The organism is Caulobacter sp. DWR3-1-2 (assembly GCF_049896225.1).
Taxonomy (GTDB): Bacteria; Pseudomonadota; Alphaproteobacteria; order Caulobacterales; family Caulobacteraceae; genus Caulobacter.
In genome coordinates, this window is the sequence record NZ_JAFCTW010000008.1 from 56,796 (window position 1) to 113,639 (window position 56,844).

General features: G+C 66.7%; 50 protein-coding genes and 1 pseudogene (2 of these 51 running past the window's edge). 25 read left to right on the forward strand and 26 right to left on the reverse strand.

What is annotated here, in order from left to right; translation table 11 throughout:
- A protein-coding gene (locus tag ACP696_RS12850) for a DUF2125 domain-containing protein (RefSeq protein ID WP_426013589.1) crosses the window boundary here: on the forward strand, nt 1-707 show its 3' portion. Its footprint begins 304 nt before the window's first position; the window shows 707 of its 1,011 coding nt (coding positions 305-1,011); its start codon lies off the left edge, out of view; it ends in the stop codon at nt 705-707.
- A gap of 2 nt (nt 708-709) precedes the next feature.
- On the opposite strand, the gene ACP696_RS12855 is transcribed toward ACP696_RS12850, so the two are convergent.
- The gene (locus ACP696_RS12855; RefSeq protein WP_426013590.1) at nt 710-1,030 is read right to left on the reverse strand and encodes a HigA family addiction module antitoxin; all 321 of its coding nucleotides are present in this window, start codon (nt 1,028-1,030) and stop codon (nt 710-712) included.
- A 32-nt stretch (nt 1,031-1,062) separates the two neighbouring features.
- Nucleotides 1,063-1,344: a type II toxin-antitoxin system RelE/ParE family toxin gene (locus ACP696_RS12860; RefSeq protein ID WP_426013801.1), complete on the reverse strand. Its 282-nt coding sequence runs from the start codon at nt 1,342-1,344 to the stop codon at nt 1,063-1,065.
- A gap of 204 nt (nt 1,345-1,548) precedes the next feature.
- Between ACP696_RS12860 and ACP696_RS12865 the strand changes: the two genes are divergently transcribed.
- The 5 genes from ACP696_RS12865 to ACP696_RS12885 all read left to right on the forward strand — a co-directional run bounded on the left by ACP696_RS12865 (nt 1,549) and on the right by ACP696_RS12885 (nt 5,247).
- Complete coding sequence (locus ACP696_RS12865) at nt 1,549-2,349, forward strand: chorismate mutase (protein ID WP_426013592.1); 801 nt, start codon at nt 1,549-1,551, stop codon at nt 2,347-2,349.
- A gap of 29 nt (nt 2,350-2,378) precedes the next feature.
- Nucleotides 2,379-3,500: a histidinol-phosphate transaminase gene (hisC, locus tag ACP696_RS12870; protein ID WP_426013594.1), complete on the forward strand. Its 1,122-nt coding sequence runs from the start codon at nt 2,379-2,381 to the stop codon at nt 3,498-3,500.
- A gap of 13 nt (nt 3,501-3,513) precedes the next feature.
- Nucleotides 3,514-4,452: a prephenate/arogenate dehydrogenase family protein gene (locus ACP696_RS12875; protein ID WP_426013595.1), complete on the forward strand. Its 939-nt coding sequence runs from the start codon at nt 3,514-3,516 to the stop codon at nt 4,450-4,452.
- A gap of 3 nt (nt 4,453-4,455) precedes the next feature.
- Complete coding sequence (locus ACP696_RS12880; protein ID WP_426013596.1) at nt 4,456-4,836, forward strand: ExbD/TolR family protein; 381 nt, start codon at nt 4,456-4,458, stop codon at nt 4,834-4,836.
- 117 nt (nt 4,837-4,953) lie between these two features.
- Nucleotides 4,954-5,247, forward strand: a complete 294-nt coding sequence (locus ACP696_RS12885; RefSeq protein WP_426013598.1) for an EF-hand domain-containing protein — start codon at nt 4,954-4,956, stop codon at nt 5,245-5,247.
- A gap of 176 nt (nt 5,248-5,423) precedes the next feature.
- Here ACP696_RS12885 and ACP696_RS12890 read toward each other — a convergent pair whose 3' ends face one another.
- The 4 genes from ACP696_RS12890 to ACP696_RS12905 all read right to left on the reverse strand — a co-directional run bounded on the left by ACP696_RS12890 (nt 5,424) and on the right by ACP696_RS12905 (nt 9,865).
- Nucleotides 5,424-5,732 (reverse strand): hypothetical protein, encoded by a 309-nt coding sequence (locus ACP696_RS12890; protein ID WP_426013600.1) that lies wholly within the window; start codon nt 5,730-5,732, stop codon nt 5,424-5,426.
- Nucleotides 5,733-5,829: 97 nt separating this feature from the next.
- Complete coding sequence (locus ACP696_RS12895) at nt 5,830-6,420, reverse strand: SRPBCC family protein (protein WP_426043865.1); 591 nt, start codon at nt 6,418-6,420, stop codon at nt 5,830-5,832.
- Nucleotides 6,421-6,498: 78 nt separating this feature from the next.
- Nucleotides 6,499-6,861, reverse strand: coding sequence for a hypothetical protein (locus ACP696_RS12900; RefSeq protein WP_426013604.1), 363 nt, complete (start codon nt 6,859-6,861; stop codon nt 6,499-6,501).
- A gap of 166 nt (nt 6,862-7,027) precedes the next feature.
- Entirely contained in the window at nt 7,028-9,865 is a 2,838-nt protein-coding gene (locus tag ACP696_RS12905) for an ATP-dependent DNA helicase (RefSeq protein ID WP_426043866.1), read from the reverse strand.
- Nucleotides 9,866-9,925: 60 nt separating this feature from the next.
- Between ACP696_RS12905 and ACP696_RS12910 the strand changes: the two genes are divergently transcribed.
- Together ACP696_RS12910 and pdeM are read left to right on the forward strand one after the other, a co-directional pair.
- The gene (locus ACP696_RS12910; RefSeq protein ID WP_426013608.1) at nt 9,926-12,496 is read left to right on the forward strand and encodes a ligase-associated DNA damage response DEXH box helicase; all 2,571 of its coding nucleotides are present in this window, start codon (nt 9,926-9,928) and stop codon (nt 12,494-12,496) included.
- Between the two features lie 28 nt (nt 12,497-12,524).
- Nucleotides 12,525-13,238 carry a ligase-associated DNA damage response endonuclease PdeM gene (gene pdeM, locus ACP696_RS12915; RefSeq protein ID WP_426013609.1) on the forward strand — a complete coding sequence of 238 codons (714 nt, stop codon included), beginning with the start codon at nt 12,525-12,527 and terminating at the stop codon, nt 13,236-13,238.
- A 29-nt stretch (nt 13,239-13,267) separates the two neighbouring features.
- Here the strand turns inward: pdeM and ACP696_RS12920 are convergent, their stop codons facing one another.
- Both ACP696_RS12920 and ACP696_RS12925 read right to left on the reverse strand, forming a co-directional pair.
- Nucleotides 13,268-13,747: a DUF3429 domain-containing protein gene (locus tag ACP696_RS12920; RefSeq protein WP_426043867.1), complete on the reverse strand. Its 480-nt coding sequence runs from the start codon at nt 13,745-13,747 to the stop codon at nt 13,268-13,270.
- A 162-nt stretch (nt 13,748-13,909) separates the two neighbouring features.
- Nucleotides 13,910-16,807, reverse strand: coding sequence for a peptidoglycan-binding protein (locus ACP696_RS12925; protein WP_426013613.1), 2,898 nt, complete (start codon nt 16,805-16,807; stop codon nt 13,910-13,912).
- A 299-nt stretch (nt 16,808-17,106) separates the two neighbouring features.
- Between ACP696_RS12925 and ACP696_RS12930 the strand changes: the two genes are divergently transcribed.
- Nucleotides 17,107-17,319, forward strand: a complete 213-nt coding sequence (locus ACP696_RS12930) for a hypothetical protein (RefSeq protein WP_426013615.1) — start codon at nt 17,107-17,109, stop codon at nt 17,317-17,319.
- Here the strand turns inward: ACP696_RS12930 and ACP696_RS12935 are convergent.
- Nucleotides 17,279-18,955 carry a phosphatidylglycerol lysyltransferase domain-containing protein gene (locus ACP696_RS12935; protein ID WP_426013616.1) on the reverse strand — a complete coding sequence of 559 codons (1,677 nt, stop codon included), beginning with the start codon at nt 18,953-18,955 and terminating at the stop codon, nt 17,279-17,281. The two genes, ACP696_RS12930 and ACP696_RS12935, sit on opposite strands and share 41 nt — an antisense overlap.
- A gap of 198 nt (nt 18,956-19,153) precedes the next feature.
- Here ACP696_RS12935 and ACP696_RS12940 point away from each other — a divergent pair, with 198 nt between their 5' ends.
- Genes ACP696_RS12940 through ACP696_RS12950 form a run of 3 tightly spaced genes read left to right on the forward strand, consistent with a single transcriptional unit; the run spans nt 19,154 to nt 22,151 of the window.
- On the forward strand, nt 19,154-20,374 hold the full coding sequence (locus ACP696_RS12940; RefSeq protein ID WP_426043868.1) for an acyl-CoA dehydrogenase family protein: 1,221 nt from the start codon (nt 19,154-19,156) through the stop codon (nt 20,372-20,374).
- Between the two features lie 15 nt (nt 20,375-20,389).
- Complete coding sequence (locus ACP696_RS12945; RefSeq protein WP_426043869.1) at nt 20,390-21,001, forward strand: 2-hydroxychromene-2-carboxylate isomerase; 612 nt, start codon at nt 20,390-20,392, stop codon at nt 20,999-21,001.
- A gap of 1 nt (nt 21,002) precedes the next feature.
- The gene (locus ACP696_RS12950; RefSeq protein ID WP_426043870.1) at nt 21,003-22,151 is read left to right on the forward strand and encodes an acyl-CoA dehydrogenase family protein; all 1,149 of its coding nucleotides are present in this window, start codon (nt 21,003-21,005) and stop codon (nt 22,149-22,151) included.
- 315 nt (nt 22,152-22,466) lie between these two features.
- On the opposite strand, the gene pyk is transcribed toward ACP696_RS12950, so the two are convergent.
- The 11 genes from pyk to fliL form a co-directional block, all read right to left on the reverse strand.
- Complete coding sequence (gene pyk / locus ACP696_RS12955; protein ID WP_426043871.1) at nt 22,467-23,897, reverse strand: pyruvate kinase; 1,431 nt, start codon at nt 23,895-23,897, stop codon at nt 22,467-22,469.
- A gap of 205 nt (nt 23,898-24,102) precedes the next feature.
- Complete coding sequence (locus tag ACP696_RS12960; protein WP_426043872.1) at nt 24,103-25,119, reverse strand: LacI family DNA-binding transcriptional regulator; 1,017 nt, start codon at nt 25,117-25,119, stop codon at nt 24,103-24,105.
- 125 nt (nt 25,120-25,244) lie between these two features.
- On the reverse strand, nt 25,245-26,234 hold the full coding sequence (glk, locus tag ACP696_RS12965; protein WP_426013628.1) for a glucokinase: 990 nt from the start codon (nt 26,232-26,234) through the stop codon (nt 25,245-25,247).
- A 12-nt stretch (nt 26,235-26,246) separates the two neighbouring features.
- Nucleotides 26,247-28,058, reverse strand: a complete 1,812-nt coding sequence (gene edd / locus ACP696_RS12970; protein ID WP_426013629.1) for a phosphogluconate dehydratase — start codon at nt 28,056-28,058, stop codon at nt 26,247-26,249.
- A gap of 4 nt (nt 28,059-28,062) precedes the next feature.
- A complete protein-coding gene (gene pgl, locus ACP696_RS12975; protein WP_426013803.1) occupies nt 28,063-28,755 on the reverse strand; it encodes a 6-phosphogluconolactonase in 693 nt (230 codons plus the stop codon).
- 7 nt (nt 28,756-28,762) lie between these two features.
- On the reverse strand, nt 28,763-30,226 hold the full coding sequence (zwf, locus tag ACP696_RS12980) for a glucose-6-phosphate dehydrogenase (protein ID WP_426013631.1): 1,464 nt from the start codon (nt 30,224-30,226) through the stop codon (nt 28,763-28,765).
- Nucleotides 30,227-30,473: 247 nt separating this feature from the next.
- Nucleotides 30,474-33,356, reverse strand: coding sequence for a tetratricopeptide repeat protein (locus tag ACP696_RS12985; RefSeq protein WP_426013633.1), 2,883 nt, complete (start codon nt 33,354-33,356; stop codon nt 30,474-30,476).
- Nucleotides 33,357-33,364: 8 nt separating this feature from the next.
- A complete protein-coding gene (locus ACP696_RS12990; protein WP_426013635.1) occupies nt 33,365-34,147 on the reverse strand; it encodes a MotE family protein in 783 nt (260 codons plus the stop codon).
- Entirely contained in the window at nt 34,144-34,728 is a 585-nt protein-coding gene (locus ACP696_RS12995) for a DUF6468 domain-containing protein (RefSeq protein WP_426013637.1), read from the reverse strand. Before ACP696_RS12995 ends, ACP696_RS12990 begins: the two co-directional genes overlap by 4 nt.
- Nucleotides 34,725-35,858, reverse strand: a complete 1,134-nt coding sequence (gene fliM, locus ACP696_RS13000; RefSeq protein WP_426029753.1) for a flagellar motor switch protein FliM — start codon at nt 35,856-35,858, stop codon at nt 34,725-34,727. Before fliM ends, ACP696_RS12995 begins: the two co-directional genes overlap by 4 nt.
- 26 nt (nt 35,859-35,884) lie before the next feature.
- Nucleotides 35,885-36,496, reverse strand: a complete 612-nt coding sequence (gene fliL / locus ACP696_RS13005) for a flagellar basal body-associated protein FliL (RefSeq protein WP_426013641.1) — start codon at nt 36,494-36,496, stop codon at nt 35,885-35,887.
- Nucleotides 36,497-36,720: 224 nt separating this feature from the next.
- Here fliL and flgF point away from each other — a divergent pair, with 224 nt between their 5' ends.
- From flgF to ACP696_RS13030, 5 genes are all read left to right on the forward strand, one after another.
- On the forward strand, nt 36,721-37,458 hold the full coding sequence (flgF, locus tag ACP696_RS13010; RefSeq protein WP_426013642.1) for a flagellar basal-body rod protein FlgF: 738 nt from the start codon (nt 36,721-36,723) through the stop codon (nt 37,456-37,458).
- A gap of 13 nt (nt 37,459-37,471) precedes the next feature.
- Nucleotides 37,472-38,260 (forward strand): flagellar basal-body rod protein FlgG, encoded by a 789-nt coding sequence (gene flgG / locus ACP696_RS13015; RefSeq protein WP_426013644.1) that lies wholly within the window; start codon nt 37,472-37,474, stop codon nt 38,258-38,260.
- A 4-nt stretch (nt 38,261-38,264) separates the two neighbouring features.
- Complete coding sequence (gene flgA, locus ACP696_RS13020; protein WP_426013646.1) at nt 38,265-39,017, forward strand: flagellar basal body P-ring formation chaperone FlgA; 753 nt, start codon at nt 38,265-38,267, stop codon at nt 39,015-39,017.
- Between the two features lie 116 nt (nt 39,018-39,133).
- Nucleotides 39,134-39,853: a flagellar basal body L-ring protein FlgH gene (flgH, locus tag ACP696_RS13025; RefSeq protein WP_426013648.1), complete on the forward strand. Its 720-nt coding sequence runs from the start codon at nt 39,134-39,136 to the stop codon at nt 39,851-39,853.
- Nucleotides 39,854-39,958: 105 nt separating this feature from the next.
- The gene (locus ACP696_RS13030) at nt 39,959-40,459 is read left to right on the forward strand and encodes a hypothetical protein (RefSeq protein WP_426013649.1); all 501 of its coding nucleotides are present in this window, start codon (nt 39,959-39,961) and stop codon (nt 40,457-40,459) included.
- A gap of 31 nt (nt 40,460-40,490) precedes the next feature.
- On the opposite strand, the gene ACP696_RS13035 is transcribed toward ACP696_RS13030, so the two are convergent.
- Nucleotides 40,491-42,323, reverse strand: a complete 1,833-nt coding sequence (locus tag ACP696_RS13035) for a hypothetical protein (protein WP_426013650.1) — start codon at nt 42,321-42,323, stop codon at nt 40,491-40,493.
- A gap of 250 nt (nt 42,324-42,573) precedes the next feature.
- Nucleotides 42,574-43,785 (reverse strand): D-mannonate dehydratase ManD, encoded by a 1,212-nt coding sequence (gene manD / locus ACP696_RS13040; protein ID WP_426013651.1) that lies wholly within the window; start codon nt 43,783-43,785, stop codon nt 42,574-42,576.
- 149 nt (nt 43,786-43,934) lie between these two features.
- Here manD and ACP696_RS13045 point away from each other — a divergent pair, with 149 nt between their 5' ends.
- From ACP696_RS13045 to ACP696_RS13065, 5 genes are all read left to right on the forward strand, one after another.
- Entirely contained in the window at nt 43,935-44,696 is a 762-nt protein-coding gene (locus tag ACP696_RS13045) for a FadR/GntR family transcriptional regulator (RefSeq protein WP_426013653.1), read from the forward strand.
- Nucleotides 44,697-45,004: 308 nt separating this feature from the next.
- Nucleotides 45,005-46,159 carry a glycoside hydrolase family 88/105 protein gene (locus ACP696_RS13050; RefSeq protein ID WP_426013655.1) on the forward strand — a complete coding sequence of 385 codons (1,155 nt, stop codon included), beginning with the start codon at nt 45,005-45,007 and terminating at the stop codon, nt 46,157-46,159.
- Between the two features lie 159 nt (nt 46,160-46,318).
- Entirely contained in the window at nt 46,319-46,765 is a 447-nt protein-coding gene (trxC, locus tag ACP696_RS13055; protein ID WP_426013656.1) for a thioredoxin TrxC, read from the forward strand.
- Between the two features lie 66 nt (nt 46,766-46,831).
- Nucleotides 46,832-48,190 (forward strand): PQQ-dependent sugar dehydrogenase, encoded by a 1,359-nt coding sequence (locus tag ACP696_RS13060; RefSeq protein ID WP_426013657.1) that lies wholly within the window; start codon nt 46,832-46,834, stop codon nt 48,188-48,190.
- A 369-nt stretch (nt 48,191-48,559) separates the two neighbouring features.
- Entirely contained in the window at nt 48,560-48,817 is a 258-nt protein-coding gene (locus tag ACP696_RS13065; RefSeq protein ID WP_426013659.1) for a GlsB/YeaQ/YmgE family stress response membrane protein, read from the forward strand.
- A gap of 152 nt (nt 48,818-48,969) precedes the next feature.
- Here the strand turns inward: ACP696_RS13065 and ACP696_RS13070 are convergent, their stop codons facing one another.
- Both ACP696_RS13070 and ACP696_RS13075 read right to left on the reverse strand, forming a co-directional pair.
- Nucleotides 48,970-50,343 (reverse strand): sugar MFS transporter, encoded by a 1,374-nt coding sequence (locus ACP696_RS13070; RefSeq protein ID WP_426013804.1) that lies wholly within the window; start codon nt 50,341-50,343, stop codon nt 48,970-48,972.
- Nucleotides 50,344-50,648: 305 nt separating this feature from the next.
- The gene (locus tag ACP696_RS13075) at nt 50,649-51,998 is read right to left on the reverse strand and encodes an FAD-dependent oxidoreductase (RefSeq protein ID WP_426013661.1); all 1,350 of its coding nucleotides are present in this window, start codon (nt 51,996-51,998) and stop codon (nt 50,649-50,651) included.
- A gap of 523 nt (nt 51,999-52,521) precedes the next feature.
- Between ACP696_RS13075 and ACP696_RS13080 the strand changes: the two genes are divergently transcribed.
- From ACP696_RS13080 to ACP696_RS13090, 3 genes and pseudogenes are all read left to right on the forward strand, one after another.
- Nucleotides 52,522-53,085, forward strand: a complete 564-nt coding sequence (locus ACP696_RS13080; protein ID WP_426013663.1) for an NUDIX hydrolase — start codon at nt 52,522-52,524, stop codon at nt 53,083-53,085.
- Nucleotides 53,086-53,154: 69 nt separating this feature from the next.
- A complete protein-coding gene (locus ACP696_RS13085) occupies nt 53,155-53,883 on the forward strand; it encodes an endonuclease III domain-containing protein (RefSeq protein WP_426013665.1) in 729 nt (242 codons plus the stop codon).
- Nucleotides 53,884-53,999: 116 nt separating this feature from the next.
- A pseudogene (locus ACP696_RS13090) lies at nt 54,000-54,554 on the forward strand (DUF72 domain-containing protein); the annotation flags it as partial.
- Here ACP696_RS13090 and ACP696_RS13095 read toward each other — a convergent pair.
- Nucleotides 54,529-55,503 carry a M15 family metallopeptidase gene (locus ACP696_RS13095; RefSeq protein WP_426013667.1) on the reverse strand — a complete coding sequence of 325 codons (975 nt, stop codon included), beginning with the start codon at nt 55,501-55,503 and terminating at the stop codon, nt 54,529-54,531. The pseudogene ACP696_RS13090 and the gene ACP696_RS13095 sit on opposite strands and share 26 nt — an antisense overlap.
- 27 nt (nt 55,504-55,530) lie before the next feature.
- Nucleotides 55,531-56,844, reverse strand: partial view of a CoA-acylating methylmalonate-semialdehyde dehydrogenase gene (locus ACP696_RS13100; RefSeq protein ID WP_426029742.1) — the 3' portion only. 183 nt of this gene lie beyond the right edge of the window; 1,314 of the gene's 1,497 nt are visible here — the last part of the coding sequence; the start codon falls outside the window, past its right edge — the gene reads right to left on this strand; it ends in the stop codon at nt 55,531-55,533.

Below are 56,844 nucleotides of genomic sequence, written 5' to 3' on the forward strand. Positions count from 1 at the left end.
CCTACAGCCTGGGCCATTGGGTGGTGGTCGCCCCGGCTGGCGTGGTGATGACGCGGCCGATCAATGGCGACGTGACGATCACGGGCCAGGCCTTGCGGGCCAGCTTCGCGGGCTTCGACAAATATCCGCCGCGCATCTCGGTCGAGGGCGCCAACCTGCTCTTCACCCCCGCCGCCGGCGCCGCGCCGTTCCCGCTGCTGTCAACGGCCGGCCTGGTGCTGCACATCGTGCCGGGTCCCGATGATCAGGCCGCCATCCTGTTCAAGGCCGACGGCGCCAAGGCCCAGTTCACCGGCCTGCTGGGCCGCATCGCCCAAGACCGCACCGCCGCCCTGATGTGGGACATCCGCCTGAGCAAGGTCAGCGCCCTGCGCGGAACAAGCTGGGCCGACGCCGTGCGCGACTGGTCCCAGGCGGGCGGCGCTCTCAGCGTCCAGCAAGGCAAGGTCAAGGCGGGCGAGGCCTTGCTCGACGCCAAGACCGGCGCCCTGACCGTTGGCGAGAATGGCCGCCTCCAGGGCGCGCTGGACGTCACCGTCCGCGAGACCCCCACGCCCGGCCAGGCGTTGCAGAGCCCCGAAGCCGCCGCCGCTGCGGTCGCCCAAGCCCTGGGCCGCGATCCAGAGATTTCGGCCACTCTGAAGTTCGAGAACGGCCGCACACGGCTGGGACTGTTCGACACCGGGCCGTCGCCGCGCGTTTATTGAGCTCAGGCAGCGGCGTCGATCGGCTCGATCAACGCGATGTCGCCCGCCAGCGCGCGCTTGGCCGTCTCCAAATCATAACGGGTCTGGAGGTTGAGCCAGAACTGCGCGGTGGCCCCGAACAGCTTTTCCAGACGCAAGGCCGTATCGACGGTCACCGGCGTCTGGCCACGAACCAGCTTCTCGATGCGCGGTCGCGCGATGTGCAGGCGCTTGGCGGTTTTTCCCGGCGAAAGGCCGAAAGGCCTGATGAATTCCTCCAGCAGAATCTCGCCCGGATGAACCGGGGCGAGAGGGTCTGCGGGGCTGGCGATGTGGGCGGGCATCGCGGTCTCCTCGATTGGTTAGGCTGCCGAGCCTAGTGGTAGTCAACGAACTCAACGTCGGCCGGACCGGCGTCCGTCCACTTGAACACCAGTTGAAACGGGTCGTTCACGCGGATCGAATGCTGTCCCGCTCGAACGCCCAAAAGCGCCTCCAACCGATTGCCCGGCGGGAAGCGGAGATCCTCAAGCAATGTCGCCGCTTGCAGCATTTCCAGCTTTCGCTTCGCAGGTCTCAGCAGGTCGGCAGGAAAACCCTTGCCAGGCTTGATCCCGTCAAAGATCGCCTTGGCCCGCGCGTCCCTGAAGCTCTGAATCGCCGTTCACGTCGTCCGCCCTCGACAGAGATCGGATCGCAAGGTGATACATAATACAGGGAGACGTATCGTGACGCGACACACACCCCACCTATGCGCAGACCATGCGAGCGTTCTGTCACGCAACTTTCTTCCCGTGACCTCGCCCTATTGCGCCTTCGGCGGCAAAGTCTATGGTCCGGCCTCCAATTTCGGGGATAGATCATGGGGAACGAGGCGGACGAGGCGACGCCTTCGCTGGACGAGGTCCGATGGCGGATCGACGCCATCGACGGTGAGCTGCTGGCCCTGCTCGACGAGCGGGCCGGCCTGGCGCGCGCCGTGGCGGCGGCCAAACAGGCGTCCGGTGACACCGGCTTTGGCCTGCGCCCCGCCCGCGAGGCTTTGATTGTCCGCAAGCTCCTGTCGGCGCCCCGCACAGCCGCCAGCGACGCCCTGGTCATCCGCATCTGGCGCGAGCTGATGTCCGACAGCCTGACCAGCCAGGGCCCCTATCACCTGACCGTCTGGGGTGGGAAGGATCCCGCCCGCGCCGTGGAACTGGCCCGCCTGCGCTTCGGCGTCGCCCCGCCGATGAAGGTGGTCGCCACCGACAAGGACGCCCTGGCCGCCGCTAAGACCCCCTGGGGGGTATCCGTCCTGGCCCTGACACAAGACAGCGCTTGGTGGGGCCGCTTGCTGGCCGAACCGAAGCTGAAGATCTTCGCCGCCCTGCCCTGCCTGGAGCGCTGGGGGCCGCAGGCCGCCTTCGCGGTGGCCGAGGTCGAGGTCGAACCGACCGGCGGCGACCAGACCTTCTGGGTCACCGACAGCGCCAAGGGCGCCCACGCCATAGTCGAGGCCCTCGCGGTCGATGGCGTCGCCGCAGAACTGGTCGCCGAGGCCGGCGGGCTGAAGCTGTTCTCGCTGCTGGGCTTCTACCAGGTCGGCGACGAGCGCCTGACCCGAGCGCCGGGGCATCTGACGGGCGTCATCGGGGCTGCGCCCACCCCCTTCGACGTGTAGAACAGCCCCTCCGCCGACCGAGTTTCCGAATGACCGCTCCGACCACCGACCGCTTCACCGCGCCCCGCCCCACGCCCAAGCCGGGCCTGCTCGACATCGCCGCCTATGTGGGCGGCAAGTCGAAGGTGGAGGGCATCGCCCATCCGGTGAAGCTGTCGAGCAACGAGAACATCCTGGGCTGCAGCGACCTGGCCAAGACGGCCTATCGTGACGCCGTCGATCGCCTGCACATCTATCCCGACGGCAAGGCCAACGCCCTGCGCGCCGCCGTCGCCGCGCACTTCCGCCTGGAGCCCGAGCGCCTGACCTTCGGCGATGGCAGCGACGAGATCTTCGCCCTACTGAACCAGGTCTATCTCGAGCCCGGCGACAACATCGTCCAGGGCGAGCACGGCTTTGCAGCCTACGCCATCGGGGCCCGCGCCTGCCAGGCTGAGGTTCGCTTCGCCAAGGAGCCGAACCAGCGGATCGACATCGACGAGATCGTGGCCTGCGTCGATGAGCGCACCCGGCTGGTGTTCATCGCCAACCCCGCCAACCCTACCGGAACCTGGCTGACGGGCGAGCAGATCCGCGCCCTGCACGCCGCCCTGCCGCCGTCGGTGGTGCTCGTTTTGGACGGCGCCTATGCCGAGTTCTGCACCGATCCCCGCTTCGAGGACGGGTTGAACCTGGCCCGCGACAGCGAGAACGTCATCGTCACCCGCACTTTCTCCAAGCTGCACGGCCTGGCCGCCCTGCGGGTGGGCTGGGCCTATGGGCCGGCCGGGATCATAGACCCGATCGAGCGCATCCGTCCGCCCTTCAACACCTCGATCCCGGCCCAGGACGCGGCCATCGCCGCCCTGGCCGACGAGGACTTCCAGAAGCGCTCGGTCGCCCTGGTTGAGCAATGGCGGCCGTGGCTGACCCAGCAGATCGGCGGGTTGGGGCTCGAGGTCACGCCCTCGGCGGCCAACTTCGTGCTGGTCAACTTTCCGGACGTGGCCGGCAAGACTGCGCGCGAGGCCGAGGCGTTCATGGCGGCGAAGGGTTATCTGGTGCGGGCGGTGGCCAATTACGGCCTGCCCAACGCGATTCGGATTTCCATTGGGTTGGAGGAGCACAACCGGGCCGTGGTGGACCTACTGGCCGAGTTCATCAGGCGATGAGCGGAGCGTCCGAATGATCCCGCCCGGCGTCCTCTATCCCAAGATGACCGTCATCGGCTTTGGCCTGATCGGCGGGTCGATTGTCCGCGCGGCGCGCGAGCAGAAGCTCGTCGGCGAGGTGGTCGTGGTCGACGCCAGCCCCGCGCATCGGGCGCGCGTCGAGGCCCTGGGCCTGGCCGACCTGGTCACCGGCGACGTGGCCGAGGGCGTGGCGGGCGCCGACCTGGTAGTGATCGCCACCCCCGTCCTGGCCACCGCCGAGGTCGCCGCCTTGGCCGCCGCCGTCATGAAGCCCGGCGCCACCCTGACCGATGTCGGCTCGGTCAAGGCCGGACCCGCCGAGGCCATGTACGCCGCCGCTCCGGTGGGCGTTCACGTCATTCCGGGCCATCCGATCGCCGGCACCGAGCACTCGGGCCCCGACGCCGGCTTCGCCGAGCTGTTCGAGAACCGCTGGACGATCCTGACGCCGAAGATCACCGACGACGAGGCCTACGCCCTGGCCGTGGCCCGGCTGTCGAGCTTCTGGCGCGCCATCGGGGCCAATGTGGAGCTGATGGACGAGAAGCACCACGACCTGGTGCTGGCCGTCACCAGCCACCTGCCCCACCTGATCGCCTACACCATCGTCGGCAGCGCGGCCGACCTGGAGAACGTCACCGAGAGCGAGGTGATGAAATATTCCGCCGGCGGCTTCCGCGACTTCACCCGCATCGCCGCCAGCGACCCGACCATGTGGCGCGACATCTTCGTGGCCAACAAGGACGCGGTGCTGGAGATGCTGGGCCGCTTCACCGAGGATCTTCAGGCCATGAGCCGCGCCATCCGCTGGGGAGACGCCGACACCCTGCACGACCACTTCACCCGCACCCGCGCCATCCGGCGAGGAATCGTCGCGGCGGGCCAGGAAAGCGCCGAACCGAACTTCGGGCGGGATCGCGGGAAGCATTAGGCTGTGAGCTGGAAACGCGTCCTTGGCCTGGCCCTCTGCGCCGTCGCCCTGGCGCTAGTGGTTTGGGGACTGTTCTTCGCGAAGCTGGATCGGATGGTGTCGATCAAGATCGACTTGCCGCCGGCCGCCACACCGAAGTCGCCGCCCGCGCCCAAGCCGGTCGATATCTTCATCGACGCGAAGGACGAAATCCGCGTCGATGGTCGGCCGTCGAGCCTGGAGACCTTGGCGAGCGACGTCGCCGCTGCCTCTACCGCTTCCGACAAAAGCCAGCAGCCGGTGAGAATTCGCGCCACGGACGCGGTGGAGTACGAAACCTACACGGCAGTGCTGAAACGGCTCGGCGACAACGGTTGGTATAAGGTCGGGCTGATCAACGACTAGATCGTCCAGGCCGATCTGTCCTCAGCCGCCGGATCAGTCTCAATCGCGCCGTGCCGAAATATGGCCGCAACATCCCGCGCAAATGGTCCCAAGGGACCTGCCCAGAAGGAAACACCCATGCGCCGCAAACTGATCGCCGCCGCCTTCGCCACGCTGACCACCCTCGCCGCCGGGTCCGCCCTGGCCCAGATGCCGTCCCCCGAGAAGATCCATAAGGCCTGGGATAAGAACGCTGATGGCGTCGTCGACAAGGCCGAATGGGTCGCCGCAGGCCGTAAGGAAGAGCGCTTCGCCTTGGTTGACGCCGACAGCGACGGCAAGGTCACCGTGGACGAGCTGAAGACCGCCATGTCGAAGATAAGGGCTCGCCGTCAGGGCGACGCGCCGCAGACCCCGCCCGCCGACCACTAGAGCATTTCCCGACCTGACTGCGTCAGGCCGTGAGCTCTAATCTTCTGTTTTGACGCATTTTTCTTCACGCGAACCGGAACCACTTCGCTCGAAAAATGCTCGAGATTCTCGGCGCGAGCACCGCTCAAAGAAAAACGCCGCCCGGTCTTAAGACCGGGCGGCGTTTGGGGTGGGGATCAGGTGATGTGCTTGGCGCTGGGCGGATCGGACGCCGGGAAGCTTTCTTCCAGGCTCTCGTCGATCAGGGCTTCCTGGCGATCTTCGGCGATCTCCAGATGCTCGGCCAATTGGTCGTGCTTCTCGCCCTCGGGCGGGGGCTCGACCGCGCGGGTGGTCGGGGTATTTTCGTTCTGGAAGGCTTCCTTGACGTCGGTCTCGGAGACCCGGTCCTCGGGGTGGCCGGGCTGGCCGAGGTCCTGGGCTTGCGAAAAGTCACCCAACACGCCGGGTTGCGAGCCGTCCTGCGGCACGATTTGGTCAGCCATGATGATGTCCTCGAAATGGACCTTAACAACGGCTGTGGGCGTGGCCCGTTCCATGGCTGACAGCCGATGGGGACATGCTCATAGCCATGTCCCCAACCTATGCCGCCGCCAGACAAGCCTTCCGCAGATTGAGCAGCACCTTGGGCGTGTCCTTGCGCAGGCCTTCGCGCAGCAGGGCCCGAGGGATGGGCAAATCCACAGCTAGGCGGTTTTCATAGAACACCCGGGTGGCCGCGCCACCCCGCAAGGCCAGCAGCCGCCACTCGCCTTGCTCCACCTTTAGATCACCGCCCACCCGCTCGAAGCGGATGCGGGTGAAGGGCTCATAGACCGAGCGGAAGACAATGCGCATGGCCGGCAGGAACAGACTCCGGTGGGTGACGTGTTCACGCACGTCGGACCCCCGCTTGATGTCGCCCGAGACGATGGTGCAGCGGGCGAGGTTGGTGACCATCTTGCCGGCTGTGACGCAGTCGGTCATCACGCTCCAGACCTTGGCCGGCGAGGCCTCGATGTCGATCACCGCCGAGACCTTGCCCGAGACCCCGTCTGGATCGGGGGTGACCTCGGCATAGGCCTCGCCGCGCGCCAAGGCCGCCTGGGCCTTGGGCGACAGGGCGGCGGCGTGGGCGGAGGTGGCCAGGGCGATCGCCGCGGTGAGGATCGCCACGAGGTTTCGTAAATGCATGCCGTGTCTCCTTTCGCAGGAGGTACGGGGTTGGGGGCGCGGCGGACGCCTCCCCGTTTCACGGGTGAGGACGGATCGCTACCGTGCGGCGGTCAGGACCCGAGCCTTGGCCTCGACGGCCTCGACGCCCTTCAACGGATCCCCGGCCTCATCGAGCATGGCGTTGAAGGTCTTGAGATCCTTGGTGCTGATCTTCTGCACACCCTTGTCCTTGGCCCATTCCAGCCCGATCAGTTGACCCAAGCGACAGGCCCTTGGCAGCAATGCGGGCTGTTCGGTCGGACCGCCCTTGACCAATAACTTGCCGACGATGTCGTTCCAGTTGGGCGAACCGCCGAAACAGAACGGCAGGTGATCGCAGGTTCCGGTCCAGAACCGCTTGTACCAGCGCCGGTGCTCGTCGGTATCGAAACGGATGGCGTCGGTCGGCTTGACCATCATGCGACAATCGGCGCGCACGAAATCCGCCGCCTGGACACTTGAGGCCGTTCCAACGCAGATCACGGCCGCGACGGCCGCCAAAATCCTACCCAACGCCAACGCAATTCCCCCAACGCACGCCCGACCGCTCACCCTTCGACGCCCGCGCACTTATGCGCAACACGGACTAAGACTGATCTTTCGACAAAAATGCGGCGGTGGCTTCAATAGCCTCGACGAGACCGACGCGTTCGATTGTCACGCCCTCGGGCAGGCTGGAAAACAGCCGGGTGGGCGCGGCGGCGTCCAGCATCACGAACACCCCCTTGTCGTCCGCCCGCCGGATCAGGCGACCAAAGGCCTGACTGATACGGGCGCGGGCGGTGGAGTCGTCATAGCCCTTGCCGCCGAACCGCGCGCGTCGGGCCTTGTGCAGCACGTCGGGACGCGGCCAGGGCACGCGGTCGAAGACCAGCAGGCGCAGGCTGCGGCCCGGCACGTCGATGCCGTCGCGGATAGCGTCGGTGCCCAGCAGGCAGGCGTCCTCCTCGGCCCGGAAGATATCAACCAACGCCCCGGCTTCCAGAGGATCGACGTGCTGGGCGTACAGCGCCAGGCCGGCGTCCGCCAAGGGGGCCGCGATACGCTCGTGCACGGCCTTCAACCGACGGATGGCAGTGAACAGGCCCAGGCCCCCGCCGCCGGCCGCCAGGAACAGCTCGCGCATCGCCGCCGACACCTGGCGAGGATCGTCCTTGCCCACGTCGGTGACCACCAAGGCCCGGGCGTGGTTGGCGTAGTCGAAGGGCGAAGCCAGCTTCAGCACCTTGGGCGACTGCGGCAGCCGCGCGGCGCCGGTGCGCATCTCGGCCAGGGCGAAGGGGTCCTCCAACGCCGGATCCGTCAGGGTCGCGCTGGTCACCAGCACACCGTGGGCAGGGCTGAGCACCGCCGCCCGCAGCGGCTCGGTCGGATCGACCCAGTGCCGACGGCACGCGGCGTCGACCACCCGCCCGTAAAGGAACGTCGCCTCGAACCAATCCACGAACTCCGGATCGTCCTCGGCGTCCTCGTCGATGGCTTTCAGGATCGAGCGCCAGGCCGGCAGGGTCATGCGGCACCGGCGGTCCAGGCCGCGCAGGGCGCCCTCGATGCGCGCCCGCTCGGAGGTGGGCAGGGTGTCTGCTTCCTCGTCGAGCACGTCCTCGAGGTGGCGGGCCAGGGCCAGCAGCGGAGCCTCGACGGCGGCCAGGGCCTGCGCGGCCTCGCCGGCCCGCTCGCGCACCAGCTCGATGGCCGGACGAGCGGCGCACTGCAGCCCCTGCTCTGCCGCACCCGGACGATCGGTGACGCGGGCGCGCAATTGTTCGATCACCGCGACCAGGAAGCTCTCGATGGGGCCGATCGGATTGACCTGGCCGTCAGGCGGCGCGATGCGACCAGACCACCCCTCACCCGGCAGGACAGCGGCGGCGTGCAAGGCGGCGTTCAGCGCGGCGCGCGCGCCCTCGCGGTCACCAATGATGTCGAGCAGCCGGGTCTCCAGCCCCCGCCCCCGCCGGCCGCGTCCCTCGGGACCTCGCAGCCAGCGCCGCATCTCCGCGGCCTCGGCGCCGGACAGGGCGGCCGAGAAGGCGCTGTCGGCGGCGTCGAACAGGTGGTGGCCTTCGTCGAAGACGATGCGCTTGAGCGAGGTGGTCTCGTTGTCGCCTTTCAGGCCACGCGCCGCCCGCGCGCCATCGAAGGCCGCCTGGCTCAGCACCAGGGCGTGGTTGGCGATGACGATGTCGGCGCGCTTGGAGGCCCGAACGGCTTTTTCGATGAAGCAGACGCGGTAATGCTGGCAGCCGGCGTGGATGCATTCGCCGCGCCGGTCGACCAGATTGGCCGGACCGGCCTGGGCGGAGGGCGGGATGGCGAACAGGGTCGGCAGCCAGGCGGGGAAGTCGCCGCCGGTCATGTCGCCGTCACGGCTGACCCGCGCCCATCGCGCCGCCAGGGCCAGGCCGATCAGGTCGCCATTGCCCAGTTGGGCGGTGTTGACCTGCTCCTGGAAGTTCAACAGGCAGATGTAGTTCTCGCGGCCCTTGCGGACCACGGCCTTGCGCGCCCGCACCAGCGGGTCGGGATAGATCGAGTGGCTCTCGCGCTCGATCTGGCGCTGCAAGGCGCGGGTATAGGTGCTGATCCACACCGCCGGGCCGTTGGCCTCCGCCCACAGCGAGGCGGGGGCGAGGTAGCCGAGCGTTTTGCCAACCCCGGTTCCAGCCTCGGCCAGCATCATGCGCGGCTCACCCTCGCGCTCGCGGGGCGCGAAGGCGAAAGCGGCTTCGCGGGCGAAGGTGTCCTGAGCCTCACGCACCTCGTCCAGGCCCGAGCGCTGCAGCAGCTCCTTCAGCCGCTCGCTGGCCCGCTCGGGATCGACCGGACGGCTGCCGGGTTCGCCGGGCGGGGCCTGGTCTTCCCATTCGGTGGCGCGCGCCCAGACGTCGAGGCCAGAACTGCGAAACTGGTTGCCGACCGGAACCGAGCGCAGGGCGCCGACCACCGCCGGACCCCAGGCCCAACCCGCGCGGGCCAGGGTCTCGGCGACCGCAAGCGCCTCCTCGCGGGAAGGACGCGGGGTCAGGGCCAGTTCGCGCAGCAGGGCGTCGGCGGCGTCACGCAGGGTCTGGGCCTGGGCCGGCGCCCCCTTGGGCTCGGGCAGACCCAAGGCCGTGGCCAGTCCCACGGCCGACGGCGCGCAGAAGGTAGCGGGCCGCGTGAAGACATAGAGCTCCAGCACGTCGAACACGCCTCGCCCCCGCGACGGCGCGTGCAGATTAAGCCGTTTGGCGGTCATAGCCGCGTGAGCGACCAGGACGGGGCCATGCTCGAACAGGTCGCGCGCGTCAGGCGTGCGCAAAGGCCGTCCGCCGCCGTCTTCGCCTGGACGGCCCGAGCCGCCATCGGCATAGCCCGCCCGCGGCCCGGGCAAAACGACCAGGGCGGGGGCCAGTTCAAGGGTGGGAATCTGCGCGCTCACAGGGATTTAACTAGCGCGGTTCGCATGGAAACGGAACGGGAACATGCTATACGCATCACAATGCTCGCGGCTGACGCCCTTCCCCCCCGCTTTTTAGAGTGGTTCGCCGCGCGTGGTTGGGCGCCGCGACCCCATCAGCTCGCCATGATCGAGAAGGGGCGGCAGGGGCGTGACGTCCTGCTAGTCGCCCCCACCGGTGGCGGCAAGACGCTGGCGGGCTTCCTGCCCAGCTTGATCGAGCTGACCGAGCGCGCGCCGCGCAATACGCCGGCCGGGGTCCACACCCTCTACATCTCGCCGCTCAAGGCCCTGGCGGTGGATATCGAGCGCAATCTGGCCACGCCGATCCGCGAGATGGGCCTGAAGATCACCGCCGAGAGCCGCACCGGCGACACCGGCGAATCCCGCAAGGCTCGCCAGCGCCTGAAACCACCGGACATTCTGCTGACAACGCCAGAGCAGTTGGCGCTGTTCTGCGCCTGGGAAGGCGCGCGCGACTATTTCGCCGACCTCTCGTGCGTGATCATCGACGAGGCCCACGCCATGTGGCCCAACAAGCGCGGCGACCTGCTGGCGCTGGATCTGGCGCGGCTGCAACGGTTCGCGCCGAAGATGCGGCGCGTAGGCTTGTCTGCGACGGTGAATGATCCGGACCTAGTGAGACGGTGGCTGGGCTTCCACCGCAAAACGCCTCCCCCCGTGGGGGAGGCGACGCGAAGCGTCGGTGGGGGGAGTCTGACGACGCAGCCCACTCCCCCCTCCGTCGATCTGCAGTCGACACCTCCCCCACAGGGGGAGGACCTAATGGACCACACGGTCGATCTCGTCCTCGGCGCGGGCGGCGCGCAGCCGATCGTCGAGGTGCTGATCTCCGGCGGCAAGGTGCCCTGGGCCGGCCACACGGCCGAGCACGCCATGGCCGAGGTCTATCAAATCATCAAGTCGTCGAAGACCGCCCTGGTCTTCGTCAACACGCGCTTCCAGGCGGAGTTCGCGTTCCAGGAGCTTTGGAAGCTCAACGACGACGGCCTGGCCATCGCCCTGCACCACGGCAGCCTGGCGGCCGAGCAGCGGCGCAAGGTCGAGGCGGCGATGGCGCGGGGCGAGATCCAGGCCGTGGTCTGCACCTCCACCCTGGACATGGGCATAGACTGGGGCGACGTCGACCTGGTGATCCAGCTGGCCGCGCCCAAGGGCGCCTCGCGGATGGTCCAGCGCATCGGCCGCGCCAACCACCGGCTGGACGAGCCGTCGCGGGCCCTGCTGGTGCCGGCCAGCCGCTTCGAGATGCTGGAATGCCGCGCCGCCGCCGACGCAATCCTCGGCGGCCACTTGGACGGTGAACCGGCCCGCACGGGCGCCCATGACGTGCTGGCCCAGCACGTCATGGGCTGCGCCTGTTCCGAGCCGTTCGCCCTGACCGCCCTCTATGACGAGATCCGCACCGCCGGGCCGTATGCCGACCTGGAGTGGGAGGACTTCGAGACCGTTGTCGATTTCGTCTCGACCGGCGGCTATGCCCTGAAGAGCTACGACAAGTTCCGCCGCATCGTGCCTGGTCCCGACGGCCTCTGGCGTGCCCGCAACGCCCAGACCATCCAGCGCCACCGGATGAATGTCGGCACCATCGTCACGGCCGCCGTGGTCAATGTGCGCGTCGGTGGCAAGCGCTCCATGGGCGGGCGCAAGGTCGGCGAGGCCGAGGAAGGCTTCTTCGAGCAGATGAAGCCGGGCGACACCTTCGTGTTTGCCGGCCAGGTCTGGCGGTTCAACAGCCTGGTCGGCACCGACGCCTTCGTCAGCCCCGCTGCGGATAAGGATCCGATGATGCCTGCCTGGGGTGGGTCGAAGTTCCCTCTATCGACCTATCTGGCCAGTCGGGTGCGGGCGATGATGCACGACGAGCGCGAATGGGCCGCCCTGCCCGCCGACGTTCAGGAATGGCTAGGCTACCAGAAGCTGCGCTCAATCATGCCCGGCGAGGACGAGCTGCTGCTGGAGACCTTTCCGCGCGGCAAGCGCTTCCACCTGGTATTCTACAGCTTCGAGGGCCGCCTGGCCCACACCACCTTGGCCATGCTGCTGACCCGGCGGCTGGACCGCATGGGGGTGGGGCCGCTGGGTTTCGTGGCCAACGACTACGCGGTCAACATCTGGTCGCTGAAGTCGATGGAAGAGCTCGATCTCGACGAGTTGTTCGCCCAGGACATGCTGGGCGACGACCTGGAGGCCTGGCTGAACGAGAGCTTCCTGATGAAGCGCGCCTTCAAGGCCTGCGCCCTGATCAGCGGCCTGATCGAGCGGCGGCACCCGGGCGAGGAAAAGTCGGGCCGCCAGGTGACCTTCTCGACCGACCTGATCTATGACGTGCTGCGCCGCCACCAGCCCGATCACCTGCTCCTGCGTTGCGCCCGCGCCGACGCGGCGGCCGGCTCGCTTGACGTTGGGCGGCTAGGCGACATGCTGGAACGCATCCAGGGCAAGATCCGCCACGCGGCGCTGGATCGCGTTTCGCCCTTCGCCGTGCCGATCATGCTGGAGATCGGTCGCGAACGGGCGCCCGGCGACGCGGCCGGCGAAATGATCCTGGCGGAGGCCGAGGAAGACCTGATCGCCGAGGCGATGTCGTGAGCGATTCCATCAGAAACGAGTGTTTGGCGTGAGTACCCTGAGCTTCAACATCAGTGATTGCGGCGGTCTGAAGATCGAAATCTTCGGCACGCGCGCCACCCTGCGCCATTCCGGCGCTTTGTGGCTGGAGGGCCATCGCACCCTGGTGGTCGCCGACCTGCACTTTGAGAAGGGCAGTAGCTACGCCGCCCGCTTTGGCCAGATGCTGCCGCCCTACGACACCCGCGAGACGCTGGACCGGCTGGAGCGGGAGCTCGCGGCGCTGTCGCCCGCCACCCTGGTGTTCCTGGGCGACAGTTTCCACGATGGGGCGGGCGAGGAACGGCTGCCGCCCGAGGACCGGACGCGGATCGCCGCCCTGGCCCTGGGTCGCGAACTGGTTTGGGCCGTAGGCAATCACGATGAGGACGGGCCGCGCACCCTGCCCGGCGCGGTGGTCGATGAGGCGGTGATCGCTGGCCTGACCTTCCGCCACGAGCCCCTCCACGGCGATCAGCCTGGCGAGGTGGCCGGTCACCTGCACCCGGCGGCGCGTGTCACCAGCGGCCGGGCCAGCGTGCGGCGGCGCTGTTTCGTGACCGACGGCGCGCGGCTGGTGCTGCCGGCCTTTGGAGCCTTCACGGGCGGGCTGAACATCCTGGACGCCGCCTTCGCCCCGCTGTTTGGGACCCCCCCCCTGGCGGCGGCGCTGGGCCGGGGGCGGGTGCATGCGGTCGGCTGGAAGTCGCTAAGGCCGGACTGACGCGCCCTGCCGATCCCGTTTGCGCCTGGTTAGAGGTGGAGGGCCTGTTCGAGCGCGAAGGCCAGCGAAATGGCGGCGCCCGAGGTCAGCAGAGTACGCAGGCGAGGGCGCCAGGCGGGGCCCTCGTGATTGGTCACGTCCCACAGCCACTGCAGGATATAGACGAGCAGGAAGCCCGAGATCTGCCAGGCCGGCTCGAATTTCAGCCCGCCCAGTAGCAGGCCGAAACCAGCAAGCGGAAACAACAGCGACAGCCCCAACGTGATCCAGCGCGGACTCGAACGCTCGATCTCGAGACCACAGCGGATACCGCCGAGGTAGGACAGCATGGCGGTGGAATAGGCCAGCAAGCTGATCAACGCGACCTGACGCTGGTCGATCGGACCGTAGCAGAACAGGGCCGAGCAGACGACGAACGGCACGAGCGTTGCGAGGCCACACACCCAGACGGCCAGTGGCACTGGCACGCGATTTTCATGTGCGTGGTGAGCCGCTGCTTCAAACGCCATTACAACTCCTTCAGGAGACGGTCTTCGACCGCAGCTCCCGTTCCCCCCGGAAAGGACGACTATTGCCGACCCGGCCTCATAGGTCCACGGAGGATATTTAGCCGCTTCTGACGGACTTGTGGAGAAAAATGACGCGGCCTCACCTTCGCCAGGCCGAAATGCCTAGCGCGAGAAGACCGACAGGCGGCCGAGGGTGTCGCCGTCGAGGACGCCGGTGGCCGCCAAATTCTGGTCCCGCTGGTAGGCGGCGATCGCCATCTGCAAGGCTGGCGATGACGCGCCGTCCTGCGGACCCTGGTAGTAGCCCAGTTTCGAGAGCGCGCGTTGAGCGGTCGCCAAGCCGGCGCTGGGCGCGGCCAAGGCGGTCTGGACCGGTGCGACGGTGGCCTGGGAGCGGTAGCCGCTGGCTGAACGCTCGGCGATCCGCTGACCCTCGGCCGTCAGTTGACCACGCAAGGCCATGGCGCGAGTGCGCGAGGCGTTGTCACCGGCCTTGGCGGCGATCAGGTACCACTTGTAGGCTTCAGACGGGTTCTGACTAACGCCCCAACCGCCTTCATAAAGCTGAGCCAGATTGAACTGGCTATCGACGAGACCCAGGTCGGCGGCCTTGCGGAACCAGCTGGCGGCCTTGGTCGAGTTCCGTTCGCCGCCTTCGCCCTTATAGTAATAGAGGGCCAGATTATGCATGGCGCGGGCTTCGCCGGCGGTGGCGGCGCGTTCGGTCCAGCGGCGGGCCTCGGGAAGATCCTTCTTCACCCCGCCCTCCCCGACTTCATACATCTTGGCCAGGTAGAATTGGGCGCGCGGCAGACCAAGATTGGCGGCCTTGCGCAGGATATCCAAACCCGTGCGGTCCTTGGATTCAAGGCGACGGACGCCGTCCTCGTAGAGGGCCTGGGCGTTCTCGGCCGCCGGCGGGGCGACGTCGAGCTGGGATGAAGCGTCAGCCATCGGCGCCTGCGGAGTCAGGGCGATGGCAGCGCGGGGAGCGTCGGGACTGGTGTCGGCTTCGGAAGACCGGATCTCACCGGCCGAGGCCTTGGTCTTGCCCTCGGCCACGCGCTCGGGCAGGGCGCCGTTGCCCTGGGCCACGCTCATGATCACACCAGCGGCGGCGACACCCATGCAAGCGGCCGTGGCCGAGACCATTAGGGCGGTCTTCATGATTGACTTGGACTTGGCCTTCTTCGCCGAATTCTTGGCGCCGAAGCTTGCAAACAATGAGACGCCGGGGGTCTTGGCCTTCTTGGGCCTGTCCTTGCCCTTGACGTCACCCGCGGCGGCGGCCTGGCGAGCGGCCGCGCGGGCCTGCTCGATCACTTCGCGAGTCGATAGCGGTCGCGACGGCTCGACCGGCGGTTCTGATGCGGCGAATTCGAGGTCGGGGAAATCGGCGTCGTATTCGGCCGCCGATTCGAAGGCCGGCTCTGGTTCGACCGGCGCGGCGAGACCGAAGCCATCGGCGGCCGCGAAATCCTCCTCGCCGAACTTGGGTTCCAGCGGCTCACTGGCCGGGAAGGCCGGCGCTTCGAACACCGGGGCGTCAAAGGCCTCCGGCGCGGCCGTGCGCGCGGGTGTCGAGGCGAAGCTCGGCGCGAGAGCCGGAATAAATGCGTCGGCCTGGTGGAAGACGTCTTCGGGAACGGCCTCACCACCGAACGAGTAGCGCTCGCCGTCGAAGGGCGACGGGGCGGGTTGCGACACGGGCGGGGCCGGTTCGGCGCGACGCTGAGCCTCAGCTAGCTTGGTGTCGATCTTCTCGCGCGCCTCTTCGAGCATGCGCGCGGTGCGCTCCTCGCTCAGGCGGATGCGATCGACCAGTTCCTGCGACGTGCGCTCATGGCGCTGGCTCAGGCGGTCGGTGACGCGGGTGACCTGATCGCCGACATCGTCGATGGCCAGGGCGTTGCGGCGCTCAGCATTGCTGATGCGCTCGGCCAGCTTTTCGGTGATCCGGGCGATTTCCGTGCCCAGCTTTTCCAGGGCCTGGGCCTGGACGCTGTCGGCGCGGTGCAGTTTCTGCTCGACGGCGGTGGCGATGCGGGCGACCTCACCGCCGACCTGCTCGATGGCGGCGGTGTTGCGGGCTTCCGACGTCTGCACGCGGCGGTTCAGGGCGTCGGCCATGCCGACAACCTCACGGCCCATGCGTTCGATGGCTTGGGCCGAGCGCTGCTCGGCAGCCTGCACGTGGGCGGTCATTTCGCCCAGCTTGCGCTCCATGCGGTCGAAGCGGCCGTCGGCGCTTTCGCGCAGTTTGGCGGCCATCTCCATGCGGGCGGCCTCCATGTGCTGGGTCAGGCCGTTGGACAGATCGTCCAGGCGCTTCTGGACGCCTGCGCCGACATCGCTGGTCTCGACGGTCTGCAGACGGCCATCGAGGGCCGTGAAGGAGGCGCCAAGGGCCTGGAGGGCCTCGGTGGTGCGGGTTTCGGCGGCTTCCAGGCGCTGGCCCAGACGAGCCACCACCTCATCGACCAGGGCGGCCGGATCGACCGCGCTGGCCCCGGCGCCAGCCTGGTTGTCCAGGCGGTTTTCCAGGTGAGCGATGGTCTCGCGGGTGCGGGCCTCGCCTTCGTAGAGGTGACCAGCGACCTTGCCGAGCGCGCCTTCAAGGGCGCGCAGGGCCTCGGCGGAGCGAGGACCGACGGCTTCGGCCTCCATGCGGCGCAGGCGTTCGGCGTTGCGGACAGTGTCGGTCTTGATGTTATCGACCGCGCCTTCGAAGCGAGCGGCCACGGCCACCTGCTCGCGCTCGGCCTGGGCCAGGCGCTGCAGGGCGCCGCGAACGGAATCATCGATGCCGGAGATGGCCTGGGCCGACCGGCTCTCGGCGGCTTCGATGCGGTTGGTTAGGCGATCCAGGGCGATCGCCACGCGACCAACCTCGTCGCCCGGATGCTCGGGCGCCTCGATACGGGCCGGAGCGTCGCGGCGGCTCGTCTCATAATAGGGACTGTTGGCGGGGATCGGACGATCGACCAAGGCGTCCAGGGCCACCCCATCGACGCCCTCGCCATCGATGATCATGCGATTCAGCCATTCGCCCAGGGTCATCCCGGAGCGACGCGCGAGGTCCTTAGCGACCTCCCGTGCCTTGGGGTCTATCCCCTTTACGCTCCATGGCGCTGCGGCCGTCATTTCGAATCGATCTCCCAAACGCTCTGGGGACCAACGCTAGACACCGATTCCTAGCGTGTAAACGCAACCAAAAACGCTACATATAGCGTTGATCGTTCTTTGCTGTGGATGGTTAACAGGCACAAGTCCGAATCTATGTACCTAAGATTCGGCCCAACGTGGTTAACGGACGTTAACCATTTACACGGCCGATTGTCGCAGGCCATGAGGGGCCGATGGACCTGACCACGACAATCGCGGCCGCACTGGCCGCCCTCGCCCTGACCGTGTTTTGCGGCTGGCGCGGAGGGCTTCCGCTCAATGTTTTAAAGGGTCCGCGCATGATGCCGTGGCGGCCGCTGATGGTCGCCGGCGCCGTGCTGGCGCTGTTGCTAACAGCTCACGCCCTCAACCTGCTGGGGCTGAAGACGGGCGACCCGCGCTACTAGGTCGCGGCCGTTTCGTCAGGCCGGAGACGCCGCCCGACGACAGCAAACCGATATCGGCGAGCAGAAAAGGGATCGCCCACTTGTGAGGCGCGGCAATGTAGCGCGGCTGCCAGACCGGATCGTACTTGTCCTTGTACCGCCGTACGCCCTGGAAATTATAGATTTCCTCGCCGCGCTCGTAGAGCAGACGCCCCACGCGCGACATGATCGGGGCTAGCGGCCGGTCATCCAGGCCGGCCAGGGGCGCGACGCCGAACTCGAACGCCTGGTAGCCCTGTTCCTTGCCCCAACCCAGCAACTCGACGAACAGGTAGTCCATGACATTCTTGGGCGCTTCCTCGGAATAGCGCATCAGGTCCATCGAGAACGACACCTTGCCCGCCGTGGTCCAAAGGGTGGCGAAGGCGACGATCTGGTTTTCGACCCGCACCAGGGCGACGGGGAACTCGGCGACATAGCGTGGCTCAAAGCCCCCCATCGAAAAGGCTTTCTCGCCCCCGGCGTGGTGGCCCAGCCAGACGTCGGAAATGGCTTTGAGGTCGTCCATCACCGCACGGACCTGATCGGCGGGTATGACCTCGAAGGCCGCCCCGCCTTCCCCGGCCTTGCGCCAGTTACGGCGCAGCACCTCGCGGCGGCGGCCGGCCATGGAGAAGGCCTCCAGCGGCACGGCGGCGCTCTCGCCGGTTTTCTGGATGGCCAGGCCTAGGTCGACGCTGTCGGGCAGGTCGCCTGGGCCGAGGGCGTAGAAGCCGGCGCGGGCGGCGTGGGCGTCGGCCAGTTCGCGGAACCGCCAGAAGAGCTCCATGCGCTCGTCCTCTCGGCCCACGGGAGGTCCCATGGCGATCCACGAGCGGCCGCGCACGCCAAACATCAGGAAGCTCTCCCCTGAGGCCGAGAACAGAAAACGCTTGTCGCCCAGCAGCGCCAGGTTCGATGGCGGCTCGGCGGCCTCGGCCTTGGCCAGGATGGCGCGGACCCGGTCGAAGTCGGGATCGGTGTCGTCGACCACTGGCGGGGTCGCCGGGGTGGAGATCAGCCGCCAGACGCCTATGCCCATCAGGGTGATGGCGGCGGCGGCAGAGGAGCGGATGGCGCGGGCCACGTCCTTGTCGCCGATCATCTTCATCACCGACTGGTCGGCATATTCGGTGTGGCGGAAGGTCCACCAGCCGCATAGCGCCACCCCGCCCAGGGCGGCGGCGGCCGACAGCAGCCAGCCGGGCGTGATCTCCATCCGAAACAGCGCCGCCTTGCGTGGGAAGGCCTCATGAAACGGCAGGATCGCCAGCAGGATAGCGGTCAGAATGACCGTCTCTTCCCAGTTCAGCCCCTTGAACAGCGCCAGGATCGCGCCCCCGGCCAGGCAGACCAGCGCCGCCCACCAGGCCGCGTCGAGGCGCGAGCGCAGGCCGAAAGCCAGCAGGATGAGGACGAGGCCGAGGATCGACGAGATGAAGTGGCTGACCTCGATCAGCGGGCCAGGCGCGATGGCCACCCAGATCGCGAAGCGGGTCGGCTCCGAGGGCGTCGCGCCGGAGGCCAGCAGCAGGATTCCCGCGCTCGCAGCCAGGATGGCCGCCAGGGTCGGCGCAACGGCCAGGGCCGCCGGTCTTAGTTCAGGCGCGGACGGCATCTAGACCCCTGGGAGGCGAATCCCGAGCGGGACACGTCATCGGTCCCCTGTATAGCCCGGCTTGCCGACCAGGGTCGCCCGCCACGTGATAAACGGCCGTTTGAATCTTGGCTTGCCCCAGCCGTTTCCTGGCGTAGTCTGCGCTCCGACGGCGCGGATAAGCGTCGCGGCGACGCGCGAGCATTCGGGAGAACAGCCATGGCGGATTTTGGCGGCAGCGAACTGGATGCTTTCCGCGCCGAGACGCGGGCCTGGCTGGAGACCAATTATCCGACGTCGCTGCACGCCCCGATGGGCGAGGACGATGCGCCTTGGGGCGGCCGCAGGTTCCAGTGGAAGAACCCCGACGCCAAGCTTTGGCTGGACCGCATGGCCGAACGTGGCTGGACGGCGCCCATGTGGCCGGCGGAATATGGCGGCGGCGGGCTGTCCAAGGCCCAGAACAAGGTGCTCGAGCAGGAGTTGCGCCGCCTCAAGGCCCGTCCGGCCCTGATGAGTTTCGGCGTCTGGATGCTGGGGCCGGTGCTACTGGAATACGCCACCGAAGAACAAAAGAAGCGCTTCCTGCCGCAGATCGTCCGGGGCGAGTCCCGTTGGTGCCAGGGCTATAGCGAGCCGGGCGCGGGCTCGGACCTCGCGGCCCTGCAGACAAAATGCGAAGCCATTATCGACAAGGATGGGGGCGATCACTGGCTGATCAACGGCCAGAAGGTGTGGACCAGCTACGCCGACCAGGCGGACTGGATCTTTTGTTTGGTGCGCACCGACACCAGCAAGAAGCACGAGGGAATCTCGTTCGTGCTGTTCGACATGACCTCGCCCGGCGTCGAGGCGCGGCCGATCAAGCTGATCAGCGGCAGCTCGCCGTTTTGCGAGACCTTCTTCGACAATGTGAAGGTTCCCAAGGACCAGCTGGTCGGCAAGGTCAATGGCGGCTGGGACATCGCCAAGCGGCTGCTGCAGTACGAACGGCAGAACATCAGCGCCTCGGGCTTCGGCGGCGGCGGCGGGCTGGATCTGGTCGAGGCGGCCAAGAAGGAGATCGGCGTCGACGCCCTGGGCCGCCTGGCCGACGGTGACCTGCGGGCCCGCATCGCCCAGCACCGCATGGACGCCCATGCCTTTATGCTGACGGTGCGCCGCGCCGAGACGGAGTCCAAGACCGGTTCCGGCCCGAGCGCCGCCGTCTCGATCATCAAGTACGCGGCCGCCAAGATGAACCAGGAGCGCACCGAGCTGCTGGTCGAAGCGCTCGGCCTTCAAGGCCTGGGCTGGGAGGGCGAAGGCTTCGAGCGCGACGAGCTCAACGCCCTGCGGGCCATGCTGCGCGCCAAGGGCAACTCGATCGAGGGCGGCACCAGCGAGGTCAATTTGAATGTCGTCGCCAAGCGGGTGCTAGGCTTGCTGGATCACCAGTAGCAACGGCGAAGACCCATGATCGAGTTTTGGTACGAGTTCGGCTCCACCTACAGCTATCCCGCTGCCATGCGGGTCGAGCGCCTGGCCGAACAGGCGGGCGTGACCGTGGAATGGCGGCCGTTCCTGTTGGGGCCGCTTTTCCACGAGCAGCAGGGCCTGACGGACAGTCCGTTCAACACCTTCCCCGTGAAGGGCGACTACATGTGGCGCGACCTGCAGCGGGTCTGCGACATCGAAGGCCTGCCGCTGGTCCGTCCCAGCCAGTTTCCGCGCAACGGGCTGCTGGCCGCGCGGGTGGCGATCTGCGGGCTTGAGGAGGGCTGGACCCCGGCCTTCAGCCGCGCCGTCTACCAGGCCAATTTCGTCGATGACCAGGACATCTCGCAGGCCGAGGTGCTGGCGCCGCTGATCGCCTCGGTCGGCGCGGGTCCTGACGCCGTGCTGGCCGCCGCCAACACAGACCCGATCAAGGCCCGCCTGAAGGACCATGTCCGCCAGGCCCAGGAGCGCGGCCTGTTCGGCGCGCCCAGCTTCGTCACCGCCGACGGCGAGCTCTTCTGGGGCAATGACCGTCTCGAGACCGCCCTCGAATGGGCTGTCCGCCATCAAACCTTGGAGCACGCCTGACATGGCCGTCCTGACCGAAGAACAGACCATGCTGCGCGACGCCGCCAAAGGCTGGACGCAGGACAGCGCCCCGGTCGGCGCCCTGCGCAAGCTGCGCGACGGCGGCTCCAAGGCCAGCTTCGACCCGGCGACCTGGGCCGAGATGGGCGCCATGGGTTGGGCCGGGGTGATCGTGCCCGAAGAGCATGGCGGCTCGGGCTTCGGCTATCTGGGGCTGGGGCTGATCCTGGAGGAAACCGGCCGAAGTCTGGTGGCCTCGCCTTTGCTCTCCACCGCCATGATCGCCGCCTCGGCCCTGACCCTGGGCGGCTCAGACGCCCAGAAGGCCGCCTGGCTTCCGAAGATCGCTACAGGCGAAGTCATCGCGACCCTGGCCATCGACGAGGGCGCTCACCACGCGCCGCTGAACCTCGGCCTGTCAGGCACGGCCTCCGGCGGCGGCTTCGTCCTCAACGGGATCAAGACCTTCGTGCTGGACGGCGACGCGGCCGACCTGCTGATCGTCGTCGCCCGCACGGGCGGCGCGGCGGGCGACAGCGACGGGATCACCCTTTTCCTTGTCCCGGCCGATGCAGCGGGCGTTACACGAACGCATCTGGCCCTGGTCGATAGCCGCGGCGCGGCGCGGATCACCTTCGACGGGGTTCAGGTCGGTGCGGACGCTGTGCTGGGCGAGGTCGGCGCCGGCTGGGCGATCCTCGAACCGGTCCTCGACCGCGCCTATGCGGGCCTGGCCGCCGAGATGCTGGGCACGGCCACCGCAGCCTTCGAGATCACCCTCGACTACATCAAGACCCGCACCCAGTTCGGCCAGGTCATCGGCGCCTTCCAGGCGCTGCAGCACCGCGCCGCAAAGCTGTTCACCGATCTGGAGACCACGCGCTCCTGCGTCGAGGCCGCCCTGGAAGCCGCCGACGCCCATTCGTTGACAGGGGGGGGTGACACCCGCCTGCTGTCGTCGCTCGCCAAGGCCAAGGCCAGCGAAGTGTTGCACCTGGCGTCCAATGAGATGATCCAGATGCATGGCGGCATCGGCATGACCGACGCCCATGACGCCGGCCTCTACATGAAGCGCGCGCGGGTGGCCGAGGCCCTTTTCGGCGGCCCGTCGTTCCATCGGGATCGTTACGCACGGCTTTCAGGGTTCTAGCCGCAGCCCGCTCGCCCAGGCTAGAGCATTTCCCGACCTGACTGCGTCAGGCCGTGAGCTCTAATCTTTTGTTTTGACACATTTTTCTTCACGCGAACCGGAACCACTTCGCTCGAAAAATGCTCTAGCCTCGAAGACTACCTCCAGGTCATCGAGGAAGCAGCAAAGTCCATGCGTTGACACGTGAGGCGACAGGGCCAAGCAGGTCGATATCCTCGATCGGCCGGGCCTGGTCGCCCTGACCTGCGAGCGCTAGGGGGCGGTGCGGTGCGGCGGGGATACCAGCGACTGCTGCCGGTGTCTTTCACCTGACCTCTACCGCTTGCGCGCCGGGAACGGCGCATGGGCCAGACGCAACAGATTAGCGGCCCCAGGCGCGCCGAAAGGGGTGCCAGCCACGATCAGCAGGCGTTCGCCCGGACCGACAAGACCCAGATCCACGGCCTTGGCGATGGCGTCGGTGGTGACCACCTCGAGGCTATCGGGCTGGGCGGAGACGCGGGCTTCAACGCCCCAGACCAGGCACATGCGACGCACGGCGTCGATCTGCGGCGACAGGGCGAGGACCGGCTGCAACGGCCGCTCGCGCGCCAGGCGGCGGGCCGTGGCTCCGGTGGTGGTGAAAGCCACCAGGCACTTGGTCGAGCCGGACTTGGCGGCTTGGGCGGCGGCGACCACCAGCACGTCGGCGTCCTCGTCGTCATGCGGTTGCTCGGCCTGCATCAGTTCAGGCCAGCGCGGGTCGCGCTCCACCCGCTCGATGATGCGGCTCATCATCGCCACGGACTCTTCTGGATAGTCGCCGGCCGCGCTTTCGGCCGACAGCATCACCGCGTCCGCGCCCTCATAGACGGCGTTGGCGACGTCGGAGGCCTCGGCTCGAGTCGGGGTGGGCGAGCTGGTCATGGATTCCAGCATCTGGGTCGCAACGATCACCGGGATGCCCCGTTCACGCGCCGCGCGCAGGATGATCTTCTGGGCCACCGGCACTTCTTCGGGGGCCATCTCCACGCCGAGGTCGCCACGCGCGACCATCACGCCGTCGCAGAGGTCCATGATCGCGCCGAGGCATTCCAGGGCCTGGGGCTTCTCGATCTTGGCCAGCACGGCGGCGCGGCCTTCGACGATGCGGCGCAACTCGGCCATGTCCTCGGGGGCCTGGACGAATGACAGAGCGATCCAGTCGACGCCAAGACGGAGGGCGAAAGCCAGGTCCTCGCGGTCCTTCGGCGTCAGCGGCGACATCGGGATCACGACGTCCGGCACGGCGACGCCCTTGCGCTCCGACAGCTTGCCGCCGTTGACCACCTTGGTGTTGGCGTAGCCGGGGCCAGCGTCGGTGACGGTCATCCGCAACTTGCCGTCATCCAGCAGCAGGGTCGCGCCGGGACGCATGGCCACCAGGATCTCTGGATGCGGCAGGCAGACGCGAGTTTCGTCACCGGGCGCCGCGTCGCTGTCGAAGCGAAACGCCTGGCCCGCCTTCAGCGAGACCGGGCCCTTGGCGAACTTACCGACACGGAGCTTGGGACCCTGCAGGTCCGCCAATATGCCCAGCGGCCGCCCGACCAACGCTTCGGCCGCGCGGATGGCGTTGTAGGCCGCAGCGTGGTTTTCGTGGCTGCCGTGGCTGAAGTTCAGGCGGAAAACGTCGGCGCCGGCCTTGGCCAGTCTCACAATCATCTCGTGCGAACTACTGGCCGGACCGATGGTGGCGACAATGCGGGAGCGGCGCGCGCGGATCATGAACCTGCTCCGGTGAGGCTGAACAATGCTGCAACGCGGCAACAAATGACGCATTGCGGGAAGTTTTTGCGTCGGGCGAACATCATTCTCGAATTTCGCACCTGACAACGTTGTCTAACGATCCCGTTCCGGATTCGCCATTGCTGACTTAGCGTCAACGTCTCGGGGATTCCATCCATATTACCGGATGGGCGATTTGGAGCGCTTAGCGGACGGGACCGGTCGACTCGCGGACCACCAGCTGGAAGTCGAGCAAACGCGAGGGCGGAGCCTCGCCTTCGCCGCGCTTGGATCCCCCCAGCAGCAGGTCGGCGGCGGCCGCGGCCATAGCCTGGATCGGCTGGCGCACGGTGGTGAGTTGCGGCCAGACCACCTTGGCGCCAGGCGTGTCGTCGAAGCCGGCTACGGACAGGGTTTGAGGCACCTCCAGACGTAGGCGATTGGCCACCGCCATGACGCCCAGGGCCATGTCGTCATTGGAGGCGAAGATGGCGGTGGGGCGGTCATCGCCGGCGAGCAGTCGTTCGGCCGCCTCGAAACCGGAGCGGAACGAGAAATAGCCCTGCTCCACATGGTCCCCGCGCACGGCGTGGCCGTGCTCCTTCATCGCCTGGAGGTAGCCCTCGTAGCGCAGATGCGAGGCGCCGTGGTCGGGGTGGCCCTTGATAAAGCCAATGTCGGTGTGGCCGAGAGCGATCAGATGGCTGGTCATCTCATAGGCCGCGCGCACGTCGTCCATGCGCACATGGGCCGAGCGACCCAGGTCCTGGTCGGGCGACAGCCGCACATAGGGCACACCCTCGGCTTCCAGCACATCGAGCACGGCGGTGTTATCGCAGACGGGCGGGGTGAGGATCACGCCGTCCATGCGCAGGGTGTGCAGCATGGGCTCCACCTGGGCGGCGACGTCGCCCTGGGAGTCCAGGGGCTCGACGATCAGGTGGTAGCCCTCCTCCCGGCAGCGGGCGATCGCGCCCAGTTGCACGTCGGTGACATAGGCGGGGCTGGGGTTGTCGAAGAACACGCCGATCAGATAGGCCTTGGACCCTGCCAGGCTCCGTGCCGAGATATTGGGCCGATAATTCAAGGCGGCCACAGCCTCCTGCACCCGCGTGCGGGTGTCGGTCTTGACGTTCGGCTCGCGGTTCAGCACCCGCGACACGGTCTTGATCGAAACGCCCGACAGACGGGCGACCTCGTGGATCGTAACCTTGGAACTCAAGACTGGGCCTCGCGAAGCGTCGGGAAAGCGACAAGCCACGCAATAAGCCATGACAGCCTTGTCAAGGCGAGCCCCCTTTCGCGTGGAAAGCGAGCCGCCGTGCGTTGTTCTAGGTTGGACCCCCTTTAGGAGATCGCCGCCCGGCCATCCGGAGTCATGGCCACGGCTGCGCCGATCAGAGCGGTGTGCGGGTTCATGATCACGTGGGTGGGGATGTCGCGGGTGAAGTGGCTGAGCCGGCCTTTGGCCTCGAACCGTTCGCGGAACTGGCTCTTTTCCAGCAGATCGACGATGCGCGGCGCGATGCCGCCGGCGATGAACACCCCGCCCCGCGCGCCCAGCGCCAGGGCCAGGTCGCCCGCCGAGGAGCCGAGAATGGCGCAGAAGCGATCGATCGTCACCTTGCAGCAGTCGTGGCCGGCGACGCCCTCCTCGGTGATCTGCTTGGCGGTCAACTCATCGACCTTGCGGCCGTCGATCTCGCCCAGGATGACGTGGAGGTCTTCCATGCCGGGACCCGACAGCAGGCGCTCGATCGAGCAGCGGCCAAAGCGCTTGAGCAGTACGCGAAGGACTTCGATCTCGACCTCGTCGGTCGGGGCGAAGGCTATGTGGCCGCCCTCGGTGGTGAGGGGCGTCTCGACGCCGTGCCGGCGCACCATGCCCGCCGCGCCGAATCCGGTGCCGGGGCCTAGGATGGCCAGATCGCCCTCTCCCGAGGTCGGCAGCGAGCCGATCTGGCGTAGATCCTTGGGCGCCAGGCGCGGGGCGGCCAGGGCCTGAGCAGTGAAGTCGTTAATCAGCCTGGCCGAGCGGAAGCCGCCGGCGCGGCGCAGGCTGTCTTCCGACAGCTTCCAGTCGCTGTTGGTGAAGCGCACCGTGCCGTGCTCGATCGGACCGGCCACGGCCACCACCGCCTGGTCGGCGTGCTTGACGCCCATCTTGGCCAGATAGTGCTCGATGGCGTCCTCGGCCGTGCCGTAGTCCTCGCCCTTGTACGAGGTGGGCTCGATCAGCTGGGGATCAGCGCCGTCGAAATCGACCAGGGCGAACCGCGCGTTGGTGCCGCCAATGTCGCCAACAAGGCCCAGTCCGATGGAGTTCAAGCCGCTCATATCCGTCTCTTCCTAAGCAAACAGCACGGAGGCGCCGTGGTCGGACGCGCCGACCCCCGATCGCAACAGGCCGAAGAGTTCCCGCCCATAGCCCGGCTTGGACGCCGGGACGCTCGCCGGCGTGCGGGCGCGCAAGGTCGCCTCGTCCACCAGGATTTTAAGGTCGCCCGTGTGGGCGTTGAGAGAAATGACGTCGCCGTCCTGGACATAGGCCAGAGGTCCGCCCTTGGCCGCTTCCGGCGTCAGGTGGATGGCCGCCGGGGTCTTGCCCGAGGCGCCCGACATCCGGCCGTCGGTGACCAGGGCCACCTTGAAGCCGCGGTCCAGCAGCACAGAGATCGACGGCGACAGGTTGTGCAGTTCGGGCATGCCATTGGCCGACGGGCCCTGGAATCGCACCACCACCACCACGTCGCGGTCCAGCTCGCCGCGCTTGAAGGCGGCGATGAAGTCTTCCTGTTCCTGGAACACGGCGGCCGGAGCGGTAATCACCTGGTGCTCGGGCTTGACGGCCGAGATCTTGATCACCCCGCGGCCGAGGTTACCCTGCAGCAAACGCAGGCCGCCTTCGGGGCTGAATGGCTCGGAGGCCGGACGCAGGATGTTGAGGTCCAGCGACTCGTCAGCGCCCTCACGCCAGGTCAGCACGCCATCGACCAGGATCGGCTCCTGGGTGTAGCGCGAGAGGCCCGGGCCAGCGACGGTCAGCACGTCCTCGTGGGCCAAGCCCGCCTTCAGCAGTTCCTTGACCACGAAATGGATGCCGCCCGCAGCGTGGAACTGGTTCACGTCGGCCGAGCCGTTGGGATAGACCTTGGCCAGCAGCGGCGTGGCCTTGGAGATGTCGTCCATGTCCTCGAGGGTCAGGATGATCCCTGCGGCGTGGGCCATGGCGACCAGGTGCAGGGCCAGGTTGGTCGAACCGCCGGTGGCCATCAGGCCGACCACGCCATTGACCACGGCCTTTTCGTCGATCACCCGGCCGATCGGTATCCAGTCATTACCCTTGTGGGTGATGGCTGCGACGCGCTTGGCGGCCTCTTTCACCAGGGCGGTGCGCAGCGGCGTATGCGGATGCACGAAGGCCGAGCCCGGCAGGTGCAGGCCCATCAGCTCCATCAGCATCTGGTTGGTGTTGGCTGTGCCGTAGAAGGTGCAGGTGCCGGGGCCGTGGTAGCTGGCGCTCTCGGCGGCCAGCAGTTCCTCGCGCCCGACCTTGCCCTCGGCATAGAGGGCGCGGATACGGGCCTTTTCCGAATTGGGGAGACCCGAGGTCATCGGTCCGGCCGGCACGAACATCGCTGGCAGGTGGCTGAAGGTCAGGGCGCCGATCATCAGGCCCGGCACGATCTTGTCGCAAACGCCGAGGTACAGCGCCCCATCGAAGGCGTCGTGGGTCAGGGCGATGCCGGTGGCCATGGCGATCACGTCGCGCGAGAACAGCGACAGCTCCATGCCCGGCCGGCCCTGGGTGACCCCGTCGCACATGGCCGGCACGCCGCCGGCGAACTGGGCGGTGGCCCCGACCTCGCGCGCGGCCTCCTTGATCAGGGCCGGATATTCCTCCAGCGGTTGGTGGGCCGACAGCATGTCATTATAGGCCGAGACGATGCCGAGGTTGGGGGCGTTCGGGTCGAGGGCGCGGACCTTGTCGACGCCCGGCGAGGCCGCGAAGGCATGGGCCCAGTTGGCGCAGGATAGCTTGGCGCGACCCGGCTGGGCGGCGGCCGCAGCGTCGAGATTGGCCAGATAGGTGGCGCGGCTGCTCCGGCTGCGTGCGATGATCCGGGCGGTGACTTCCGCGATGACGGGGTTCATGGACATGGTGCTACTCCGCCCACAGGATACGGACCGGGGCGTGGTCCTGGTTCAAGATGGCGGCGATCGGCAGGCTGGGATCGACCGGCCCTTCAAGCAACATCCGCTTGGCCTCGCCAGTGACCAGCAAGACGATCAACGACGACTGGATCAACGCCTGGAAAGTCAGGCTGATCCGAGGCAGGTCCGGCGCGGGCGCGCCGGGCGGCACGGCGATCACCGTCCGCTCGGACGTGGGATCCAGGCCGGCCTCCAGCACCAGATTGCCCGGGAACAGCGAGGCGAAGTGGCCATCTGGGCCGACGCCTAGCAAAACGGCCCCGAACGGCAAGGCCTGGGCCACGCCCGCCTCGGCCTTTTCAGCCGCCTCATCCTGGGCCAGGTCCGCGAAATATAGCGGCGCGAACGCCGCCTTGGCCGCCTTGTCCACAAGCAGGTGACGACGGACCAGGCCCTCATTGCTGCTGGCGTCCGACGGTGGCACGCAGCGCTCGTCGGTCAGGGTGACGGTGACCTTGTCCCAAGGCGCGGTCAGCTTGGCCAGGCGGTCATAGACTGGGGCCGGCGTCGAGCCGCCGGTGGCGGCGAAGCCCGCCGCGCCGTGCAGGGCGACGGCGTCGGTCAGGGCCGAGACCAGCACCGAGGCGGCGGCGTCATACAGCGCCTCGCGCGACGGGAAGGTTTCGATCTCGGGGAGGGTCACGGCCACCCTACTCGTTCCAGGCCCGGCCTTGCGGCGCGATCAGCGCCGAGGCGCCGTGCGGACCCCAGGTGCCCGCCGCATAGGGCGCCGCCTCGGTGCCGGCCTCAGCCCAGGCAGCCGAGACGCCGTCGACGAACTTCCAGGCCTGCTCGACTTCGTCACGCCGAACGAACAGGGTGCGATCGCCCCGGAACACGTCTAGCAGCAGCTTCTCATAGGCGATCCGGCGGCGGCTGCCGGCCGAACTCATCGCGAGGGACAACGGGAGCGACTGCAGGCGCATGCCCTCTTCCGACAGCCCCGGGCGTTTGGTCATCACGGTCAGCGAGATGTCTTCGTCCGGCTGCAGATCGATGACCAGGCGATTGGCTCGTGTCTCGCCCTGGGCGGCGTTGCTGAAGATGTTGTGCGGCACGGGCTTGAACTGCACGACGATCTGGGTGCGGCGGTCGGGTAGGTTCTTGCCTGTGCGCAGGAAGAACGGCACGCCGGACCAGCGCCAGTTGTCGATATCGACCTTCAGGGCGACGAAGGTCTCCGTCTTCGAGGCTTTGCCGACCTCTTCCAGATAGCCTTTGCGCGCCGTGCCATCGACGACGCCCGCCACATATTGGCCGCGCACGGTGTCATGAGCGACATTGGCCTTGGTAAAGGGGCGAAGGGACCGGAGCACCTTGACCTTCTCGTCGCGCACGGCGTCAGGGTCGAAGCCCGAGGGCGCTTCCATGGCGACAAGGCACAGCAGTTGCAGCAGGTGGTTCTGCACCATATCGCGCAGGGCGCCGTACTCGTCGTAATAGGGCCACCGCTCCCCGACCTTCTCGGTCTCGGCGATGGTGATCTGCACGTGGTCGATGTGCTTGTTGTCCCACAGGGGCTCGAACAGCACGTTGGCGAAGCGCAGGGCGGTCAGGTTCTGGACCGTCTCCTTGCCCAGATAGTGGTCGATGCGGAAAATCTGACTTTCATCAACGACCACGCCCACCGCGCCGTTGATGGCGCGCGAGCTCTCGAGGTCGCGGCCGATCGGCTTTTCCAGCACCAGGCGGGTTTGCGGACCCGTGAGCTCAGCGGCTTGCAAAGCCTGACAGACCGAGCCGTACAGGCTCGGCGACAGGGCGAAGTAGATCACCAGTTCGCCGTGTTTGCCGATCTTGTCAGCCAGCGCCTTGGCGCCCTCTTCCTTGGTGATGTCGACCGAGATGTAATCCAGGCGCGCGGCGAGACGGCTCCACGCCCCCTCCTCCACGTCGGCGCGCTTGCCGAGCTGCTCGCGCACCAGCGCGCGGTAGCCGTCGGCGTCATGATCATGACGCGCCAAACCGATGATTCGCAGATCTTGCGGCAGCAGGCGATCGACTTCGAGGAAATAGAGCGACGGCAACAGCATCCGCAGGGCCAGGTCGCCCGCGCCACCTAGCAGGACCAGCACTTCTCGACCCGCTTCAGCGGTGTTCGTCTCTTCTGCCAATGTTTCCACCCTATGACAACGTTGTCATTACACGCCCCTCGGCGCAATGCAAGAGGCCGCCTGTCGAGCTCCCGACAGGACGGCGCGTGCGGCGCTTAACTAAGGGGTTTGCGCGATCGCCGCCATAAGACCAATCGCTTTTCCACGGCGATGGGGTCTGGGCGGGCGAGGCAGAGGCGAACGCCGCGAAACCAATGGGCAGGCAGGCAATTGGAAATCGCAAATTGCGACGATGAGGGCAGCCAGCCTACCCGGCCGCCTGCGCCCGGAAGCGGTCCTTCATCTTCGCCACCCAGCCGTTGAAGGCCTCGTTGTCGGCGGTGACCCGGCTGAAGTCGTCGCCGGACAGCGCCGCCGGATCAGCGCCCGCCAGGGCGACCCGCAGGCCGTCCGGATTGCGCGCACCGTCGATGAAGCCGCTGTAGTGCTGACGCAGGCGCCCCAGACCCGCGTCGTCGTCGGCCAGACTAAAGGCCACACCGGCGCGGAGAAGCTTGGCTTCCTCGTTGGTGGTCAGGGTTCCCGGCGTTTTCCAGCGATCGCCCAAGGCGCGTTCGTACATCGCGCCGGCCAAGGGCCAGGTGTGCTGCTTCCAGGCGATCTCGGCGCGGATATCCTCGGCATCGCCGACCTTGTCGCTTTCGATGACTTCCAGCGCCGCGTCGTAGCGGCCCAGACCCATCAAGGCGCGGGCGGTGGCCAGGCGACGCTCGGCGTTGAGGGCCGGCGGCAAGACCGTGGAGCGCGTGCTGTTGATGGTGTCCAGCGCGCTCTCAGGCTTGCGGTCCATCAGGTAGATCCAGGCCAGATCAGTGGCCACCTGAGCCTTGGGCACGCCGTTCAGGCGATTGTCTACCTGGTACTTGAGCAGCTTGGCGGCTTCGTCGAGCAGGTCGACATCGACCAGGCGGCGCACCAGGTTGCGGACCATCTGGTCGCCGTCGGCGCCGATCGGGGTCAGGTCCTGGAAGTCGTAGAACAGGCCCACCGCCTGGATCGGCTGCATGCCGTCGGCCAGGCCGTCGAGGAACAGGGCGCGGAAAGCCTGGTTGAGGTCGTTGCGCAACGCTACCGCCTGCGGCAGGTCGGGCAGATTGTTGCCTGCCGAGTGCAGCACCTCCAGGGCTTCGCGATAGCGGCCTTGCCTGATCTGCAATTGGCCCAAGGCCCGGATGGTGTCGAGCTCGGCGCCGTCGCCGCGCCAGCGGAAGCGCAGTTGATCCAGACCCTTGGCCGCGACGTCGGCGCTGATCTGGTTCTTGGCCAGGCGAAGTTGGATGGCGCGCAGGGTGGCGGGCGCGGCCAGACGGTCGATTCCGCACCGGGCGATGGCCTGGAACACCGGCAAGGCGCGGCTGTCGCCCTTGGCCTCGAAGGCCTTGGCCAGGGTTAAACGGAGCTCAAGCTGGTCCTCGACCGGGATGTTGGGCAGCTTCAGGGCCTGGTTGATCAGGCGGATAGCGGTCTCAGGCGCGCCGCCGCCGACGGCCGCCTCGGCCTGGGCGCCGAGGAACCGGGCCTGCCACAGGGCTGGAAACATGTTCAAGGCGCGAGCGCCGTCGACGAACTTGGCGTTGGCGTCAACCCATTGGCCGGACTTGCTGGCGACATAGCCACGCCACAGGGCCGCGGAGGGATCATCGGCCAGGACGGGCGAGGCGAAGTCGGCCTCTGCCTCGGTGTAGCGGCGGGCCATCACCTTGGCCACACCACGCAGGCCGCGGAATTCGGCGTCGCCCATCAGGGTCTGGTGCGCGCGACCAGCGGCATTGAGCACGCCGATCGCTTCGTACGACAGGTTCGAGCCGATGAGGAACCGAGCCAGGGCCATGCGGGGCGCGGTGTCGTCACCCTTGCCCGAACCGTCGCTGGCCGCCGGAATGGCGCTGAGCAGGGCGTCGTAGCGGGCCATGAAGCCGCCCGAGCCGGTCTTGGCCCAGTGTTCGGGGTCGATCAGGGCGGGCATGGCCATGGCCTGGGGCGCTCCGACCATGTTGTCGGACTGTTGACCGCTGGCGGCTGACGACAGGAGCAGACCCTTTGGGCGGCCGATGCGGACGATGTCGCCTTCGGCGCTCATCTGCAGGTCGCCGGAATAGCTTTCGACAGCCAAGCCGGTAGCCGATTGCAGCAAGGCCATCTCGACATAGTCGCGGCGCGACGGCAGGCCCTTGGACGGCGCCAGGGCGGTGGCGACGGCGATGTTATCGCCAACGGCCGGGTCGGCCACCCATAGGGTCTTGGTCGTGCCCGCGACATTGGCGGTAAGGGTCGCGGGGGCGGCGTTGTCGTCGCGAGCCACCCGGATCAGATCGGGCGCATCCTGGACGCCCGCGCCCAAGGCGATCGTCCATCCGCCGCCCACGCCGTCGGCGTAGAACGGCGTCCCTTGCGGGGTGCTGATGCGCAGGGCGGTGTAGTCGGGTCCCTTGAACGCCTGGATGCTGCGGTACTGCGGCGTGCCGGAAGGCAGCTTGCCGATGTCGAGCCGGGCCGGCGTGTCGAACACCACCCACACCGCCTCGCCCCTGCGGAAGACGGCGGCGCCGGCGGGATTGGCCCATTCGAAACTCAGCTGGATCTGACCGCCGGCCTTGGAGAACTTGACCGGCACAACGCCGCCCGCAGGCATCGGGCTGGGGCGGCGCGCGGCGGCCGCGGCGGTCTCGGCCGCCGGCGCCGGCGCATTGGCGGCCTGCTGGCGAGCGAACAGATTGACGAAGTCGTCGCCGTCCGCGTTTCCGGCCCGGAAGTCGGCGTCGTCGCTGAGGGTGATAGCGATCTCGACCACGCCGCCGACGTGGCGGGCCTCGGCCGAGCGCACCCAGCGCGGCGGCGAAACTTTCAGGACGGTGAGGTTGGGATTGGCGTCTCGCCGGAAGCGCAGCACCAAGGTCGCACCTTCGCGATGGGCCTGCATGCCGCGCGAGCCGGGGAACTCCAGTCGCGTGAAGTCGGGCGCTTGGGCGACGCGAACCTCAAGACCCCGCGAAGACGTCGAGGCGGACGCCTCGAGCGGCGGGGGATTGGGGGCACGACGCGGCGCGGCGGAGATCGACACCGACGGGGTCACGACCCCGAAAATGCAGATCGCCGCAACGCTCGATCTTAGCAATGCCCCCAGCCTCATTCCTGGCCTTAGCCGGTTTTCTTTGGCGCGGCCGGAGCGGCGCCGGCCAGCGGCGCGGCGGCCGCCTGGGAAGCTGGGGCGGCGGCGGCGGGCGGCGCATTGACGGCGGCCAGGGCGGCGCGACCCTTGGCGATGGCGTCGGCCGACATCCGGTTGGCGAGGCGCTCAGTCAGAATTTTGGCTTCATTTGGCGACATGTTGGCCAGGATCATGCTGAGCGTCCGCTCCTTCATCTTGGCGGCGATCGGCAGGCGCACGGAGTCGTCCAGCAGGGCCATCCGCGCGCCGGCATCCTTGGGCTTCATGGCCGAATAGACCAGCACCAGGCGGCCGGCCTCGGCCTCCTTCTGGGCGTCGGCCTGGCCGAGCAGGCCCTGGATCTCGCCCTTCATGCCGTTCAGGGCCTTCATCTTGGTGTCGAGCTTGGCCTCTGCGGCGGCCAGCAGTTGCAGTTGGACGTCGATATCCTGTTCGCGCTGATCTAGTTGGCCACGACGGGTCCCCAGGCTTTGCAGCACACGCAGCTCGGCGGGCGACAGGCCCGCTTCCTTGGCCAGGTCGTTAGCCGAGGGCGCGCAGACGCGGGGCGGCAAGGCTTGGGCGGCCGCGTCCTTCCCCACGTCGGCGGCCGATGGGGCCTTGTCGCTCTCCGGCTTGACCACGCCCTCGGCGAAGGCCTTGGCTCCGCTCAGCATGTTAGGCAGCGACTTGGCCCCGGCCAGGGCGTTGACGGCCAGCACGCCGACCACGGCGATCCCGACGATGGGCAGGATGCGCGGAACGTTTTTCATCGGCGGCCTCTAAAACTCGAACCCGGTCGCGGAGACTCTTCCGGACCATCGAACAGATCATCATCGATCCGCGCGCGTGAACGCGGGGTTTCCTTTGGCCCAGATGAGCGGGCGGCGGCAGGTGGCGGAGCGTCGCGGGGGATGCGGGCCTCGCGGTCCAGCAGCTTTTCGAAGTCCTCGGCCTTCAGCCGGCGGGCGGCTTCGGGCGAGGTCGCGGGCTCCGGCGCCCGCACCGGACGCGGGGGCGCGGCGGGACGCGGGGTGGAACGCTCGGACATCGCGCCGGGCGGCGGCGTGACCATCGGACGGTTCAGGCGCTCATCCAGCTGGGCGGCCAGGGCCTTGGCCTGGGTAATGCGGTCGCCCAGGGTATCGGCTGCCTCGTCGGTGGCGGCGCGCAGGTCGGCCAAGCCCTGTTCAGCCCGCATCGCGGCGCGGTCAAGATCGGCCACGGCCTTGGCGAAGCCTTCGTGGCTGTCGCGCAGATTCTTGAGGCGACGCTCCAGGCGCACGCCGAATATCAGCGCGAGCAGCAGCAGCACAGCCAGGAGACCGTTGAGGGCGATGGCCGTCATGCTCATTTCAGTTTCTGCACCGCTTTCCGGGCCGACGAGGTCAGGGGGGCCTCGGCCCGCACGGCGATCGAGTGGTTGCGGCGACCCATGCGGCCGCGGGTCAATGGGATCGAACCGGCGCGCAGCTCTATCAAGCTATCGGTCGTGGCGTTGAGCATCAGGGTGTCACCGACCTTCAGGTCCAGAACCCTGCTCAGGGGCAGTTGCTGTTCGTCTAGCACGGCGCGCACCTCCATCTGGGTGGTCCAGAGTTCGGTGGCCAAGTGGCCTTCCCAGATGTTGTCGCGGCCGAACTTCTCGCCCATGAACTGCTGGAGCAGCATCTTGCGGATGGGTTCGAGGGTCGCATAGGGCAGCAGAAGCTCGATTCGACCGCCCCGGTCTTCCATGTCGATGCGAAGCTTGACCAGAATCGCGGCGTTGGCCGGGCGGGCGATGGCGGCGAAGCGTGGATTGGTCTCCAGGCGGTCAAGCGTAAAGCTGACGGGATGCAGCGGTTCGAACGCCGCCTTGGCGTCGTGCAGCACCACCTCGACCATCCGCTGCACCAGCACCCGTTCGATGGTGGTGTAGGGACGCCCCTCGATGCGCATGGCCGCAGTGCCGCGACGGCCGCCCAGCAACACATCGACGATCGAGTAGATCAGGTTGGAATCGACCGTCAGCAGGCCATAATTGTCCAGCTCCTCGGCCCGGAACACGGCCAGGATGGCCGGCAGCGGGATGGAGTTTAGATAGTCGCCGAAGCGGATCGAGCTGATGTTGTCGAGGCTGACCTCGACATTGTCGGAGGTGAAGTTGCGCAAGCTGGTCGTCATCAACCGCACCAGGCGGTCGAAGACGATTTCAAGCATCGGCAGGCGCTCGTACGACACCAGCGCCGAGTTGATGATGGCGCGAATGCCGGTGCGGTCGTCATTGCCGTCGCCGGACATATCGAAGCCCAGCAGGCTGTCGATCTCGTCCTGGTTCAGGATACGCTCGGCGCCCATGGCGTCGCCGCCGCCGTCGTCCCAGCCGCCCATGCCGCCGCTGAAGTCGCCAAACTGGTTGCCGCCGCCGCCGCCGGCGCCGCCGGGCGGGTTCTCCTCGGCCCACTGGGCCATCGCGGCCTGATCGTCGATTTCGTCAGCCATATGGTTCGCCCCAACCAGCCCGCAGGCTAGTTGATCAGCATCTCCTCGATCAGGACTGCATTCACCTTGGAGGGTGCGGCGACTAGGTTCACGCGACGCAGCAGCTCGGCCCGCAGCTGGTAGCTGCCCTGGCTGCCGTTGAGATCTTCGGGGCGCAGTTCGCGCAGGAAGGTCTGGAACATGTCCTGCAGGCGCGGGAGGTTCGGCGTCAGGTTCTCGGCCGTCTCCTCGTCGGGCAGCTCGAAGGTCAGCTTCAGCTTCAGGAAGGTCGAGCGGCCGTCGGCCGCCTGCATGTTCACCACGATGTCGGGCAGGGTGTAGAACACCACGCCGTCGGGCCCCTCTTTGATCACCGGCGCGCCCGCAGCCGGAGCTGCGGCTTCGCCGCCGCCATGGCCACCCTTCTTCTCTTCCTTCTTTTCTTTCTTCTTCGGCTTTTCGTGACCCTTCTCGGCGTGCGCCTCGGGCTTGGGCTTCAGCAGCAGGAACGTCGTGACGCCACCGCCGATCAGCACGACGGCCGCTGCGGCCGCGATGATGATCATCATCGGCGGCTTCTTCTTGGCAGGAGCTTCGCCCTCGACGGCGCCCTCTTCGCCTTCGGGGGCGGGAGCTTCCTGGGGAGGTTTCTTGGCCACGCGCGCGGTTCCTTGGAATCTATGGATCTAGTCATGCGTGGAGCATGGTTAACGATCCCTTTTGAACGCCATTTCGCCGCAGGCTGAATCTGCCCGGCAGACTCTGGCCGCAGCCCGTCGTTAACCTTCTTTTTTGTTGAAATCGTTGATTTTTCTGAGTTGGCACAAGGGTTGCTTGTGAGGACGCAGCGCATTTGTCGCGCTAGCCGTCTCGGTAACCGGTCATGGACAACGCACTGTATGTGGGACTTTCGCGGCAGATGACTCTGCGCCGCGAGCTCGACGTCGTCGCCAACAACATCGCCAACGCCAATACGACCGGTTTCAAGGTCGAGCAGCTGATGGTGCGCACCGAACCCGCCAGGCCGGCCCGCACCGCCGGCGGTTCATACCCAGTGAAATTCGTGCTCGACGACGGCGTGGCCCGCGATTTCGGCCAGGGCGCGCTGAGCAAGACCGACGGCGACTTCGACCTAGCCATCGAGGGCAACGGGTTTTTCAAGGTTTCGACCGGCAGCGGCGAGCGCTACACGCGCGACGGCCGCTTCACCATGGGCGCCGACGGCAAGCTGCTAGCCCAGAACGGCAATGCCGTTCTGGACGACGGCGGCGGCGAGATCCTGCTGGATCCGCTCAAGGGCCCCGTCACCATCGCCAAGGACGGCACGGTCAGCCAGGGCGCCGAGCGCGCCGGCAAGATCGCCGTTGTGCGGATGGCCGACCTCGCCTCGCTGCGCAAGGACGGCGACAACCTCTATCGCAACATTTCCAACGACACGCCCCAGGCGGCCACGGATGCCGTGATCCACCAGGGCATGCTGGAAGCCTCCAACGTCCAGTCGCTCAAGCAGATCGTCAAGCTCATCGAAGTGAACCGCGCCTACGAGAGCGTGGCCAAGATGATGGACCAAACCGCCGAGCTTTCCCGATCCGCCGTCGAGCGGATGGGCAAGGTCCAGTAAGGGATAACTGAAGATGCAAGCGCTCCGCACCGCCGCTACGGGCATGGCCGCCCAGCAGCTGAACGTCGAGGTCATCTCGAACAACATCGCCAACATGAACACCATCGGCTTCAAGCGTGGCCGGGCCGAGTTCCAGGATCTGATCTATCAGACCATCGAGCGGGCCGGCGCGCAGTCGTCCAGCAGTGGCAACGTGGTGCCAACCGGGGTCCAGGTCGGCGGCGGCGTCAAGGCCGGCTCGGTCTATCGGATCCACGAGCAGGGCACCCCGACCATGACCAACAACGAGTTCGACGTGGCCATCCAGGGCAAGGGCTTTCTGCAGATCCTGCTGCCCTCGGGCGAAACCGCCTACACCCGGGCCGGCAATTTCGCGACCAATGACCAAGGCCAGATCGTCACCGAGGACGGCTACACCGTCCAGCCCGGCATCACGATCCCTCAGAACGCCGTGGCCACGACCATCAGCAAGACCGGCCTTGTGCAGGTGACGATGCAAGGCAATCCCGTTCCGCAGACCGTGGGTCAGCTGGAACTGGCCAACTTCATGAACGAAGGCGGCCTCGAGGCGGTCGGCGACAACATGTACATGGAGACCGCCGCCTCGGGCGCGGCCAATATCGCCGCCCCCGGCCAGCCGGGCTTTGGCACCCTGCTGCAGAACTACACCGAGGCGTCGAACGTCGACTCGGTCAGCGAAATCACCTCGCTGATCGTCGCCCAGCGCGCCTACGAGATGAACTCCAAGGTCATCACCACCGCAGACCAGATGCTGCAGACCACCTCGAACCTGAGGTCCTAAGCTGATGAAAGCGCTCGTCCTTTCCCTCGCGGCTTTCTTGGCCGCCACGCCCGCCCTGGCCGGGAACGCCGTCTCGTTGCGATCGGACACCACCGACGCCGACGGTCGGGTCACGCTGGGCGAACTGTTCGACGGCGCGGGCGCTGCTTCGGGCATGGTCGTGGCCACCCGCGTGGGCCCGACCGCCGTGCTCGACGCCTCTCAAGTGCAGATGGCCGCCCGACGGGCGGGACTCGACTGGTCCAATCCCGCAGGCATCCGCCGGATCATCGTCCGCGGGGGCGCCGAGGGCGGGTCCAGCGGCGGCCTGACCGGCGCCCCGCGGGGCAATGTGGAAGTTCTTGCCTATGCTCGCAGCCTGGCGACCGGCGAAATCGTCCAGCCGGAAGACCTGGTCTGGGTCAAGGTCGCCGCCGCGCCCAACGACGCGCCGCGCGACGCCGACGACGTGATCGGCATGAGCGCCAAGCGACCTTTGCGCGAAGGCGCCGCCGCTAGCCTCCGAGATGTTTCCACCCCAACGGTGATCAAGGCGGGCGATATTGTCGCGGTGACCTACGAGGACGCCGGCGTGGCGTTAACCTTGCAAGGCAAGGCCATGGCGGCTGGGGCCGTGGGCGATAGCCTGATGGTCCAGAACACCGCCAGCAAGAAGATCATCGAGACCGTGGTCACCGGCCCGGGCTCCACCGCCGTCGGTCCCCAGGCCCAGCGCTTGAGGGCCTCTCGCAACACCCTGCGCTACGCCGCTCGCTAGAGCATTTCCCGACCTGACTGCGTCAGGCCGTGAGCTCTAATCTTTTGTTTTGACGCATTTTTCTGCACGCGAACCGGAACCACTTCGCTCGAAAAATGCTCTAGAAGGTCCTGCTCATGCGCCCCGCCCTCGTCGTTCTCGCCCTCGCCCTGTTGCCGCTCGCCGCCTGCTCCACCGTCACCGAGGCGGTGAAGGGTCCGGAACTGGCCCCCGTGGGTTACCCCGCGCAACTGGCGCCAATGACCCAGCAGATCATGAGCCCGCCTCCGGCCGCCTCGTCCAACTCGCTATGGCGCACCGGCGCCCGCGCCTTCTTCAACGACCAGCGCGCCAGCAAGGTCGGCGACATCCTGACCGTCAATATCGACATCGATGACAGCGCCACGACCAAGAACCAGACCTCGTCGTCGCGCACCTCCAACAGTTCGCTGGGGGTGCCTAACTTCCTGGGCCTGGAGTCAAGCCTCGGGAAGATCCTGCCGGGCGGCTTCGATCCCGCCAACATGGTCAACACCAAGTCGGGCAATTCCAACGCCGGGGCCGGGGCGGTGAACCGTTCGGAAAAGATCAGCCTGACCATCGCCGCCGTTGTCTCGGGCGTGCTGCCCAACGGCAACCTGGTGATCCAGGGCACGCAAGAGGTGCGCACCAATACCGAATTGCGCCAACTGACCGTGGCCGGCATCGTGCGGCCTGAAGACATCTCCTCGGCCAACACCATCAAGCACACCCAGATCGCCGAGGCCCGCATCAGCTACGGCGGCCGCGGCGACATCAGCCGCGTGCAAAAGACCCCGGCCGGCCAGTCGCTGGTCGAGAAATTCTCGCCCTTCTAAAGGCTTGGTCCTGAACACTTGATCGGGCGGATGCGCGGGACCACCTTGTCGGGTGTCACAGCGTTCGCCCGGACTCGCCGGGCCCTGACTTCGGAGCCGGGCCTCATGCGCACCCCCCTCACTGCCTTGGTCGGGGCCGCCCTGCTGGCGACCGCCCTGCCCCTCGCCGCCCAGGCCCAGCCCTTCAGCGGCCCGATGGGCGTGGCCGGACGTTGGGCAATCGACCTGCCCCGTTCCAATTTCAACACCGCCCTGACCGGCCCCGCGCCCTTGAGCGGCGAACTGGATGTCACCATCGACGACGGCAAGACCCTCGCCTGGACACTGGTCGAGGAGGACGAGGCGGGCGTGGCCGCCCTGCAGTTCGCCGACGCCCGCCTGGACGGCACGCCGACCAAGGCCGTGGTCAATCTCACCCGTGTGACCATCAGCGTCGATCGCGTCGGCCAGAGCGCGGTGACCGTGACCACCCACGGCGAGGGCGGCGCACGTCATCAGTCGATGAAGGTGACACGGATCAATCCCGATACGCTGCTCGTCGAACAGGACATCGACGGCAAGCCGGGCCCGCCGGACCAGACGCTGACCCTCAAGCGGGTGAAGTAGGATCTTACCTTCTCCCGCGTGGGAGAAGGAATTATCGGTAGCTCAAGCTCCAGCTCACCGTTAGCGGCGCCGAAACCGTGGCCGCTCCGCTTGAGCATTCGGTCAGGCTGGCGAACGCCCCGGTCGGGGTGCGGTAGGCCTTCTCATTCTTCAGAGGGCGGGACTTGCAGGTCAAACCCCTCACCTTGAAGCCTCGCACATCGCCCTTTTCGAACGTCGTCGCCCCGCCCTTGCTGGCTGGCCCCGACGAAAACGACCCGAACGCCAGGTCCACGGCGCTCACCGCCCGCGACCCCTTGGGCGTAAACACGTCCGTGCGGCTGATTTTGCCGGGCTCCAGCACGTAGGTGGTCCTGACGCTGAACCGGTCATCGGCGATAGGCACGTCGGTTCCCAACTTGTCGAGTTGGGACTGATCGTAGGTGACGATGGTCTTGGCGCCCTTCTCCACGACCTTAACGTGGCTCGCATAAGCCAGCGGGGTCAGGCGCGCGCCATCCGCCAGGGTGATGCGCGGCAGAAGTTGCGGGAACTCTCCATCCGCGACCCCGGCGAGCAGGCCGGGCGAGAACGGGATGGGATAATAGGGAGAGTTCTCGTGCTGGCTCTTGCCGCCATTGATGATCGGCAGGGCGATGACCCGCTTGCCGTCGCGCAGGGTGACGACCAGCCGATCGTGCTCGCCCCTGGCGAACCAGGTGAGGGTGCGCTTGGGCAAGGTGTCGAGCCAGGCCGCGTAGCCCGCGTCGGGCGCCTGCTCCTTGAAGCCCAACTCGTTCCAGATGGCGTTTGTGTAGATGTGCTGCCGCGCCAGGCTGAGGTTCTCGCCCAGGATCCGATGCTTGCCGCGATAGTCGTCGGTGCGCCGACCATGCTCCCACAGGTTCACGGAACCCATCTTCGGATCGAACCAAAAGTCCATATAGCGGGCCGTGACGCGCGAGGAAAAGGCGTAGGCCATGACCTTTTCCTCCGGGGTCAGCACGTCCAGCTTGGCCGCCGCAGTCAGCACCTCCAGGAATGCGGTCTCGCCGTAGGTCCCGATGCTGCGGCCATACTCGAAACCCTCGCCGCGTTCGTTGAGGCGGGGCAGCATCAGATCGACCGACTTGCGCAGCCAAGCCTTGACCTCCGGCGTGGCGGGCATGCCCGCCTCGATCAGGCGGTGGCTGATCTCGCCGATCAGCAGCACGCTGTAGCGGTCGAACCGCCCTTCCCCGTCGGTCTCGTCGGCGAAGCCGTATTCGCCGGAATATTTGCGATAGTGGTCGAGCGTCCGGCCCAGCAGCGCCTCGCTGGCCGAGGCGTCTTCCCAACCCAACTGGTAGCGCAGCCGCGCCACGCTGAAGGCCACGCCATAATAGTTGTTGGGCAGGTCGATGAGGGCCAGGTCGTCAGCGCCAACGAACCGCCGCCAGTCCAGCTTGACCTTCAGCTTGGCCAGAGTCTGCGGCGACACCGCCTGCTCCAGCAGGCCGGCCTCTTGCAGCATGTGCAGGGCCTGGCAGTAGTAGTAGACACCCCAGGTGTTGTTGGTGTCGTCCACCGTCATCTCGGCGATCTGGCGATAACCCTCCAGGTAGAGCTTGAATTTCGGATCATCGCGCGGTGTGTCAATCAACAGATAGGCCAGGCCGATCGCCACCTTGCCTGGCAGGAATTTGTCATCGGCGTCGAACACTTTGACGCTGTCCAGCGTCATTTCGCGTTTTTCGACCATCAGCTTGTCGAGAAGAACCGCCATCTGCGGAAGTAAACGGGTCTCGACCGTGCGGTTCATCGGCGGCGCGGTGACGTAGACTTGGCCACGCGCGTCGGCAGGCGCCCCGGTCGCGGCCAAGACAGGAGACGCGATGACAGCCATGACGGCCGCCGTCAAAGTCAGACGTTTCGCGTTAGGTATGAGCAAGCGCAACGGCAGGATGGAGCCGACCATAGGCGGTGGCGCCGATACACGCGGCGCGAACTTGATTGGCATGGTTTCCCCACGCCGCCTTGGTCGGGGCGCTTCCTCTTATTGGCTCGACCATTTGCAGCGATAAAAGTGTTTATTGTCAAGCCAATTTCAGAATTCAGGCACCTCCGGTCAGGCCAGTGAAGCCTGATTCCCTTGGCTACCAGTTGAACATGGTCCCGTCCTCCAGCCGATTTACTGGCAGGTAGGCGCGCTTGTAGGGATATTTTTCCGCCAAGGTCTCGTCGATATCCACGCCGAGGCCGGGTCGCTCGCCGGGGTGCAACATGCCGTCCTTGAAGCTGTAGGCATGGGGGAAGACCGCGTCGGTTTCTGGCTTATGGCGCATATATTCTTGCAGGCCGAAATTGCTGACCGACAGGTCGAAATGCAAGGCGGCGGCCATGGTGATCGGCGATAGGTCCGTGGCGCCGTGGCAGCCCGTGCGCACATGGTGCAGGTCGGCGAAGGCGGCGATCTTGCGCAGATTGGTAATACCGCCTGCGTGCAACACCGTGGCGCGCAGATAGTCTATCAGTTGCTCCTCGATCAGCGTCTTGCAGTCCCAGACATGACTGAAGATCTCGCCCACCGCGAGTGGCGTGGTGGTGTGCTGGCGGATCAAACGGAACCCGGCCTGGTTCTCGGCGGGCACCGCGTCTTCCAGCCAGAACAGACGGTACGGCTCCAGGTCCTTGCCAAGACGGCCAGCTTCGATCGGCGTCAGGCGATGGTGGACGTCGTGCAGCAGATGGATGTCGTCGCCCAGCGCCTCGCGCGCCGCCTCGAACAGCTTGGGGGCGTGCTTGAGATACCGGGCCGTTGACCAGAGGTTCTCGGTGGGCAAGGCGCCGTCGGCCGGCTCGTAGTACATCTTGTCGCCCGACACGCCATAGGTGCTGGCGAGACCCGGTACGCCCGTCTGCAGGCGAATGGCCTTGTAGCCCAAGGCCTTGTATTTTTGGGCTTCGGCGATTGTGTCCTCGATCGTCTCGCCATTGGCGTGGCCATAGACCGTGACGCCCTCGCGGCAGGCGCCGCCGAGAAGTTGGTACAGCGGCAAGCCGGCGACCTTGGCCTTGATGTCCCATAGCGCCATGTCCACCGCCGCCAGGGCGGTCATCGCCACCGGGCCACCGCGCCAATAGGAACCGCGATAGAAGAACTGCCAGATATCCTCGATCCGGTGTGCGTCCCTGCCGATCAGGCAGGGAATCATGTGATCGCGCAAAAAGCTGACCACGGCCATTTCACGGCCGTTGAGGGTCGCGTCGCCCACGCCATAGACGCCTTCGGACGTGGTGATCTTCAAGGTGATGAAGTTACGCCCTGGGCAGGTGACGATAACCTTGGCGTCTAGAATCTTGAGCATGGAACCGCTATGTCTGCGCTGTCGAAGTGGTCTGACCAATCCATAGCGACGATAATACAATTGCGCCAGTGCGAAGCGGCGTGGCGTCTCGTGCGACCTTGCTCTACCTTGGCGCTGGCCCCGCGATGCGCGCTGGGCGGGAAAGTCGCATGACCACGTCGACCGCAGAAACCCGTAAGCTCTACCAGCAGGTCGCCAACGCGATCGCCGCCTCGATCCGCGACGGGGCCTTCCAGCCCGGTCACCGGCTACCGTCGGAGCGTGATCTGGCGGAAGACTACAAGGTCAGCCGCCCCACCGTGCGCGAAGCGATGATCGCCCTGGAGATCCGAGGCCTGGTCGAGGCCCGCCACGGGTCGGGCGTGTATGTCACCGAGGCCGCGCCGGTCGAAGCCCCCGCCCCCGAGCTCGACATCGGCGCGTTCGAACTGACCGAAGCCCGCCGGCTGATCGAGGGCGAGTCCTGCGCCCTGGCGGCCACCACCATCACAGACCAGGAACTGATCGACCTGGAAAAGATCGTCGACGACATGGTCGAGGAGAACGAGCACGACGTGCGCGGCGATCTCGCCGACCGTCGTTTTCACGTCACCATTGCCCGGGCCACCCGCAACAGCGCCCTCGTCACCGTGGTCGAGAACCTCTGGGACCTGCGCTACAAGTCACCGCTGTGCCGGGCCATGCTGGAACGCGCTCGCCAGGTGGGCGTCCGCCCGCTGATCGATGACCACCAGGAAATCCTCACCGCCCTGCAGGGGCGCGACCCCAAGGCGGCGCGCAATGCGATGCGCGAGCACCTGGGCCGCGTCATCGACAACCTGCTGACCGCCACCGAGATCGACGCCATGCAGCAGGCCCGTAGCGAGGTTGCCGCCCGTCGCAACGAGCTGGCGCGTCGCTCGCTGATCTAGCCGCTTTGGGAAGATAGGATGGGCGACTGGGGGAAGGACCCAGCCGCCCGTCGCCGGCCGACCCCGGGAGGAGGTGCGGTGAAGGACAAGTCCACCGCGCGGGCCGACGAGGTTCTGTGGATCAGCATATCCATGTTCCCTCGTCGTGCAAGATAATTGGCCTGACCGTATTTAGTGGGCTCGCGGATTGGCCAGGGCGCCTTGCTAGGCGGCGTATGGCTGTCTTCCCCTTGACCGGCCATCAAACAGACCTAGCACTAGTGACAGACGTGGCCGCATAAGCCATGCGGCCCTGGGGAAATCGACACATGCGCGCGAGCCTGACCATCGCCCTTGCCGCCTTGGCCCTCATCGCCGGCGGCGCGGCCCAAGCCAAGCCGGCCTCGCCCGTCCCAGCAACGGATCGGGTCACGGCGCACCAGGCGCTGGCCTTGGGCCGCCAGGTCGCCGACTGGCAGCTGTCGCACATGGACAGCTTTGACTACACACGCGCCCACCTGGCCAAGACAGTCGATCCGAAAGGCTGGATCCAAGGTGCGCTGTTCGTGGGCCTGTCCGCCTTGGCCGAGCGTACCGGCGACTCGCGCTACGCCCAGGCCGTGCGCGCCCACGGGGTTTCGCAGAACTGGGGGCTAGGCCGCCGCCCCTTGCACGCCGACGACCATGTAATCGGCCAGTCCTGGCTATGGGTCTATTCCAAGGACCACGACCCCGCCCAGATCGCGGCCCTGCGCGCTCGCTTCGACGCAATTCTGGCCGCACCGCCACAGCAGGCCGACCTGACCTTCATCGAAGGCACGGAAGACCAACCCTGCCAGCTTCGCTGGTGCTGGAGCGACGCGCTGTTCATGGGACCCGCTGGCTGGACCGGCCTGTCCCAGGCTACCGGCGACCCGCGCTATGCGGCCTATGGCGACACGGAGTTCTGGGCCGCCACCGACTGGCTGTTCGACGAGAAGGAGCATCTCTACTACCGCGATAGCCGCTACTTCGATCGCCGAGACGACAAGGGCCGCAAGATCTTCTGGAGCCGGGGGAATGGCTGGGTCTATGCCGGCGTCGTCGACATCCTCAAGACCCTCCCCGCCGACTATCCCTCGCGCCCACGCTACGAGGCGCTGTTTCGGAAAATGTCGGCGCGGCTCATCACCCTGCAGAAAGCGGACGGCTATTGGGCCCCGTCCCTACTGGCCCCTGAGCACGCCCCGCCAGAAACCAGCGGCACCGGCTTCTTCGTCTATGGCCTGGCCTATGGCGTGAACCATGGCCTGTTGAAGGGTCCTGAATACAAGGCGGCCGTGGCCAAGGGCTGGACGGCTCTGGCCGGGGCCGTCCAGTCCGACGGCAAGCTGGGTTGGGTGCAGCAGGTCGGTTACGCGCCGGACGAGGTCCGCGCCGACGACACCCAGCTCTACGGCGTCGGGGCCTTCCTGCTGGCCGCCTCTGAGGTCGGAGCGCGCTAGAGCATTTTTCGAGCGAAGTGGTTCCGGTTCGCGTGAAGAAAAATACGTCAAAACAGAAGATTAGAGCTCGCGGCCTGACGCAGTCAGGTCGGGAAATGCTCTAGAACCGGCCCCCGCGTCTTCCCATCTGAAGGGGGCCGAACGCGCTCAAGGATCCCCATGATCAAGACCGTCAACATCGTCTGCCCGCATTGCGACGCCACCAATCGCCTGCCTGCGGCGCGCGACGCCAAGGCCGCGAAGTGCGGCCGCTGCACCAAGCCGTTGTTCGAGGGGCAGCCGGTCAATCTGACCACCGCGCGCTTCCGCAAGCACTTGTCAGCCAGCCAGATCCCCATCGTCGCCGATTTCTGGGCCGCCTGGTGCGGGCCCTGCAAGGCTGTCGCCCCGATCTTCGCCAAGGCCGCCGTTGATCTGGAGCCCCGCGCCCGGTTCGTGAAGATCGATGTCGATGCGGAGCCCGCCCTCTCCCAGGCCCACGGCGTGCGCGGCATTCCATCGCTGTTCCTGTTCAAGGACGGTAAGGTCGCCGCGCACCAGGCGGGCCTGCCCGATCCCGGTGTCTTCCGCCGCTGGCTCGACGAGCACGCCCCCGCCCCCGCCTGACGGACCGGACCTCGTGGCTCGGCTTCGCGTTTAGTTTCCAGACAACATAGAGGGAGAAAGACCGCCATGACCAAGGCCCTGTCCAAGACTTATCGCGCCGCGCTGATCGGCGCCCCGGCGGTGCTTCTGCTGTCGGCATGCGGCGGCGGGCCGGCCTTGCCGACCGACCAGGGTTACGGCGCCAATCCCACATTGCCCGCAGCCAAGAAGCAGGCGTTTCCGGTCATGAAGATCGCCCCCGCTGTCGGCTGGGCCAATGGCCAGACGCCCGACGCAGCCCCCGGCTTCGTGGTCACCGCCCTGGTCCGCGACCTCGACCACCCGAGGTGGCTGTACGTCCTTCCCAATGGCGATGTGCTGATCGCCGAGACCAACGCCCCGCCCAAGCCCGAGGACGGCAAGGGCATCCGGGGTTTCGTTCAGAAGATCGTCATGGGCCGAGCTGGCGCCACCGTGCCCTCGGCCAATCGCATCACCCTGGTGCGCGACGCCAATAATGACGGCACGCCCGAGGTTCGCACGGTCTTCCTGGCCAATCTCAGCTCGCCGTTCGGCATGGCCCTGGTCGGCGACACCTTCTATGTCGCCGACAGCGACGCCTTGCTGGCCTTCCCCTACCAGGCCGGCCAGACCCAGATCACCACCGCCCCGCGCAAGGTCGTCGACCTGCCCGCCGGCCCGATCAACCACCACTGGACCAAGAACGTCATCGCCAGCCCGGACGGGTCCAAGCTGTATGTGACCGTCGGCTCCAACAGCAATGTCGGCGAGAACGGCATGGCCGCCGAGGAGCGGCGGGCGGGCATCCTGGAGATCGACCCGGCCACGGGCGCCAGCCGGGTATTCGCCTCGGGCCTCCGCAATCCCAACGGCATGGCCTGGCAACCGCAAAGCGGCAAGCTATGGACTAGCGTCAATGAGCGCGACGAGATCGGCAACGACCTCGTTCCCGACTACATGACCTCGGTCCAGGACGGCGGCTTCTATGGCTGGCCCTACAGCTATTACGGTCAGACGGTGGACGCCCGCGTCAAGCCGAGCCGCCCTGACCTGGTGGCCAGGGCGATCAAGCCCGACTACGCTCTGGGGGCCCATACCGCCTCGTTGGGACTGACCTTCTACGACGCCAGCGCCTTCCCGGCGCGCTATAAGGGTGGTGCGTTCATCGGCCAGCACGGCTCGTGGAACCGCAAGCCGGTCAATGGGTACAAGGTGACCTTCGTGCCCTTCGCCAATGGTATGCCGTCGGGAAAGCCGGAAGACTTCTTGACCGGCTTCCTCAACGCCCAGGGTGAAGCCCTCGGCCGTCCTGTGGGCGTGGCTATCGAAAAGAGCGGAGCCCTGTTGGTAGCCGATGATGTCGGCAATGTGATCTGGCGGGTCACCGCGACGAAGAACACGCCCGGCGCCAAGCCCGCGCCCTAATCGTCTTGGCCGAACCGGTAGGCGCCCCGGCGTCGGCGTGTCACATGGCGGCCATGCCGCCATGGCGCTAGGAAGGGACAGTCGCAGCTTTCAGCTTTCCGGGGACCCTATGAGCCTGACCTTTCTGATCGGCGCCTGTATCGGCTCAGGCGTTTTCATCGTGCTTGGGCGCGGTCCAGCCCAGAAGCTGGTTGAGGCCTTGCAGACCGTGATCGGCAAGCCGCGCTAGCTTTCGGCCAAAAGCATCACACCGTCGCCAAGGTTTTCGTGCCGACAAACACGCAAGCGTTCCGGAACGAAGTCTAGGCGTAGGCCTTTATTTTGCATCGGCGCGCGGTTCGCACGCCCAACGATGCCAAGGAGGCGTTCATGTCTATTCTAGCGTGGGTCGTGCTGGGTCTCGTGGCCGGTTTCATCGCCAGCAAGCTTGTCAGCCGCAGTGGCGGCAGCTTGGTCGTGGATCTGGTGCTGGGGATCATCGGCGCCGTCGTCGGCGGCTTTCTGTTCAATCAGTTCGGCGCCGCTGGCGTCTCGGGACTGAACCTCTACAGCCTGCTGGTCGCGGTGATCGGCGCGGTTGTTGTCCTGGCGATCTATCACGCCTTCACCGGTCGCCGAGCGGTCTAACGTCGCTCATTGACACCGATACGGAACAGCGCCTTCGGCCACTGCCGGAGGCGCTTTTTCATGCGCGTCGCACTGTGCCGGGCGACCCGAATGGCAAGAAATAGCCCGGACGCTGTGGACGCCCGGGCTAGGCCTTGCTTGGCTGGATAGACCTAGTGGCCGCCGGCGACAACGTCCTCCTGGATGGCGTGGATCGGAGCCGACTTGGCCACGAACGAGAACCACAGAACATACAGGTAGCAGGCGAGCGGTGCGATGAAGGCCAGCGACTTCGAACCAGTCATTTCCTCGATCTTGGCGAAAATCAGAGGCAGGAACGCCCCACCCACAATGGCCATGCACAACAGGCCCGATGTGGCCGAGGTCGGCGCCGAGGACCGTTGCAAGGTTAGGGTAAAGATCGTCGGGAACATGATCGAGTTGAAGAGACCAATCAGCAGGGCGGCGAAAGCCGGGATCAGACCGCTGGTCAGCGGCACGCTGGCCAACAGCAGGTTCAGCGTTCCCGTGTGCGCCGTCGGTGTCATGTCCTTAGTAAGGATCACGACCACGCACAGCGCAATGGCGCCCACGGCGACGAGCGTCAGCAGCACATAGTCCTTTACCGCCTTCAGCAGGGCCGAGCCGGCGAAACGCCCGATCATGGCGAAGACCATGTAGAAGGTCGTCAGCTTGCCGGCCTGTTCGGCGGGGATGTTTAGAACGTGGCTCTGCTCAATGAACAGCAGCAGATTTAGCGAGATCGCCACCTCTGCCCCGACATAGAGAAAGATGCCGATCGCGCCGAGATTGGCCCACTTCGACCCCAAGGCGGAAAATGGGCTGACCAGATGGCCGGTCTTGGGCGCGGCTTCGGTGATCTTGTGCCGGACCAGATAGATGGCCACGATGAAGAGGGCCAGACCTACGCCGATCGCCAGATAGACGTTGGAGACGAAACCCAGCGCCTGTTCGCGCAGGGCGTCGGTGATCACCGCGTCCTTGGCGAAGATGTCACCCTTGAGCAGGAAGTTGGCGCCGAACCACAGGCCGCAAGCCGCGCCCAGTGAGTTGAAGGCTTGCGAAAGGTTAAGGCGGAAGGACGAGTCTTCCGGCTTGCCCATCGAGGCGATCAGCGGATTGGCGGCCACCTGCAGCAGGGTGACGCCGGACGCCATGACGAACAGGCCGATGAGGAATATGCCGAAGGTGTGCAGCTTGGCCGCGAGGATGGCGATGAAGCAGCCAGCGACAATGCCGCCTAGGCCGATCATCACCGACTTGGCATAGCCGATCTTGGACAGGAACGCCGCCGAGGGCAGCGACATCACGCCATAGGCGATGAAAAAGGCGAAACCGGTGAGGCTCGCCTCGACCGGGGTCAGGGTGAAAACCGTCTTCATGGTCTTCAGCAGGGGGTCGAGCAGGTTGGTGACCAGCGCCCAGATAAAGAACAGGGCTGTGACGTAGACGATCGCCAGGACCAAACCGCCCCCTGACTTGCCCCCTGTATTCGCGGCGCCGCTCACTGGCGCGCCTGCACCCATACCTGCCATTTGATTTCACTCCCTGTCCGACGTTGCGGGACGGGACATCCACTCCAACGGTGACAACGTTGTCAAGCGGAGAGGCGAAAACGCGCCGACCAGACGTCCCGGATGGAAACCGGTCGCACGATTCGGCGGCTGATCAGAAAACGCCAAACGTCCGGGGAAGGTCGTGCCTGTCAATCTCCACCTCGGGGTTCGAGCCTGTTGACTGGTCACGTTTATCGGCGTCGTTGACGCCATCAATCCCCTGCACCGCGGCGTGGCGCACTCACTGAACCAGCGGGACGCGCGCGCCGGGTGTCCTAGGCGGCCTTTTGGGTCAGCGCCGGAACCGTTGGCCCTCCCCACGCATCATGGCACGGCTCGCCGGCCAGGATGTTGTCGGCCATGAGCAGGCCGCTGAGCGTCGCCAGGTCTCGCCCGCCGGCCTTGTGCAGACCGTTGCGGCCCGCCAGATACAGACCCGGGAAATGCATCTTCAGGTCCAGCCGGATCATTTTCAGATGCTCGGCGCAGTCCTCGTCCTCGATTGGCAGGGCCTTTCGCCGGCGGATGACTTGGGCGCCGCGCAGAGCTTCGGGGTCCATCAGACCCATGGCGGCGGCCTCTTGCCGGGCCAAGGCGACAAGAGCCTCATCGCTGGCGGTCCACAGATCGTCGCCCTCGAAGCAGTAATATTCGAGGCCAAGGCAGCTGGCGTCACCCTCGGGCGCCATGGCCGGCGACCAGGCGCTGTAGTTCTGAACGCGACCGACCTTGAGCCCGGCGTCGTGGACCTCGATCGCGGTCTCGCGCAGCGGCGTGCGGGTTGGGCCCACCAAGGCAACGGTGATCTGGTCGCGGTACATCAGCTCGCCAGCATGGAACAGGCTGATCGGCGTCGAACGCAAAGTATTCATCAGGTCGCGCAATGGCGCGGTCGAGACGACATGGTCGGCGGTGTGGATCTCGTGGGCGCCATCGGCGCGTCGCACCGTCGCCGTCCATAGCTTGCTGTCTGTGTCGAAGCGAAGGTCCTCGACCTTCCGCCCCAGGCGAACCTTGCCCCCCGAGGCCGCGATCTGGCTCGCGGCGGCCTCCCAGACAGCGCCGGCGCCGTCACGGGGGTAGCGAAAACTGGCCAACGGCCGGGTCCCGCCTGTCCAGCCGAGCGGCATCTGGTCGCAGGCCAGGCCCGACACCTTCTCGGCGTACGGTTTGAACAGCGTCGAGGATAGTTTTTCGCCAAAGCGGTTTCGAACCTCGTCGCGGAACGTCTTGGGCGCTTTGATTGGGCGGATCCTGGCCAGGCCCAGTGAGGCCAGGCACGCCGCGCCACGGCGGAGCCCCAGGTGGGCCAGGGCCTCCAGCGTCTTCAGCGGATAGGCGTAGAAGCGGTCGCGATGATAGAGTCGCGAAGTCCGAGGCTGTTCGACGAAGCCGCCCGGCAGGATGCTGGACCACAGGTCAGTCACTCGCGGCGAGGCGGAGTCGAAGGCCTCCCCGCTCAGATCAATGCGAAAACCATCGTGGACGATCGTGCGGCTTGCGCCGCCGACCTGATCATCCATCTCCAGGACGGTGACCTCGCGGCCCGCCTTGGCCAGGACGTAGGCGGCGGTCAGGCCGGCCGGACCGGCCCCGATCACCAAGGTTTCGACGTGACACCCCATCGACTTCGCTCCCCATTCGCGAAGCATCGTCGCGAAATAGGGTTAAAATCGCGCGGTCGGACGTGGTGAACCCGGCCTAAACTTCACCATTGAGGCGTTGTGTCGCGGCGAGGCCGATCAGGCTCGCTCGCCACCGCCCTAGGCCTTGACTTGATCACGGTCCGCACGACCCCCTCTACTCAATCGACTATCGTCTGGGTGCGGTTCTCCAGACGGTTTTGTCTGCGGGGAGATTCTTCGTAGACTTTCCACCGTGGGCAGCAGGATCGCCCACCTGACGCCGATGCAGGATTTTCTGCGCGGAGACCGGTGGAGCGATTACTTTGTTCTTGGTGACCCATATTTGACGTTCCGGTCTCGACGACTCAGACGATCAGGGGCGCTATTGTCGATCTCGGCGCCTCGCGCTGGGTTTCGACCGTCCGTTGGGCGCGGCCAAGAGCATCGTGATCACCTGGATCGTCACTTTGCCCGCGGCCGGCTTGGTCGCGGCGGCGTTGTCTTACCTAGGGTTCTGGATGAAGTGACCAATCAGGCGGAGAGCAAGCAAGGCGGGGGCAAGTCCGGACAGCGACGCCGCCAGGTGGCCGCCCTGCCCTGGCGCGCCTCGGCCGCCGGACTTGAGATCCTGCTGGTGTCATCCCGCGAGACCCGCCGCTGGGTGATCCCCAAGGGCTGGCCGATGAAGGGCAAGCTCGATCACCAGGCGGCCGCCCAGGAGGCCTATGAGGAAGCCGGCCTAGACGGTTGCATCGTCGAGCAATCCGTCGGCGACTATCCCTATCTCAAGCGCCTGAAGAGCGGTGTGGCCCGCGCGGTGACGGTCGATGTCTTTCCGCTCGAGGTCACCGGCGAGCACGCGACCTGGCCGGAAAAAGGCCAACGCACCCTGAAATGGATGAGCCCCGTCGAGGCCGCCCTGGCGGTGCAGGAGCCGGAACTGCGCGACCTGATCGCCCGCTTCGCCGGCGTGGAGCTTCCGGCCGAGGAACGCCCCGAGCTCGCTCCGGCCCCCACGCCGGTGCAGGTGGCCATTCAACGCCTGCGCCGCCGAGTCACGGCGCTGTGGGGCCGCCCTCGGCGTTGAGCCTGGGGATAACTCGACAAACCCGCCAAGAGACACTAGGTTCTTGTTCTGTTCCGAACGAGAATCAGCATGCAGCTTTCCCTCGACCTCGCGACCTCGCCGCTCGAAACCCTGCGCGACGGTTTGCTGAAAACCTTCGGCCCCCAGCGGCCGACGAAACGGCTCGATCCGGTGTCGCAACTGGTGCGGTCGATGATTGGCGGGCGCAGCCCCGATGCCGCGTCCTGGGCCGCCTATCACCGTCTGAGGGACCGCTTCGCGACCTGGGAAGACTTGGTCGAGGCGCCCGAAGGCGTCGTGCTTGAGCTGATCAAGGACGTCACCTACCCCGAGGAAAAGGCGCGTCATCTGCCACACGCCCTGCGCCTGATCCAGGTGCGCAGCGGCTGGAAGCTGTCGCTCGATCATCTCAGCGAACTGGAGCTCGACAGCGCCCGCTGGTGGCTGCAGGGCCTGCCGGGGGTGGGCGTCAAGGTCGCCGCCTCGGTTTTGAACTTCAGCCCGCTCAACATGCGGGCCCTGGTGATCGACACCCACGTGCACCGCGTGGCTAGCCGCTATGGGCTGATCCCCGCCAGTTATGACACCGCCCACGCCTATCGCGCGCTGATGGATCTCGTGCCAGATCGCTGGACCCCCGAGGACCTGTACGAGCTGCACTGGCTGATGAAGGGGCTGGGACAGCTGCTATGCGCCCAGCACGCGCCGCGCTGTGGAGCTTGCGCGCTGAACGGAGGCTGCGCGCGGGCGGGCGTGGCGCGCAGCGCGGACATCCTGGCCTGGAAGCCGCGCCGCTAGAGCATTTCCCGACCTGACTGCGTCAGGCCGTGAGCTCTAATCTGTTGTTTTGACGCATTTTTCTTCACGCGAACCGGAACCACTTCGCTCGAAAAATGCTCTAGGCGGCCTCGACGCCCGCGAACTTTCGGTTCGCCGTGAAGGCTCCGAAAACGATCACCCATGAGCGGCGCTTGGTCGATGTGGCGGAGCCGCTGGCCACGTTCCTTGGGGAATGCGGCGCGCTGGGTGACCGGCTCGGACCGCTGCTGATCCAATTGCCGCCGAGTCTCAAGTTCGACCCCGAGCCCGTCGAGCGCTTTCTAAGCGTATGGCGAGAGGCGACGACGGCGGCGAGTGTCCTGGAACCGCGTCACGACAGCTGGTTTTTGCCCCAAGCTGACGCCCTGCTGGACGCCTTCCGGGTGGCCCGGGTCGCCGCCGATCCCGCCGTGATTCCAGACGCAGCCTCGCCAGGGGGTTGGCCTGGTCTGACCTATCGCCGCGTGCGCGGCTCGCAAACGATCTACAAGACCTCTTACGATGACGGGCGGTTGGAAGCGCTGGCCAGCCAGATGGCCGAAGAGCAGTCGCCCGAGGCTTGGGTGATCTTTGACAATACCCAACGGAGCGCGGCGACCACGGACGCCCTGAAGCTGATGGCGTCTAATTCGCCTGCGCCAGCGCGCTGAAGGTCTTCGTCCCGATGCCGTAACTGCGCCATTCCCTGAAGTCGAAATGCCACCATTCCTCGGGATAGACCTCGAAGCCCTGATCAACCATCGCCTCGCGGAGGGTGGCGCGCAGGGCCCGCTGTTTCGTGGCGCCGCCAATGAAGTCGGCATAGGAGCGGCCCGACATCTCGTCATAGCGGCTGGGCATCTCGACCGGCTTGCCGGTCTTCAGGTCGTAGAGCGTCAGGTCCACGGCGCAGCCCCGGTTGTGGCGCGAACCCTTGGCGGGATCGGCCACGAACATGTGGTCTTCGGGCGGCGTGGCTTCCCAGAACATCCAGGTGACGAACCAGGGGCGATAGGCGTCGTGGATCAGCAGGCCGTAACCCCGGGCTTCCAGCGCCTTGGCGGCGCGGGCCAAGGCCTCGGCCGCCGGACGCTGCAGGTAAGCCGCCGGGCGTTCGTACAGGGGCAGCCCCATGAAATTGTCATGGCCGGCATAGCGAATGTCGAAACGGATCGCGGGGTCGAGGGTCGCCAGATCGACCAGGTCGGCAGGCCGATGTTCGGCCATCTCGACCGGCGGCGTCGCGGCCAAGGCCCTGGCCCGCAGAGCCTCCGGATCGGCCCGCACGGCCTTGCGGATCCCGGCCTCGACCTCGGCGCCAAAATCGTGGCGAGCCAGGCGCGCGCCGTCCAGCCGCACGGCGACAGGTTCCAGCATCAGTTCGCCGCCGTCCTCGACGCCGTAGCGACCTCGCCCGAGCGGCGTCAGTTTCGCGTCGGCATGGCCTTGACCATCGATGCGCAGAACGCCGTCGCGCTCGAACACCGTCAGCGGCGCACCGGGTTCGCCATACTGGCCGACCGCCACCATCTCGGCGGCGTCCAGCGACTGGGCAAAGGCGGTGCTGGTCAGGATCAGCCCCATGAGGCCGGCGGCGATGACATTGAAGACTCGAACCATTCCACGCATCGCCCGTGCCCCCTTGACCTACTTCATCGTCGGAATGACGAAGGCCGAGTCCTCGATCTCGCCCTCAGGCCAACGCGCGGTGATGGTCTTGACCTTGGTGTAGAACTTCACGCCTTCAACGCCGTGCTGGTTGGTGTCGCCAAATGCGCTGCGCTTCCAGCCGCCGAACGTGTGATAGGCCACAGGCACCGGGATCGGCACATTGATGCCGACCATACCCACATTGACCCGGGATGCGAACTCGCGCGCAGCGCGGCCGTTGCGCGTGAAGATCGCCACCCCATTCCCATACTGGTGCTCAGAGGGCAGGGCCAAGGCTTCCTCGAAGGTCTCGGCGCGGACGATCTGCAGCACGGGGCCGAAGATCTCTTCCTGATAGGTCTTCATGCCCTTCTTGACACCGTCGAACAGCGACGGCCCGATGAAGAAACCTTTTTCAAAGCCCTGCAGCGCGAAGTCGCGGCCATCGACCACCAGTTCCGCGCCCTCATCGACGCCGATCTGGATGTAGTCGACAATCTTGGCGCGGTGCTGGGCGCTGACCACGGGGCCGTAGTGGGCGTCCAGATCGTTGGAGACGCCGACCTTCAGGGTCTGGATCTCGGCGACCATTCGCTCGCGCAGCTCGTCAGCCGTCGCCTTGCCCACCGGCACCACCACCGGCAGGGCCATGCAACGCTCGCCGGCCGAGCCGAAGGCCGCGCCCGACAGGTCCTTGACGACCTGATCCATGTCGGCGTCGGGAAGCACGACGCCGTGGTTCTTGGCGCCGCCCATCGCCTGGACGCGTTTTCCATGCGCCGTGCCCGTCTGGTAGACATAGTGGGCGATGTCGGAACTGCCGACGAAGCTGATGGCGCGGATCAGCGGGTGGGTCAGGATGGCGTCAACGCAGGTCTTGTCGCCGTGGACCACATTCAGGACGCCGGCGGGCGCGCCGGCCTCCATCATCAGCTCGGCCAGCTTGACCGGCACGGTCGGGTCCTTCTCCGACGGCTTGAGGATGAAGGTGTTGCCCACGGCGATCGAGATGCCGAACATCCACATCGGGATCATGGCCGGGAAGTTGAACGGGGTGATCCCCGCGCAGACACCCAGAGGCTGGCGCATCGAATAGACGTCGATGCCGGGACCCGCGCCCTCGGTATAGTCGCCCTTCAGAATGTGAGGGATGCCGCAGGCGAACTCGATGACTTCAAGGCCGCGCTGGATGTCGCCCTTGCTGTCGGCGATGACCTTGCCGTGCTCGGACGACAGGATCTCGGCCAGGCTGTTCATGTCGCGCTCGATCAAGCGCTTGAACTCGAACATCACCCGGGCGCGGCGTTGCGG

Excerpts from the sequence above, each read along its gene's own strand:
- ACP696_RS12940 (WP_426043868.1), top strand. The coding sequence starts at position 19,154 with ATGGCGGATTTTGGCGGCAGCGAACTGGATGCTTTCCGCGCCGAGACG.
- hisC (WP_426013594.1), top strand. The coding sequence starts at position 2,379 with ATGACCGCTCCGACCACCGACCGCTTCACCGCGCCCCGCCCCACGCCC.
- ACP696_RS12995 (WP_426013637.1), bottom strand. The coding sequence starts at position 34,728 with ATGAGCATGACGGCCATCGCCCTCAACGGTCTCCTGGCTGTGCTGCTG.
- ACP696_RS12865 (WP_426013592.1), top strand. The coding sequence starts at position 1,549 with ATGGGGAACGAGGCGGACGAGGCGACGCCTTCGCTGGACGAGGTCCGA.
- glk (WP_426013628.1), bottom strand. The coding sequence starts at position 26,234 with ATGAGCGGCTTGAACTCCATCGGACTGGGCCTTGTTGGCGACATTGGC.
- ACP696_RS12990 (WP_426013635.1), bottom strand. The coding sequence starts at position 34,147 with ATGAAAAACGTTCCGCGCATCCTGCCCATCGTCGGGATCGCCGTGGTC.
- ACP696_RS13030 (WP_426013649.1), top strand. The coding sequence starts at position 39,959 with ATGCGCACCCCCCTCACTGCCTTGGTCGGGGCCGCCCTGCTGGCGACC.
- flgH (WP_426013648.1), top strand. The coding sequence starts at position 39,134 with ATGCGCCCCGCCCTCGTCGTTCTCGCCCTCGCCCTGTTGCCGCTCGCC.
- ACP696_RS12885 (WP_426013598.1), top strand. The coding sequence starts at position 4,954 with ATGCGCCGCAAACTGATCGCCGCCGCCTTCGCCACGCTGACCACCCTC.
- ACP696_RS13065 (WP_426013659.1), top strand. The coding sequence starts at position 48,560 with ATGTCTATTCTAGCGTGGGTCGTGCTGGGTCTCGTGGCCGGTTTCATC.
- ACP696_RS12875 (WP_426013595.1), top strand. The coding sequence starts at position 3,514 with ATGATCCCGCCCGGCGTCCTCTATCCCAAGATGACCGTCATCGGCTTT.
- ACP696_RS12920 (WP_426043867.1), bottom strand. The coding sequence starts at position 13,747 with ATGGCGTTTGAAGCAGCGGCTCACCACGCACATGAAAATCGCGTGCCA.
- flgA (WP_426013646.1), top strand. The coding sequence starts at position 38,265 with ATGAAAGCGCTCGTCCTTTCCCTCGCGGCTTTCTTGGCCGCCACGCCC.
- manD (WP_426013651.1), bottom strand. The coding sequence starts at position 43,785 with ATGCTCAAGATTCTAGACGCCAAGGTTATCGTCACCTGCCCAGGGCGT.
- ACP696_RS12930 (WP_426013615.1), top strand. The coding sequence starts at position 17,107 with ATGGACCTGACCACGACAATCGCGGCCGCACTGGCCGCCCTCGCCCTG.
- ACP696_RS13070 (WP_426013804.1), bottom strand. The coding sequence starts at position 50,343 with ATGGGTGCAGGCGCGCCAGTGAGCGGCGCCGCGAATACAGGGGGCAAG.
- ACP696_RS12900 (WP_426013604.1), bottom strand. The coding sequence starts at position 6,861 with ATGATGGTCAAGCCGACCGACGCCATCCGTTTCGATACCGACGAGCAC.
- ACP696_RS12895 (WP_426043865.1), bottom strand. The coding sequence starts at position 6,420 with ATGCATTTACGAAACCTCGTGGCGATCCTCACCGCGGCGATCGCCCTG.
- ACP696_RS13035 (WP_426013650.1), bottom strand. The coding sequence starts at position 42,323 with ATGGCTGTCATCGCGTCTCCTGTCTTGGCCGCGACCGGGGCGCCTGCC.
- ACP696_RS13045 (WP_426013653.1), top strand. The coding sequence starts at position 43,935 with ATGACCACGTCGACCGCAGAAACCCGTAAGCTCTACCAGCAGGTCGCC.
- flgF (WP_426013642.1), top strand. The coding sequence starts at position 36,721 with ATGGACAACGCACTGTATGTGGGACTTTCGCGGCAGATGACTCTGCGC.
- ACP696_RS12890 (WP_426013600.1), bottom strand. The coding sequence starts at position 5,732 with ATGGCTGACCAAATCGTGCCGCAGGACGGCTCGCAACCCGGCGTGTTG.
- ACP696_RS12985 (WP_426013633.1), bottom strand. The coding sequence starts at position 33,356 with ATGAGGCTGGGGGCATTGCTAAGATCGAGCGTTGCGGCGATCTGCATT.
- ACP696_RS12945 (WP_426043869.1), top strand. The coding sequence starts at position 20,390 with ATGATCGAGTTTTGGTACGAGTTCGGCTCCACCTACAGCTATCCCGCT.
- ACP696_RS12910 (WP_426013608.1), top strand. The coding sequence starts at position 9,926 with ATGCTCGCGGCTGACGCCCTTCCCCCCCGCTTTTTAGAGTGGTTCGCC.
- flgG (WP_426013644.1), top strand. The coding sequence starts at position 37,472 with ATGCAAGCGCTCCGCACCGCCGCTACGGGCATGGCCGCCCAGCAGCTG.
- fliM (WP_426029753.1), bottom strand. The coding sequence starts at position 35,858 with ATGGCTGACGAAATCGACGATCAGGCCGCGATGGCCCAGTGGGCCGAG.
- ACP696_RS12950 (WP_426043870.1), top strand. The coding sequence starts at position 21,003 with ATGGCCGTCCTGACCGAAGAACAGACCATGCTGCGCGACGCCGCCAAA.
- edd (WP_426013629.1), bottom strand. The coding sequence starts at position 28,058 with ATGTCCATGAACCCCGTCATCGCGGAAGTCACCGCCCGGATCATCGCA.
- ACP696_RS13095 (WP_426013667.1), bottom strand. The coding sequence starts at position 55,503 with ATGGTTCGAGTCTTCAATGTCATCGCCGCCGGCCTCATGGGGCTGATC.
- ACP696_RS13085 (WP_426013665.1), top strand. The coding sequence starts at position 53,155 with ATGCAGCTTTCCCTCGACCTCGCGACCTCGCCGCTCGAAACCCTGCGC.
- ACP696_RS13050 (WP_426013655.1), top strand. The coding sequence starts at position 45,005 with ATGCGCGCGAGCCTGACCATCGCCCTTGCCGCCTTGGCCCTCATCGCC.
- ACP696_RS13060 (WP_426013657.1), top strand. The coding sequence starts at position 46,832 with ATGACCAAGGCCCTGTCCAAGACTTATCGCGCCGCGCTGATCGGCGCC.
- ACP696_RS13075 (WP_426013661.1), bottom strand. The coding sequence starts at position 51,998 with ATGGGGTGTCACGTCGAAACCTTGGTGATCGGGGCCGGTCCGGCCGGC.
- ACP696_RS12925 (WP_426013613.1), bottom strand. The coding sequence starts at position 16,807 with ATGACCCTGGGCGAATGGCTGAATCGCATGATCATCGATGGCGAGGGC.
- ACP696_RS12935 (WP_426013616.1), bottom strand. The coding sequence starts at position 18,955 with ATGCCGTCCGCGCCTGAACTAAGACCGGCGGCCCTGGCCGTTGCGCCG.
- pyk (WP_426043871.1), bottom strand. The coding sequence starts at position 23,897 with ATGATCCGCGCGCGCCGCTCCCGCATTGTCGCCACCATCGGTCCGGCC.
- ACP696_RS12855 (WP_426013590.1), bottom strand. The coding sequence starts at position 1,030 with ATGCCCGCCCACATCGCCAGCCCCGCAGACCCTCTCGCCCCGGTTCAT.
- trxC (WP_426013656.1), top strand. The coding sequence starts at position 46,319 with ATGATCAAGACCGTCAACATCGTCTGCCCGCATTGCGACGCCACCAAT.